Origin of the sequence: Streptomyces pyxinicus (genome assembly GCF_024753135.1) — a bacterium.
In the GTDB taxonomy this organism is placed as follows: domain Bacteria; phylum Actinomycetota; class Actinomycetes; order Streptomycetales; family Streptomycetaceae; genus Streptomyces; species Streptomyces pyxinicus.
This window is the reverse complement of record NZ_JANUGP010000027.1, coordinates 1-57671: the sequence shown is the minus strand read 5'-3', so window position 1 is coordinate 57671 and position 57671 is coordinate 1. Positions and strand designations below refer to the sequence as shown.

Annotated in this window: 48 protein-coding genes (1 of these 48 running past the window's edge); 16 read left to right on the top strand and 32 right to left on the bottom strand. The window is 73.2% G+C overall.

Features of this window, described 5'->3' with window-relative positions:
* Window positions 1-1887: the 5' portion of a UPF0182 family membrane protein gene (locus NX794_RS28190; protein WP_258782106.1), read on the bottom strand. Its footprint begins 1026 nt before the window's first position; only the first 1887 of its 2913 coding nucleotides appear in the window; its start codon is at window positions 1885-1887; its stop codon lies off the left edge, out of view.
* A gap of 173 nt (window positions 1888-2060) precedes the next feature.
* Here NX794_RS28190 and NX794_RS28185 point away from each other — a divergent pair, with 173 nt between their 5' ends.
* Complete coding sequence (locus tag NX794_RS28185) at window positions 2061-2603, top strand: PPA1309 family protein (protein WP_258782029.1); 543 nt, start codon at window positions 2061-2063, stop codon at window positions 2601-2603.
* A gap of 69 nt (window positions 2604-2672) precedes the next feature.
* Here the strand turns inward: NX794_RS28185 and NX794_RS28180 are convergent, their stop codons facing one another.
* The 4 genes from NX794_RS28180 to NX794_RS28165 form a co-directional block, all read right to left on the bottom strand.
* The gene (locus tag NX794_RS28180) at window positions 2673-3770 is read right to left on the bottom strand and encodes a YlbL family protein (RefSeq protein ID WP_258782028.1); all 1098 of its coding nucleotides are present in this window, start codon (window positions 3768-3770) and stop codon (window positions 2673-2675) included.
* 50 nt (window positions 3771-3820) lie between these two features.
* Window positions 3821-3994, bottom strand: coding sequence for a hypothetical protein (locus NX794_RS28175; protein ID WP_258782027.1), 174 nt, complete (start codon window positions 3992-3994; stop codon window positions 3821-3823).
* A 139-nt stretch (window positions 3995-4133) separates the two neighbouring features.
* Window positions 4134-4595 (bottom strand): molybdenum cofactor biosynthesis protein MoaE, encoded by a 462-nt coding sequence (locus tag NX794_RS28170; protein WP_258782026.1) that lies wholly within the window; start codon window positions 4593-4595, stop codon window positions 4134-4136.
* 133 nt (window positions 4596-4728) lie between these two features.
* Window positions 4729-5841 (bottom strand): SDR family oxidoreductase, encoded by a 1113-nt coding sequence (locus NX794_RS28165; protein ID WP_258782025.1) that lies wholly within the window; start codon window positions 5839-5841, stop codon window positions 4729-4731.
* 191 nt (window positions 5842-6032) lie between these two features.
* Here NX794_RS28165 and NX794_RS28160 point away from each other — a divergent pair, with 191 nt between their 5' ends.
* Window positions 6033-7502, top strand: coding sequence for a zinc-dependent metalloprotease (locus NX794_RS28160; RefSeq protein WP_258782023.1), 1470 nt, complete (start codon window positions 6033-6035; stop codon window positions 7500-7502).
* Window positions 7499-8041 carry an NUDIX hydrolase gene (locus tag NX794_RS28155; RefSeq protein ID WP_258782022.1) on the top strand — a complete coding sequence of 181 codons (543 nt, stop codon included), beginning with the start codon at window positions 7499-7501 and terminating at the stop codon, window positions 8039-8041. The genes NX794_RS28160 and NX794_RS28155 overlap by 4 nt, the downstream gene beginning before the upstream one ends.
* A gap of 97 nt (window positions 8042-8138) precedes the next feature.
* Here NX794_RS28155 and NX794_RS28150 read toward each other — a convergent pair whose 3' ends face one another.
* From NX794_RS28150 to NX794_RS28135, 4 genes are all read right to left on the bottom strand, one after another.
* Window positions 8139-8894, bottom strand: a complete 756-nt coding sequence (locus NX794_RS28150) for an AIM24 family protein (RefSeq protein ID WP_258782021.1) — start codon at window positions 8892-8894, stop codon at window positions 8139-8141.
* A 17-nt stretch (window positions 8895-8911) separates the two neighbouring features.
* The gene (locus NX794_RS28145; protein ID WP_258782019.1) at window positions 8912-9592 is read right to left on the bottom strand and encodes an AIM24 family protein; all 681 of its coding nucleotides are present in this window, start codon (window positions 9590-9592) and stop codon (window positions 8912-8914) included.
* A gap of 11 nt (window positions 9593-9603) precedes the next feature.
* Complete coding sequence (locus NX794_RS28140; protein WP_258782018.1) at window positions 9604-11268, bottom strand: TerD family protein; 1665 nt, start codon at window positions 11266-11268, stop codon at window positions 9604-9606.
* A 211-nt stretch (window positions 11269-11479) separates the two neighbouring features.
* Window positions 11480-12076, bottom strand: coding sequence for a M48 metallopeptidase family protein (locus NX794_RS28135; RefSeq protein ID WP_258782016.1), 597 nt, complete (start codon window positions 12074-12076; stop codon window positions 11480-11482).
* A 364-nt stretch (window positions 12077-12440) separates the two neighbouring features.
* Between NX794_RS28135 and NX794_RS28130 the strand changes: the two genes are divergently transcribed.
* The 5 genes from NX794_RS28130 to NX794_RS28110 all read left to right on the top strand — a co-directional run bounded on the left by NX794_RS28130 (window position 12441) and on the right by NX794_RS28110 (window position 17617).
* Window positions 12441-13655 carry a TOMM precursor leader peptide-binding protein gene (locus tag NX794_RS28130; protein WP_258782015.1) on the top strand — a complete coding sequence of 405 codons (1215 nt, stop codon included), beginning with the start codon at window positions 12441-12443 and terminating at the stop codon, window positions 13653-13655.
* Window positions 13648-15078 (top strand): ABC1 kinase family protein, encoded by a 1431-nt coding sequence (locus NX794_RS28125; RefSeq protein ID WP_258782011.1) that lies wholly within the window; start codon window positions 13648-13650, stop codon window positions 15076-15078. Before NX794_RS28130 ends, NX794_RS28125 begins: the two co-directional genes overlap by 8 nt.
* Window positions 15079-15180: 102 nt before the next feature.
* Window positions 15181-15990 carry an alpha/beta fold hydrolase gene (locus NX794_RS28120; protein ID WP_258782009.1) on the top strand — a complete coding sequence of 270 codons (810 nt, stop codon included), beginning with the start codon at window positions 15181-15183 and terminating at the stop codon, window positions 15988-15990.
* A complete protein-coding gene (locus NX794_RS28115; protein WP_258782105.1) occupies window positions 15990-17261 on the top strand; it encodes a PP2C family protein-serine/threonine phosphatase in 1272 nt (423 codons plus the stop codon). The genes NX794_RS28120 and NX794_RS28115 overlap by 1 nt, the downstream gene beginning before the upstream one ends.
* On the top strand, window positions 17258-17617 hold the full coding sequence (locus tag NX794_RS28110) for an STAS domain-containing protein (RefSeq protein WP_258782007.1): 360 nt from the start codon (window positions 17258-17260) through the stop codon (window positions 17615-17617). Before NX794_RS28115 ends, NX794_RS28110 begins: the two co-directional genes overlap by 4 nt.
* Window positions 17618-17792: 175 nt before the next feature.
* Here the strand turns inward: NX794_RS28110 and NX794_RS28105 are convergent, their stop codons facing one another.
* The 4 genes from NX794_RS28105 to NX794_RS28090 form a co-directional block, all read right to left on the bottom strand.
* Complete coding sequence (locus tag NX794_RS28105; protein ID WP_258782006.1) at window positions 17793-18116, bottom strand: hypothetical protein; 324 nt, start codon at window positions 18114-18116, stop codon at window positions 17793-17795.
* Window positions 18113-18481 carry a WhiB family transcriptional regulator gene (locus tag NX794_RS28100; RefSeq protein ID WP_258782005.1) on the bottom strand — a complete coding sequence of 123 codons (369 nt, stop codon included), beginning with the start codon at window positions 18479-18481 and terminating at the stop codon, window positions 18113-18115. The genes NX794_RS28105 and NX794_RS28100 overlap by 4 nt, the downstream gene beginning before the upstream one ends.
* Before the next feature lie 171 nt (window positions 18482-18652).
* Window positions 18653-18979 (bottom strand): hypothetical protein, encoded by a 327-nt coding sequence (locus NX794_RS28095; protein ID WP_258782004.1) that lies wholly within the window; start codon window positions 18977-18979, stop codon window positions 18653-18655.
* Window positions 18980-19143: 164 nt separating this feature from the next.
* Entirely contained in the window at window positions 19144-21426 is a 2283-nt protein-coding gene (locus tag NX794_RS28090) for an ATP-dependent DNA helicase UvrD2 (protein WP_428985975.1), read from the bottom strand.
* Between the two features lie 107 nt (window positions 21427-21533).
* On the opposite strand from NX794_RS28090, the gene NX794_RS28085 reads away from it, so the two are divergent.
* Window positions 21534-21776 carry a mycoredoxin gene (locus NX794_RS28085; protein WP_258781999.1) on the top strand — a complete coding sequence of 81 codons (243 nt, stop codon included), beginning with the start codon at window positions 21534-21536 and terminating at the stop codon, window positions 21774-21776.
* A 46-nt stretch (window positions 21777-21822) separates the two neighbouring features.
* Here the strand turns inward: NX794_RS28085 and NX794_RS28080 are convergent, their stop codons facing one another.
* The 6 genes from NX794_RS28080 to NX794_RS28055 all read right to left on the bottom strand — a co-directional run bounded on the left by NX794_RS28080 (window position 21823) and on the right by NX794_RS28055 (window position 32852).
* Entirely contained in the window at window positions 21823-22479 is a 657-nt protein-coding gene (locus tag NX794_RS28080; protein WP_258781997.1) for a class I SAM-dependent methyltransferase, read from the bottom strand.
* 10 nt (window positions 22480-22489) lie between these two features.
* The gene (gene nudC, locus NX794_RS28075; protein WP_258781996.1) at window positions 22490-23434 is read right to left on the bottom strand and encodes an NAD(+) diphosphatase; all 945 of its coding nucleotides are present in this window, start codon (window positions 23432-23434) and stop codon (window positions 22490-22492) included.
* A 188-nt stretch (window positions 23435-23622) separates the two neighbouring features.
* Complete coding sequence (locus NX794_RS28070; protein WP_258781995.1) at window positions 23623-25026, bottom strand: dipeptidase; 1404 nt, start codon at window positions 25024-25026, stop codon at window positions 23623-23625.
* Window positions 25027-25102: 76 nt separating this feature from the next.
* Window positions 25103-28576, bottom strand: a complete 3474-nt coding sequence (locus tag NX794_RS28065) for an ATP-dependent helicase (RefSeq protein ID WP_258781994.1) — start codon at window positions 28574-28576, stop codon at window positions 25103-25105.
* A 176-nt stretch (window positions 28577-28752) separates the two neighbouring features.
* Window positions 28753-32184 (bottom strand): ATP-dependent helicase, encoded by a 3432-nt coding sequence (locus NX794_RS28060; protein WP_258781993.1) that lies wholly within the window; start codon window positions 32182-32184, stop codon window positions 28753-28755.
* 299 nt (window positions 32185-32483) lie between these two features.
* The gene (locus NX794_RS28055) at window positions 32484-32852 is read right to left on the bottom strand and encodes an MGMT family protein (RefSeq protein WP_258781992.1); all 369 of its coding nucleotides are present in this window, start codon (window positions 32850-32852) and stop codon (window positions 32484-32486) included.
* Between the two features lie 186 nt (window positions 32853-33038).
* Here NX794_RS28055 and NX794_RS28050 point away from each other — a divergent pair, with 186 nt between their 5' ends.
* The gene (locus NX794_RS28050) at window positions 33039-35888 is read left to right on the top strand and encodes a lysylphosphatidylglycerol synthase transmembrane domain-containing protein (protein WP_258781990.1); all 2850 of its coding nucleotides are present in this window, start codon (window positions 33039-33041) and stop codon (window positions 35886-35888) included.
* An 85-nt stretch (window positions 35889-35973) separates the two neighbouring features.
* Window positions 35974-37524, top strand: a complete 1551-nt coding sequence (locus NX794_RS28045) for an alpha/beta hydrolase (RefSeq protein ID WP_258781989.1) — start codon at window positions 35974-35976, stop codon at window positions 37522-37524.
* Window positions 37525-37588: 64 nt separating this feature from the next.
* On the opposite strand, the gene moeZ is transcribed toward NX794_RS28045, so the two are convergent.
* The 12 genes from moeZ to NX794_RS27990 form a co-directional block, all read right to left on the bottom strand.
* A complete protein-coding gene (gene moeZ / locus NX794_RS28040) occupies window positions 37589-38767 on the bottom strand; it encodes an adenylyltransferase/sulfurtransferase MoeZ (protein ID WP_258781988.1) in 1179 nt (392 codons plus the stop codon).
* A 63-nt stretch (window positions 38768-38830) separates the two neighbouring features.
* Window positions 38831-39583 carry a spherulation-specific family 4 protein gene (locus NX794_RS28035; RefSeq protein WP_258781987.1) on the bottom strand — a complete coding sequence of 251 codons (753 nt, stop codon included), beginning with the start codon at window positions 39581-39583 and terminating at the stop codon, window positions 38831-38833.
* Window positions 39571-40539, bottom strand: coding sequence for an NAD-dependent epimerase/dehydratase family protein (locus NX794_RS28030; RefSeq protein WP_258781982.1), 969 nt, complete (start codon window positions 40537-40539; stop codon window positions 39571-39573). The genes NX794_RS28035 and NX794_RS28030 overlap by 13 nt, the downstream gene beginning before the upstream one ends.
* 261 nt (window positions 40540-40800) lie before the next feature.
* Entirely contained in the window at window positions 40801-42222 is a 1422-nt protein-coding gene (locus tag NX794_RS28025) for a hypothetical protein (protein ID WP_258781980.1), read from the bottom strand.
* 26 nt (window positions 42223-42248) lie between these two features.
* Complete coding sequence (locus tag NX794_RS28020) at window positions 42249-43955, bottom strand: DUF3492 domain-containing protein (protein WP_258781979.1); 1707 nt, start codon at window positions 43953-43955, stop codon at window positions 42249-42251.
* Between the two features lie 201 nt (window positions 43956-44156).
* Window positions 44157-45749 (bottom strand): dipeptide ABC transporter ATP-binding protein, encoded by a 1593-nt coding sequence (locus tag NX794_RS28015; protein WP_258781978.1) that lies wholly within the window; start codon window positions 45747-45749, stop codon window positions 44157-44159.
* On the bottom strand, window positions 45746-46744 hold the full coding sequence (locus NX794_RS28010) for an ABC transporter permease (RefSeq protein WP_258781976.1): 999 nt from the start codon (window positions 46742-46744) through the stop codon (window positions 45746-45748). The genes NX794_RS28015 and NX794_RS28010 overlap by 4 nt, the downstream gene beginning before the upstream one ends.
* The gene (locus NX794_RS28005) at window positions 46741-47814 is read right to left on the bottom strand and encodes an ABC transporter permease (RefSeq protein WP_258781975.1); all 1074 of its coding nucleotides are present in this window, start codon (window positions 47812-47814) and stop codon (window positions 46741-46743) included. Before NX794_RS28005 ends, NX794_RS28010 begins: the two co-directional genes overlap by 4 nt.
* A gap of 4 nt (window positions 47815-47818) precedes the next feature.
* Window positions 47819-49537, bottom strand: a complete 1719-nt coding sequence (locus tag NX794_RS28000; RefSeq protein WP_258781973.1) for an ABC transporter substrate-binding protein — start codon at window positions 49535-49537, stop codon at window positions 47819-47821.
* A 179-nt stretch (window positions 49538-49716) separates the two neighbouring features.
* Window positions 49717-49812 carry an Ms4533A family Cys-rich leader peptide gene (locus tag NX794_RS35965; protein ID WP_309506041.1) on the bottom strand — a complete coding sequence of 32 codons (96 nt, stop codon included), beginning with the start codon at window positions 49810-49812 and terminating at the stop codon, window positions 49717-49719.
* A 56-nt stretch (window positions 49813-49868) separates the two neighbouring features.
* Window positions 49869-51239 (bottom strand): DUF3152 domain-containing protein, encoded by a 1371-nt coding sequence (locus tag NX794_RS27995; protein ID WP_258781972.1) that lies wholly within the window; start codon window positions 51237-51239, stop codon window positions 49869-49871.
* Window positions 51240-51247: 8 nt separating this feature from the next.
* On the bottom strand, window positions 51248-52243 hold the full coding sequence (locus tag NX794_RS27990; RefSeq protein WP_258781970.1) for an alpha/beta fold hydrolase: 996 nt from the start codon (window positions 52241-52243) through the stop codon (window positions 51248-51250).
* Window positions 52244-52440: 197 nt separating this feature from the next.
* Between NX794_RS27990 and NX794_RS27985 the strand changes: the two genes are divergently transcribed.
* The 4 genes from NX794_RS27985 to NX794_RS27970 all read left to right on the top strand — a co-directional run bounded on the left by NX794_RS27985 (window position 52441) and on the right by NX794_RS27970 (window position 54298).
* Window positions 52441-52680, top strand: a complete 240-nt coding sequence (locus NX794_RS27985) for a hypothetical protein (protein WP_258781968.1) — start codon at window positions 52441-52443, stop codon at window positions 52678-52680.
* A gap of 164 nt (window positions 52681-52844) precedes the next feature.
* Entirely contained in the window at window positions 52845-53486 is a 642-nt protein-coding gene (locus NX794_RS27980; protein WP_258781967.1) for a TetR/AcrR family transcriptional regulator, read from the top strand.
* A 141-nt stretch (window positions 53487-53627) separates the two neighbouring features.
* Window positions 53628-53855, top strand: a complete 228-nt coding sequence (locus NX794_RS27975; protein ID WP_258781966.1) for a DUF3107 domain-containing protein — start codon at window positions 53628-53630, stop codon at window positions 53853-53855.
* Window positions 53856-54028: 173 nt separating this feature from the next.
* Complete coding sequence (locus tag NX794_RS27970) at window positions 54029-54298, top strand: hypothetical protein (RefSeq protein WP_258781964.1); 270 nt, start codon at window positions 54029-54031, stop codon at window positions 54296-54298.
* Between the two features lie 108 nt (window positions 54299-54406).
* Here the strand turns inward: NX794_RS27970 and NX794_RS27965 are convergent, their stop codons facing one another.
* Window positions 54407-55153 (bottom strand): ferritin-like fold-containing protein, encoded by a 747-nt coding sequence (locus NX794_RS27965; protein WP_428985974.1) that lies wholly within the window; start codon window positions 55151-55153, stop codon window positions 54407-54409.
* Between the two features lie 298 nt (window positions 55154-55451).
* On the opposite strand from NX794_RS27965, the gene NX794_RS27960 reads away from it, so the two are divergent.
* A partial coding sequence (locus NX794_RS27960; RefSeq protein WP_258781962.1) for a DEAD/DEAH box helicase occupies window positions 55452-57671 on the top strand: 2220 nt, incomplete at its 3' end.

The following is a 57671-nucleotide window of genomic DNA, read 5'->3' as shown; positions in this document are numbered from 1 at the left end:
CTGGTTCTGCTGGGCCACCACCGCGCGGGAGTTGTTCGTCGCGGTCAGCGAGTCGGCGGTGGTGTCGCCCAGCGTGGTGCGCGAGGCGTACGGATAGCCGTTGCTCGTCGTGTAGGCGTCGACGATCCACTGGATGCGGCCGCCCACCACGGCCGGGTAGGCGTCGCCGTCGATGGTCAGCCAGGGGGCGACCGCCTCGACGCGGTCCTTGGGCGTGCGGTTGTACAGGATCCGCGAACCCTTGCCGATCGCGCCCGAGTACAGGATCTGCGGTTCGTTGAACGCCACCGCGTACGCGGCCCGGTTGACCGGGTTGTCGAGGTTGACGCCGCTCTTGCCGGTGTAGCTGGTGGTCTTCTCGCCCTCGTCGTCGGAGTAGTCGACCTCCTTCTGGGGGCCGCCGACGATCGAGTACGTGGTCGTCTTCTCGCCGTAGTAGATCTGCTGCTTGTAGGAGCCGAGGTCGCCGGAGGACGGCAGGTTCTTCTCGGTGAAGACCGGCCGGCCCTCGGAGTCGGCCTCGGTGCCCTTGGCCGCGACCGCGCCGTAGCCGTGCGTGTAGCGGAAGTGGTCGTTGATCCAGTTGTTCTTCGGGATGCCGTCCAGGTTCAGCTCGCGCAGGCCGATGACCGTGTCCTGGTCCTTGCCGTCCTTCCGGTACCGGTCGACGTCCAGGTTGGTCGGGAAGCCGTAGTAGTTCCGGATCTGCTGGAGCTGCTGGAAGGTGGGCGAGACGATGTTCGGGTCCATGATGCGCAGGCTGGCCGTGTCACCGACCTGGTCGCGCAGCTTGGTCTTGTCCGAGGTCTGGGACGTGCCCGCGTACTCGGTGACCTTGGTGTCGTCGATGCCGTACGCCTCGCGGGTCGCCTTCAGGTTCTTCTGGACGTACGGCGCTTCCTTGGCCTGCTCGTTGGGCTGGACCTGGAACTTCTGCACGATCGCCGGGTACAGGCCGCCGATGAGGATCGCCGACAGGACCATCAGGCCGAAGCCGATGACGGGCAGCTGCCAGGTGCGCCGCCACAGCGTGGCGAAGAACAGCAGCGCGCAGATGACGGCGATGCAGAACAGGATCGTCTTGGCCGGCAGATAGGCGTTGGCGTCCACGTAACGCAGGCCGGTCCAGTTGCCGGTGGCCTTGAAGTCGCTGGACTTGACCGCCAGGCCGTACCGGTCGAGCCAGTAGGCGACCGCCTTGAGGGCGACGAAGACGCCGAGCAGCACCGACAGGTGCCCGGTCGCGGCGGCCGTGGCCCGCGCGCCGGGGCTGGTGACGCGCAGCCCGCCGTACAGGTAGTGGGTCAGCGCGGCGGCGATCAGGCCGAGGATCGCGGCGGCGAAGCCGAAGCCGAGCAGGAACCGGTACCAGGGCAGGTCGAAGGCGTAGAAGGCCACGTCGAGGTGGAACTGGGGGTCCTTCTGGTGGAAGGGCACGCCGTTGACCCACAGCAGCCAGGTCCGCCACTGGCCGGCCGCCGAGGCGCCGGCGACCAGGCCGACGAGGGCGGTCACGCCGAGCAGCAGCCACTTCTTGTACGGCGCGATCCCCATCCGGTACCGGTCGAGGCTCTGCTGCTCCAGGGACATGGCGCTCAGCGGCGGCCGCAGCCGGTGGGCCAGCCAGATGTTCACGCCGACGGCGACCGCCATGAGCAGGCCGAAGACGAGGAACAGCCCGATCTTGGTCCACAGGGTGGTGGTGAACACGGACGAGTAGTGCACCGACCGGTACCACAGCCAGTCCGTCCAGAAGCCCGCGAACATGGTGAACGCCATGCCGAGGACGGCCAGGACGCCCAGTGTCATGAGCAGGGTCCGGACGCGCCGGGACGGGCGGCCCGCTCTGATCCGCGGCCCCGTCGGGCCTCCGCCGCGGTCCGGCATCTGGAAAGCCAAGGTGCGCACCTCGAAGTTCGCTGTCGATACGGTCGATACGTCAGGCCCTCGTCCTCGACGGCCCGCCGTGGCCCCCCGTGATCGCGGGCCAACACCTATGCAACTTACTCAGCCGTGGCTCGGTTCCCGATTTCGGCCGGGAACGAGGCAGGATTGTGACCATGTCCAACACTCCCATGGCAGCGAACCCGCTCACCCGGGCCGTACTCGAGATCGACGAGTACGTCTCCGGGCTCGGCTGGGACCAGCCCGCTCGCCTCTTCGCCCTTGTCGACACCGCACGTCTGCGGGTGCGGGAACCCGCGCTCGCGGCCCAGCTGGGCCTGGAGGGCGAGTCCGAGACCGCCGGTCTCACCCCGATCGAGCAGGAGGAGATCCCCGCCGGCAAGCCGCTGGACGAGTTCCTCGGCACCATCGCCTGGCCCGACGCGGTGGCCGGCTGCGCGCTCACGGTGGAGCGGCTGATGCTGCCGCCGTCGGCGGAGGCGCAGGTCCCGAAGGACCTGAGCGGGGCGCGGCTGACCGCGTGGGTGGCCGGGCACCCCGAGCGTCAGGAGGTCCGCATGACCGTGGCGGTGCTGCGCGGCGGCGGCCGGGACGCGGCGGTGCGGCTGCGCGAGAAGGACTCCCCGACGGAGGTGCTGACCGGCCCCGCCCTGGTGCCGGGCCTGGCGGACGCGCTGGCCGCGACGTTCGAGGACTGAGTCCGCCGGGGCCTGAGTCTGCCGTGGGGGGGGCCGGACCCGGTCCCCGGTACGGCTGCCGGGGGCCGATCAGCCCTTGGCCGTGCACGTGGGCAGGGCGGCCGTGTCCCCTTCGCGGATGTCCTTGAGCGCGCCGAGCGCGTCCCGGATCGTCTTGACCTTGACCAGGGTGAGCCCGCCCGGGGTGTCCTTGGCCGCCGCCGCGCAGTTGTCGGCGGGCGTCAGGAAGTACTGGGCGCCCTTCTCGCGGGCGCCGACGGTCTTCATCTCGATGCCGCCGATCGGCCCGACGGTGCCGTTGTCGTCGATGGTGCCGGTGCCGGCGACGAACTTGCCGCCGGTGAGGTCGCCCGGGGTGAGCTTGTCGTAGATGCCGAGGGCGAACATCAGTCCGGCGCTGGGTCCGCCGACGTCGGCGAGCTTGACGTCGATGGTGAACGGGAAGGTGTGGTCGGTCCCGGCCGAGATCCCGACGATGGCCCGCTTGGCGCCGGTGTCGTGGGACGCCGCGGTCGTGATCCTCACGTCCTGGGTCTTCGTCGCCGTGCGGTGCGCCTTCTCGGCGGCGGCCTGCTCCTTGGCGGGGACCACGGTGAAGACGACGTCCTGACCCGGCTTGTGCTTGGTGACCAGCTTGGCGACGTCGGCCGGCTGCTTCACGGCGGTACCGTCGACCGACTTGATCACGTCACCCGCGTGCAGCCGGCCCTCGGCCGGAGAGTCCTTGACGACGGTGGAGACGATGACCCAGGACTTCACTGGGACGTGCAGCTCCTTCAGGGCGGCGACCTTGGCGCTCTCCTGGGACTGGCTGAACTCCTCGGCGTTCTCCTGAGTGGACTGCTCCTCCGTCTTGCCGTCCGGGTACAGGGTGTCGTGCGGCACGATCTTGCTGTCGTGCGCCAGCCAGCCGTAGACGGCCTCGACCAGGTTCATCCGGAAGTCGGCGCTGGTCACCCGGACCGTGGTCATGTTCAAGTGGCCGTCCGCCGGGTAGGTCTTGTGCCCGGAGATCTGCAGCACCGGCTCGCCGTCGTGCTCGCCCAGGGTGTTCACCGTGGGGCCCGGGGACATCTCCGAGTACGGCACGGGGATGAGCACTCCCGCGCACAGGAGCGCGATCAGCATCAGGGTGGAGGCGAGCATCGTCGCGGTGCGGCGTGGCATGCCACGACAGTACGGGACGCTTCTGTCAGCACACCGTCAGGGCACCCGCGTCACGCGCCGCGCGCGCCCGTGTCGGACTTCTCCATGGCCTTGCGAAAGCGGGCGTAGCCGTCCAGCTCGGGGCCGTCGCCGCGCACTCTGCGGGTCCGGTTCGCCCACGTGCCCCACAGCCCAGCCGCTATCGCGGCCACAAGCGGAATCAGCAACCAGGCAAGCGCCGCCATGCCGACCTCCCTCTCTCATGAGCCATCGCGACTGACTGATCAGCAGATTAACCATGCGCACTGACAACGCTCACGCGCGGGTGCCGGTTACGCAACCTGAGGGTTCGTGCGCCGAACGTGACCCCCCGCGCTCCGGGGATCAGCAGGCGCCGACCCACTCCTCGGTGCCGTCGGAGAACGTCTGGTGCTTCCAGATGGGCACCTCGTGCTTGAGGTCGTCGATCAGCCTGCGGCACGCCTCGAAGGCCTCGGCCCGGTGCGGGCAGGAGACGGCGACGATCACCGCGAGGTCGCCGACCCGCAGGTCCCCGACCCGGTGGACGGCGGCCAGCGCGCGGACCGGGTAGTCGGCGACGACCTTCTCGGCGATCCGCCGCATCTCCGCCTCGGCACTGGGGTGGCAGGAGTAGCCGAGCCCGTCGACGTCGGCGCCCCCGTCGTGGTTGCGCACGGTGCCGGCGAACAGCGCGATGCCGCCGGCCGCGTCGTCCCCGACGGCCCGGAACACCTCGTCCACGGAGAGCGCGGCCTCCCGGACACCGATCAGCTTCACGGGGTCCTCGGCGGCCAGCTCGCCCGGGTGTTCGTCGACATCTGCCATGCCCCCATCGTGCCGCACGCGCGTGACAACCCGGAATACGAGTTTCACCAGTCCCGCGCGCGGGGGGCTTTGGAGTCTCCTACAGGGGATTTCGGCCGAGCCGGCCTTGAGGGGGCCGCTCGGCGCGGTGCGCTCACACCCGGCGCCGGGCCTTCCGGGCCCGCCGTACGACCGCCGCCGCACCCAGCAGAGCGACCGTCGCTCCCGCGGCCCCCGCCGCCGTGGCGTCCTTGCGGCCCAGCCGGCGCCCGGCGACCGTGTGCCGCCCGGACACCTCCGCCAGCAGCTCCGCGAGCACGTCCTCGTTGGTCCACTTCGGCCGCCACCCGGCATCGTGCAGCCGGCTCCCGCTGACCACCCACGGGTACATCGTGTAGGCCAGGTCCCCGGCCGGGGACGGCGTGAGCCCGATCCGGTGCAGCCGGGCCGCGGCCCCGAGCGCGACCGCCGACGGCAGCTCCATGCGCCGGATGCCGCTCAGCTCCTCGACCTCCTCCTGCTCCAGCCAGCCGTCGCAGCCGACGGCCAGCTCGCCGTCGGCCTTCTCCAGCACGGCGTACTCCAGCGCACCGCACAGGTCCTCGACGTGGCAGAACTGCCAGGCGGGCCGGGAGCCGGCCACCACCAGCAGCCGGGGCGACTCGAAGTACCGGGTCAGCGCGGTGTCCGTACCGCCGACCAGCACGGCGGGCCGTACGACGGTGACGTTCAGACCGGGGTGCGCGCGGGGCGCCCGGCGGGCCAGCCGCTCGATCTCCAGCAGGTCGCCGACGCCGGTCGCCTCGGCCGTGGCGCGCAGCTCGGCGTCCTCGGACAGCGGCAGCTCGTTGTCGGGCAGCGCGCCGTAGACCATCGCCGAGGTGCACAGCACCACCCGGTGCACACCGGCCGCCGCGGCGGCCGTCAGCACGGTCTGGGTCCCCCGGACGTTGTAAGCGGTGCGGGCCGCCGGATCGGTCTCCAGATCGAGGTCGAGCGCGAGGTGCACGACCACGTCCGCGCCGCGCAGCTTGTCCGCGATCGCCGGGTCCCGCACGTCCAGGATGTGCCACTCGGCGTCGGCGCACTCCCCGCGCCGCTCGTCGATGGCGACGACCTGCCTGACCTCCTCCGACGCGGCCAGCCGGGCGGTGAGCAGGGCGCCGACACCGGTGGCGGCGCCGGTGACCGCGACGACGGGCCCGCGCACGGCGGGCGGGGTTGAGCGGTTTCGCGCTGCGCGAACCTGCGGATCTGGGGAACTCACCGGGCGTCTCCAGAGGTTGTCTTCTGTACGAGCGCGACTGACGCGTGCGTACCAGGTGCATCCATCCTGCCGCAGGCCCTCCGTGGGCGAAGCACCGAGGCCCGATCGGGTCCGGGTGTCTACGCTGGGTGGTGTTGTCGGGCAGCCGCGCCGCCGGAACAGACCGGTGGCCTTACCAGCCGAGGAATCCCGTGAGTGACACCCCATTCGGATTCGGCCTTCCGCCGGAGGAGCCGGAAGACGGCGACGAGGGCAAGAAGAAGGACCAGGAGAGCGGCGGTGGGCAGGGACCGGCCAACCCGTTCGGCTTCGGCGGAATGCCCGGAGCCGGAGGCTTGGGCGGCCCCGGCGCCGACAATCCGCTCGCAGCCATGTTCGGTTCCCTGAACCCCACCGACCTGGGCGCCGCGTTCCAGCAGCTCGGCCAGATGCTCTCGTACGAGGGCGGTCCGGTGAACTGGGACATGGCCAAGCAGATCGCCCGCCAGACGGTCGCCCAGGGCGCGCAGGACGGCTCGAAGGACGCCAGCGTGGGCCCTGCCGAGCGCAAATCGGTCGAGGAAGCCGTCCGCCTGGCCGACCTGTGGCTGGACGACGCGACCTCCCTGCCGTCGGGCGCGGCCTCGGCGGTGGCCTGGTCGCGTGCCGAGTGGGTCGAGGCGACCCTGCCCGCGTGGCAGGAGCTGGTCGACCCGGTGGCCGAGCGGGTCGGCGCGGCCATGGGCGATGTCCTGCCGGAGGAGATGCAGGCCATGGCCGGTCCGCTGATCGGCATGATGCGCTCGATGGGCGGTGCCATGTTCGGCACCCAGATCGGCCAGGCCGTGGGCGTCCTCGCGGGTGAGGTCGTCGGCTCCACGGACGTCGGCCTGCCGCTGGGCCCGCCCCGCAAGGCCGCGCTGCTCCCGGCGAACGTGGCGGCCTTCGGCAAGGACCTCGGCGTCCCGCAGGAGGAGGTGCGGCTCTATCTGGCGCTGCGCGAGGCCGCGCACCAGCGGCTGTTCGCCCACGTGCCGTGGCTGCGCTCCCACCTGTTCGGCGCGGTCGACGGCTACGCGCGCGGGATCAAGGTCGACACCGCCAAGCTGGAGGACGTGGTCGGCCAGTTCGACCCGCAGAACCCGGAGCAGTTGCAGGACGCCCTCCAGCAGGGCATGTTCCAACCGGAGGACACGCCCGAGCAGAAGGCCGCGCTGGCCCGGCTGGAGACCGCGCTGGCCCTCGTGGAGGGCTGGGTGGACGCGGTGGTGCACGCCGCCGCGAAGCCGCGGCTGTCGTCCGCCGACGCGCTGCGCGAGACGCTGCGCCGCCGCCGCGCGACCGGCGGCCCGGCCGAGCAGACGTTCGCCACGCTGATCGGTCTGGAGCTGCGCCCGCGCCGGCTGCGCGACGCCTCCCGCCTGTGGGCTTCGCTGACCGACGCGCGCGGGGTCGACGGCCGGGACGCCCTGTGGCACCACCCGGACATGCTGCCGACCGCGACCGACCTGGACGACCCGGACGGCTTCGTGCACCGCGAGCAGCTGGACTTCTCCGAGCTGGACAAGATGCTCGGCGAGGCCGCCGGGAAGCCGGACCCGCGCAAGAAGGACGGCGAGGACGGCACCGCTGACAAGGACGGCGAGGACGGCGACGAGCCCGGGGGCGACGGCACCGAGTGAGCCTGCACGACGACGCGGCCCTCGTGCTGAAGGCGTACGAGGGCCAGGAAGAGCTGCGCCAGGCCTATCTGGACCATCTGGCGGCCCATCCGGACGGCATGGGGAAGGCCTGCCGGGCCGGGCACATCACCGCGAGCGCCCTGGTGGTCGACCCCGGGCGGGGCCAGGTGCTGCTCACCCTGCACCGCAAACTGCGGATGTGGCTGCAGATGGGCGGCCACTGCGAGCCGTCCGACGCGACGCTGGCGGACGCGGCCCTCAGGGAGGCGACGGAGGAGTCGGGCATCGCGGGCCTGACCCTGCTGCCGGGCGGCCCGGTGCGCCTGGACCGCCACCACACGCCGTGCGCCTGGCACCTGGACGTGCAGTACGCGGTGCTCGCCCCGGCCGGCGCCGTCGAGGCGATCAGCGACGAGTCACTGGACCTGCGCTGGTTCGCCCCCGACGAGATCCCGGACGTCGCCGACGCGTCGGTCGTACGGCTGCTGGAGGCGACCCGCGCGCGGCTGCGAGCGGGGCGGGGTGACGGGATGGCGTGACGGGGCCGGAGTCACGGGTGAGGGGCGACTGCTTCGGCGGTCGCCCCTCCCGTGTCCGTGTCCCGGGTTCAGTCCCCGTCCCGGGCCCTGTGGCCGGTCAGCTCCAGACGTTGCCCTGGTTCTGGCCGTGCGCCCCGTGCTGGCCCATGCCGAACTGGGCGGCGACGCCCTGCCCGATCTGGGCGTGCTGCGGCGGCAGCAGTTCGCTGGGCTGCACCAGCGCGAACCCGGAGCCCATGAAGCTCAGCTCCCAGCCCTCCCCGGTGCTGCCGCGCCGCCGCCACACCCCGGAGGAATGCGTCTGGGCCTGCATCTGCACGCGCAGCCCGGTGGACCAGGCGACGATGGCGTCCGCGTCGCAGTTGACGTACGTGTCGGGCGTGACCCGCATCAGCAGCGGCGCGCCCGAGGTCATCAGGGCGACCCGGCCGCGCCCGGTGATGTTGAGCTGGTACTTCCCCGAGCCGGAGATGCCGTACTGGCTGTCGACGGCGATGACCTCGTGGTGCAGCGAGGAGTCCATGGCGAGGACGTAGGAGCTGTCGACGGTCAGCCCGTCCTGCTCGACCTCAAGGACGTGCACGTGCTGGGCCAGGTTGGCGAGGTAGACCGTGCCCTGCCCGTGGCAGCGCATGAGGTCCAGGCCCTCTCCGGTGTACGCACGCGCGCGTGCCTGGCCGTGGCCGCGGTACTCGGCGTCGAACTCGACCAGGCCCTGGTAGGCGACCATGGTGCCCTTGCGGGCGAGCAGGTCGTCGTGGCCCTCCAGGGTGACGCGGAGCATCTGCTTGTTCTGGAGGCTCCAGCGTTCCTGGGCCTGGGAGTCGTTGTGCGCGAAAAGCGAACTCTGCATGGTGTCCTGACTCCCCCTCAGCCCCGGAACCGGAGGCGGTCGGTGCTGTCCTCGCTGGGCTGGACGACGACGATGCCCTGGCCGGAGAAGGCCATCTGGTAGGCCTCGCCGCTGCCCCGGCCGATCAGCGACTGCGCCTTGAAGCTGCGCTTGCCCTTCACCTTCAGGTTCGGGGACCAGGCGACCAGCGCGTCCGGGTCGACATACGTCTCGTCCTCGCCGCCGCCGCAGTCCACGACGACCGGCTTGCCCCGGGAGGTCAGCGCGACCCAGCCCTGCCCGGAGATCCTCGTGTTCCACAGGCCCTGTCCGGCGAACTTGGCGAGCCCCTTGACGCGCTCCACGCCCCAGGTGAGGTGGGCGTCGAAGGCGAGCAGGTTGGTGGCGTTGACGGAGATGCCGTCGCCGTTCAGGTTGATGACGACGACGTCGGCGCCGTAGTCGGCGAGGTAGAGCAGTCCGTCGCCGGAGCACTTCATCAGCGGGGCGCCCTCGCCGGTGATCCAGTCGCGGGCGACCTGGCGGACGGCCGGCGGGTTGGGCTCGTACTGGATGAAACCCTCGTAGGCGACCATCGACCCCACGCGCGCGAAGAGGTCGTTCCCGGTCTGGAGGGCGACCTTCAGCATGTGGTTGCCGTGGTTCTCCATGCGGGCGGTGACGGGTGCGGGAGCGAAGCCCGCGAGCGGCTGGTTCATGACGGGCTCCCTCAGACCTCGTACGGCTGGACGACGATGAAGTTGCCGGGGGCGCCCCGGAACTGGAGGTTGACGCTCTCGCCGGTGTCGCCCGGGTAGGCGTTGCGGCGCATCCGCACCTGGCTGGAGACGATCACCTGGGAGGCGGCCGACCAGGCGACGACGGCGTTGCAGTCGGCGAAGGTGGTCGGTGTGACCGGCAGGACGACGGGGGTGCCGTGCGTCTTGACGACGATCGTGCCGGTGCCCTGGAACTGCATCGTGAACAGCGCGCCGCCGGGGATGCCGTGGCCCTCGATGCGGCGGACCTCGTACTGGAGGCTCTCGTCGAAGGCGAGGACGTTCTCGGCGGAGACACAGATCGCGTCGCCCTGGAGTTCGACCGGGTGCAGGTGGGCGGAGTTCTCGGCGAGGAACACCTGGCCCTGGCCGGTGCAGCGCATCAGCTGCATCTCCTGGCCGGTGGCGTTGCCGACGATCCGCCCGGCGAACCCGGCGCCCTTGTAGCCGAAGTCGACCTTGCCCTGGTAGAGGACCATGCTGCCCTGCCGGGCGAGCACCGGTTGTCCGCCGACGCCGAGGTCGACGCGGACGAGTTTCTTGTTCTGCTGCGTCCAGCGCTGTCCGGTGGGCGTCTCCTTGAACGCCGACAGCGCGGCCGTCACACCGGCGCCGCCCTGGGGGGCGCCCTGCGGCACCCCGTAGGGGGCGGCGCCCTGCCGGCCGTAGCCCGGGGGCACGGGTGCGGTGGGCCGGCCGCCGTAGGAGGGCGGCTGCTGGCCGTAGCCGGGAGGCATGGGCGCGCTCGGCTGCCCGCCGGGCGGCTGCCCGTAGGGCGCGGGTGCCGGGGGCGGGGGCGGGACGGTGCCGCCGACGGGCGGGGTGAGCGGTGCGATGATCGTCGGCGCGGCGTGCACGCCCGGCGCGGGCGCGGGCGGCGGGGTGTGTCCGGGGGGCGGCGCGTAGCCCTGCGGGGCGGGCGCGGGGGCCGGCGGTGCGGGCTGCGGTGCCGGGGCGGGCGCGGGCGGAGCGGCCGGGGCGGGTGTCGGCGCGGGTACGGAGGCGGCCGGGGCGGCGAACGCGGGCGGGGCGAATCCGGGGGCGGCGCCGGCCTGAGGCTGCTGCTGGGGGGCGGCGGGCGCCTCCTCCTCCAGCACCTCGCCGCCGAAATTCTTCAGCAGCGCTTCCAGACCACCGTCGAAGCCCTGCCCGACCGCGGCGAACCGCCAGCCGTCCTTGACGTAGAAGTCACCGAGCATCACGGCCCGCTCGGTGGAGAACTCAGCGCCGCTGAAGGAGTAGCGGGCGACCTCCTCGCCGCCCGCGACGATGCGCAGATAGCCGGGGGCGACCTGGGACATCTGGCCGGCGCCGTCGATGGTGGCGGTGAAGGACAGCTTGCGGATCTGCGACGGGACCCGGTCGAGCGTGACCCGGAACGACTCCGTGTCACCCGCCTGGGCACCCAGCAGCTGGACGGACCCCTCAGGCGACTTCGGCTGGTTGAAGAAGACGAAGTACCGGTCGTCCGACAACCGCTCGTCCGCGTCCAGGCCGAAGCAGCTGATGTCGAAGTTCAGTCCGGGGGCGGAGATCTGCACGCCTACGTACAGATCCGTGCCCGCCGTGAGGTCACTGATCCTGGCCTTGTGGCCGCGTTGGAATTCCCTGGCCATGTGTGACGACCGTCCCCCATCCCGAATGCGAGTGCGTCGCGCCAGGCTAACGGCTGTGGCCGACATCGGCCCCGGCCGGGCCCGGTCGGTACAGAGCCGGTACACAACGGCGCCCGGCTGCTGACAGCACGCGCCGGTCGCTCACTCTTCCGTGCGCCGGTCGCTCACTCCTCCATGCGCCGGGCAGTCACTCCTCCTGTACGGCGGGCGCTCACTCCTCCTGCACGGCGGGCTGGGGCGGCAGCCGTTCGGCGGCGACCACGCCTTCCAGGTAGCCGCGGGCCCGCTCGGTGCGCGGGTAGGCCTCCAGCAGCCGCCAGAAATCGGGGCCGTGGCCGGGGACGAGCAGATGCGCCAGCTCGTGGCAGAGCACGTAGTCGACGACGTACTCGGGCATGCCCTGCAGACGGTGCGAGAGGCGGATGCTGCCCTCGGCCGGGGTGCACGAGCCCCAGCGGGTGTTCTGGTTGGTGACCCAGCGCACCGAGGAGGGCCGGGCCCGGCCGTCGAAGTACTGGGCCGACAGCCGCTCGGCGCGTTCGACCAGCTCGGCGTCGCCCAGGCGCCGCCTGCCCTCCTGGGCGGCGAGCTTGTCGAGCATGACGGACACCCAGCGCTGCTCCTCCGCCTTGGACATCCGGGCGGGGATCAGTACGACGGTGCGATCGCCCTCGCGGTACGCGGAGACCGTCCGGCGGCGCCGGGAACTCCTGCGAACCTCGATCGCGCTCGCCCCCGAGCCGCCGGGCGGCTGGCTCGTCGTGCTGCGCTGTGGCTTTCCGGCGCGGTGCAGTGGGTCGGCGGGCACGCCCCGACGTTACCCGCTGGGCGGTCCGGAAGTCCCGGCTGGGGACGGGGCGGCGCCGATCCCCACCATGCGTCTGATTCCTGCGACCAGTCAGCACATCCGCTTTGCACCCTTTCATCCCGGCCGACTTACATCCCGGCCGACTTACATCCCGGCCGACTTGCGTCCCGGCTGGCTTACGTCTCGGCCGACTTGCATCCTGGCCGGCTTGAACCGGCTTGTATGACGAACATCCCCTGCCTGTGGATAACTCCCGGCACCGGCGACGCGGGCCGGGCATGCTGGCTGGCGTCGGCGGAACACGACCGGTTCCGCGGCTTCCATGACGGCTGTTTCCACTGATCTTGATCTCGGGGGACGGGCAATGCATCCGATGATGAAACCGGCGCTGCGGCGCGGCTGGCGCGATCTGGAGACCGTGCAGTTCGGGATGACCCCGGCGCACGCGCTGACACTGGGCCCGATGGACTCGGCGACGGGCAGCTTCCTGGACCTGCTCAACGGCGCCCGGGGGCTGCCCCTGCTGCGCCAGGAGGGCCGCCGGCTGAATCTCCCGGAGGGCAGGGTCGACGCACTGGTGGAGCGGCTGTCGCGCGCGGGCCTCGTCGACGACGCGCGCGGCGGGGGCCCGGCGGCCGACGCCCTGCGGCAGAAGGAGAGCGTGCTGCGGCGGCTGCGCCCCGACCTCGCCTCGCTGACCCTGACGACGCCCGAGCCGGGCGGCGGGCTCGCCCGGCTCGCCGCCCGCCGGGCCCTGCGGGTGCGGGTCCGCGGTGCCGGACGGGTGGGCGCCGTGCTCGCCTCGGTGCTGTCGGGCGCCGGTGTCGGCGAGGTCGAGGTCCAGGACTCCGGCCGGGTGGAGCCCTGGGATGTCGCTCCGGGCGGGCTGCCCGCCGAGTCCGTCGGCGACCGCCGGGACACCGCGGCCCGGGCGGTGGTCCGGCGCGCCGCCCCGGAGCGCGCACCGCGTCGCCCTCACTCCCCCGGCTCCGGCGCCGAGGACCCCGGCCTCTCCCTGGTGATCCTCACCCCCAGGGACGAGGTGGCCGTGCACGCGCCCGACCCACGCGAGGCCGAGCCCCTCCTGGCCTCCGGCACTCCCCATCTGTACGCGGGGGTCGTGGAGGGCACCGGCGTGGTCGGCCCGCTGGTCCTGCCCGGCGAGTCGGGCTGCGCGGGCTGTCTGCACCAGGACCGCACGGACCGGGACCCGGCCTGGCCCCGGCTGGTCGCCCAGTGGCGCACCGGCCGCTCCCGCCGGACCGGGGCGTGTGATCTGACACTCGCCGTGACGGTCGCGGGGCTGGCCGCGGCACACGCCCTGACCTTCCTCGACGGTGGGTCGCCGTCCGCGGCCGGGGTCCGCTGGGAAGCGTCCCTACCCGGCCTGACCTGGCATTCCCGGCCGATCCGGCCGCATCCGGCCTGCGGCTGCGCGGCGGCGCGCAAAGCCAAGGGGGAGCACTCCTCAACCGACGGGCACCGGCGCGCGACAATGGCGGTGCAACGGCCGACGACCGAGCGGCGACGCGAGGCAGGCGCGGCGCGGCCGACTGGGACCTGGAGGGCGCATGTCTGATCTTCCCCGGAAGGCGGTCACCCGTACCGCCAAGCTCGCGGCGCTCCCGCTCGGCTTCGCCGGGCGGGCGACCTGGGGGCTGGGCAAGCGCATCGTGGGCGAGTCCGCGGAGATCGTCGGCCGCGAGCTGCAGCAGCGCACCGCGGACCAGCTCTTCAAGGTGCTCGGCGAGCTGAAGGGCGGCGCGATGAAGTTCGGGCAGGCCTTGTCCGTCTTCGAGTCCGCGCTGCCCGAGGAGGTCGCCGGCCCCTACCGCGCGGCCCTGACCAAGCTCCAGGAGGCGGCGCCGCCCATGCCGACCCGCACGGTGCACGCTGTGCTGGCGGAGCGGCTGGGCGCGGACTGGCGCGAGCTGTTCGAAGAGTTCGAGGACAAGCCGGCGGCAGCGGCCTCCATCGGCCAGGTGCACCGGGCGGTGTGGCACGACGGCCGCGAGGTGGCCGTCAAGGTGCAGTACCCGGGCGCCGGTGACGCCCTGCTGTCCGACCTGAGCCAACTGAGCCGGTTCGCACGGCTGTTGGGCCCGCTGATCCCCGGCATGGACATCAAGCCGCTGATCGCGGAGCTGAAGGACCGGGTCGCCGAGGAACTGGACTACTCACTGGAGGCGGAGTCGCAGGCCGCGCACGCCGAGGAGTTCGCGGCCGACCCGGACGTGGTGGTCCCGGCGGTGGTGCACCAGGGCGAGCAGGTCCTGGTGACCGAGTGGATCGACGGCATCCCGCTGTCGGAGGTCATCGCCGACGGCACCCCCGAGCAGCGCGACCGGGCCGGCCAGTTGCTCGCCCGCTTCCTGTTCTCGGGCCCGGCCCGCACCGGGCTGCTGCACGCCGACCCCCACCCGGGCAACTTCCGGCTGCTGCCCGGCGGCCCGGGCGGTGAGCAGGACTGGCGGCTGGGCGTCCTGGACTTCGGCACGGTCGACCGGCTCCCCGGCGGGCTGCCCCTGCCGATCGGCGTCTCCCTGCGCCTGACACTGGACGGCGACGCCGAGAAGGTCTACGAGCTGCTGTGTGAGGAGGGGTTCGTCAAGGACTCCATAGAGCTGGACCCGGAAGCGGTGATGGACTATCTGCTGCCCATCATCGAACCGGCCCGCGTCGAGGCGTTCACCTTCACCCGCGGCTGGATGCGCAGCCAGGCCGCCCGCGTCGCCGACCCCCGCTCCCCCGCCTACCAGCTCGGCAAACGCCTCAACCTCCCCCCGGCCTACCTGCTGATCCACCGGGTGACCCTCAGCACCATCGGCGTCCTGTGCCAACTGGGCGCGACGGTACGCCTGCGGGAGGAACTGGAGGAGTGGCTGCCGGGATTCGGGGACGGGGCCGGGCCGGCCGAGGAGGCAGGGGACGCGGAGGTACGGAACACGGAGACGCGAGGCGAGGAGGCCGAGAGCGAAGAGGCATCCGCTGCGGAGGCCTGACCGGAGGCGGACAGCGCGTTCCACCGGTTCGGGAGGCACCCGGACCGCCGTGAGAATGATCGCGTCGCGCCCGCCCCGGAGGGGTCTGCGAGGATGGCCGGCATGGATGTGCGGATCAGGAACCATGTGACGGTGACCGGGCGGGCCGGCGCGCCGGTGGTAATGCTGGCGCACGGTTTCGGGTGCGACCAGAACATGTGGCGTCTGGTGGTGCCGGCGCTGGAGCGGGACTTCACTGTTGTCCTCTTCGATCACGTGGGCTCGGGGAACTCGCAGCTGTCGGCCTGGAGCCGGGACCGGTACGGGTCGCTGGACGGATACGTCGAGGACGTGCTGGAGATGTGCCGGGAGCTGGCGCTGGGCCCGGTCACGTTCGTGGGGCACTCGGTGAGCGCGATGATGGGCGTGCTGGCAGCCGCTCGCGAGCCGGATGCGTTCGCCGGACTGGTGCTGCTCGCCCCCTCCCCCTGCTTCATCGACGACCCGGCCACGGGCTACCGGGGCGGGTTCAGCGGCGCCGACATCGATGAGCTGCTGGAGTCGCTGGACGCGAACTATCTGGGCTGGTCGGGCGCGATGGCCCCGGTGATCATGGGCAACCCGGAGCGGCCCGAGCTGGGTGAGGAGCTGACGAACAGCTTCTGCCGTACGGACCCGGAGATCGCCGGAGTCTTCGCCCGGGTGACGTTCCTGTCCGACAACCGCGCCGACCTCGCGGCGGTACGGGTGCCCACGCTGGTCGCCCAGTGCTCCAACGACGCGATCGCACCGCCGGAGGTGGGCGCGTTCGTCCACGCGCGGATTCCGGAAAGCCGGCTGGTCACGCTGAACGCGACGGGGCACTGCCCCCAGCTCGCCGCTCCGGAGGAGACGGCTGCGGCGATCGCCGCGTTCGCGGGAGCCCTCGGATGATGTGCGCGACCGGTGATCCGGCGGACAGCAAGGGTCCGGCCGGGGACCAGGGGCCGGCGGACGAGGACGCCCGGTTCTCCGAGCTGCTGGAGGACAGCGCCGAGGACCTCTACGAACGCGCCCCCTGCGGCTATCTCTCCACCCTCCTGGACGGCCGGATCGCCAAGGTCAACGCCACGCTGCTGGACTGGCTGGGCTACGAGCGCGGCGACCTGGTGGGCCGCAGGCACTTCTCCGATCTCCTGACCGTCGGCGGCCGGCTCTACCACGAGACGCACTTCGCCCCGCTGCTGCGCATGCAGGGCGAGATCAGCGGTATCGCCCTGGAACTGAAGGCGGCCGACGGCTCTCGTCTGCCCGTCATGGTCACCTCGACGGTCAAGACCGGCAGTGACGGACAGCCCCTGCTGATCCGCACCACCCTCTTCGACGCCCGCGACCGCCGCGCCTACGAGAGGGAACTCCTGCGCGCCCGCAAGGAAGCCGACCTCGAACGCGACCGCCTCAAGCTCCTGAACACCACCCTGCAGAAGACCCTGCTGCCGCCCGTGCCGGCGAACGTGCCCGGCCTGGACGTCGCCGCGCACTACCACATCGCCTCTGTCGACGAGGTCGGCGGCGACTTCTACGACCTGTTCCCCCTGGCCGCCGGCACCTGGGGCCTGTTCCTGGGCGACGTGTGCGGCAAGGGCGCCGCCGCGGCTGCCGTCACCTCCCTGGCCCGCTACACGCTGCGCGCAGCCGCCGTCTACAACCCGGACCCGGCCGCCGTCCTCAACAATCTCAACACGGTCCTCAACCACGAGTACAACGGCAACGACCCCCGCTTCTGCACCGTCGTCTTCGGCCTGCTCACCCCGGACCCTCAGCGAGGCGGCTTCCGGATCACCCTGGCCAGCGGCGGACACCCCCCGGCTCTGCTGATGCGCGCCGACGGCACCGCCGACTACCTGCCCACCCCCGGCGGACAGCTCATCGGCGTCCTGCCCGACGCCCATATCGCCACCACCACCGTCCATCTCGCCCCCGGCGACACTCTGCTCCTGCACACCGACGGCCTCACCGAAGCCCACACCACCTCCGCCGGCGGCGAAGACCGGTACGGCGACGACGCTCTCCTCGACTTCGGCCGCGGCCTCGCCCCCACCACCGCGTCGGGCACCATCGGCGCGGTCCGCGATCTGCTCGACAGCTTCGGCACCGGCGTGGACGACGACACCGCCGTCCTCGCCATCCACGTGCCCCGAACCACCTGTGAGGAGCGGCAGTGACCAAGCACCTGACCCTCCGCACCCGCACCACCGCAGCCGGCGCGGTCATGGAACTCGCCGGGGACCTGGACCATCACACCGCACCCGAAGTCCGCGACGCCCTCCCCGGACTCAGCCTGCGCCCGGGCGGGCAATTGGTCCTCGATCTCGCGGGCATCACGTTCTGCGACTCCAGCGGCATCACCGTCCTGATCGCCGCCCGCAACCACGCCATGGCCGCCGACGCGGCCATGGCGCTGGCCGCCGTACCCGAGCGCGTCGCCCGGATCTTCCGCATCGTCGGCCTGGACCAGGTCTTCCCCACCTACCCCACCGCGCAGGACGCCGAAGGCGCCTGGCACATCGCCTCAGGCTGACCTGCCCACGGTCACCGTCTCCGGAACGACGCGTCACCCGGCGGCGATCATCACGCGCCCGGCCGATCGCCCGGCGCAACGCACTGCGCGGGCCGGTCCGTTCGGCCGGACCGGCCCCCGCGGGGAAGACTTCGCCTCCCTGGGCAGGGAGGCCACCGCTTCCGGTGTGGGTGGATTACTGCATGACGGCCATGGCCAGCGCGCGGCGGGCGCGCAGCGAGGCGCGCTCGGCGCGGCGCTGCATCCGCTGGGCGACCGCCAGGCGCATGGCCTGACGCTCGCTCACGGCCTCACGGAGTCGGTCGTGCATATGCGCACGAGCCAGGGCTTCTTGCATGAGTTGCATTTCTCGGTTCCTGTTCTGACGCGACTCGGTCGCGCGGGTGGTGGTGACGTCTGTGGTCGCGGAGCCGGCGGGCTCGCTGGTGGACGGCTTCATCGGATCCTGCTTCTTGGGGTCGTGCGTGAGGGGGCGGTCGATCGTTCCTGCGGTGTTCATGCTGTGACCGGGTTCTTGCGCGGGCGGCCACGCGGCCGCTTCCGGGCGACGACGACGCCCTGGACGAACAGCTCGCCACCCCAGACGCCCCACGGCTCACGCCGCTCCTTGGCGCCGGCGAGGCAGGCCTCCATCAGCGGGCAGGTGCGGCAGAGGGACTTGGCGTACTCGACGTCCGCGGGCGACTCGGCGAAGAAGACCTCGGGGTCGTAGGAGCGGCAGGGGACGGGTACGCCGAGGTTCTCGATGGCGTCGTCGAGCGCGGTGAGCGCGGTGAGGGGGGTCAAGGTGGAGTCCTCCGTGAGGCCGGGCGGGGGGAGCGTTCGTGAAGGCGGTACGGACGGGGCGTGCGCTTCGAGATGCACGGGTGGTCTTCCTCGTCTGGTCGTTCCGGCCGGTTGGCCGGGTGGCGGTGGTACCGGGTTCTTTTCTTGTCCCGAGGCCCCTTCGCTCCGTCGTCCCCGTTCGGGGAAAACAGAAGGGCCGCGGATCCCGGGTGGGGTTCCGCGGCCCTGAAGGCGCCGGCCTGATCGCTGTCAGGCTGGATCGCTCCAGGGTTCTGGCCCACGGAAGGCCCACATCAGGTGGTGCTGGTGCTGCTTCGTCTGCTTCCGGAATCCGGCACCGGCCGCCGCCAGGGCATAGGCGTTCGCCTGTGCCGCTACCGCTTCCAGTGCCTTGGTCGGTCGCTCATTGCGCTCACGGACGGGAAGATCCGCGAGAGACAGGGAGGACGCCGGACGGACGGCACGAATGCCGGACAGACCGGTGCCCTGGAAAGAGGCGCCGAGCATGCACGTGGAGACGGTCGGGCGATCGGTCAGTTTGGCCGTGCTGGTGGTGCTGGTGTTGATGCTGATCACTGGACTCGCCTCCTCTCGGCGTCTTGGGGACTGGGACGAACCAGTCCGTGCGGGTGTGCAAGTACATCACGGAGCCGGGCCTTCGGAGAAGGCCGCCGCTTCCGTGCCTAGAACCTATGGGGATTGCCGGGGCATGCGCAAACTATTTTTTCGACGAGTTGCCGTCAGTCTCCATCGACGCCCCCATCAGGCTCCTGACCTGCACAGATGGCCAGAACATCGGGTCCGTAGCCGCGGAGCTTGCGGCTGAGGACGCCAGGGATGCGGGAGAGGTCGGCGGCGCTTTCGGGTCGCGCCTCCGCGATGGCCATCAGCGTGCGGTCGGTGAAGACGCAGAAGTCCGGCTGGCCGCTGCGGGCGGCCTGGGCGGCACGCCATTCGCGCAGCCTTTCGTAGAGCCCTTCGTCCATGTCCGAGGGACAGTCCTCGCAGCGCATCAGCTTCATGTCGCCCGCGTCGGTGAGGGTGCGGCCGCAGACCCGGCAGCGGGCCGGGGTGCGCTGGACGCGCCGGGGGGCGGCAGCGGTGCTCGCGCCGGTCCCCCGCTCGACGCCGCCGGCGGCTCCGGAGCCGGTGGCGCCGACGGTGGCGGTGGTGCCGGGGCGCAGGCCCGCGAGGAACCGGCTGGGCCTGCGGCTGGGCCGGCCGCCGGGTGAGCGGGAGAGGGCCCAGGAGACGTGCAGCCGCTCCCTCGCGCGGGTGACGCCGACGTACAGGAGGCGGCGTTCCTCCTCGATCTGCTCGTCGGTCCTGGCGTAGGTGATGGGGAGCATGCCCTCGGCGACGCCGGCCAGGAAGACGACGTCCCACTCCAGGCCCTTGGCGGCGTGCAGGGAGGCGAGGGTGACGCCCTGGACGGTGGGGGCGTGCTGGGCGCCGGCCCGCTCGTCGAGTTCGGTGACGAAGTCGCCGAGGCCGGCTCCGGGCCGGGCGGCGGTGAGGTCCTGGGCGAGGTTGACGAGGGCGGTCAGGGACTCCCAGCGCTCTCGGACGGCGCCGGATCCGGCCGGGGGCGCGGCGGTCCAGCCCTCGCCGGACAGTACGGCGCGGACCTGAGAGGGCAGGTCGTCGGCGTCGTCGAGCAGGGAGTCGTTGGCGCCGAAGCGGGCCGCGGCGCGGAGGGCGGCGCCCGCTCTGCGGATCTCGGGCCGGTCGAAGAAGCGTTCGGCGCCGCGCAGCTGGTAGGGGACGCCGGCGTCGGCGAGGGCCTGTTCGTAGGTCTCGGACTGGGCGTTGGTGCGGAACAGCACGGCGATCTCGGCGGCGGGGACGCCCGCGTCGATCAGTTCCCTGATGCGGCGGGCCGCGCCTTCGGCCTCGGCGGGTTCGTCGGTGTACTCGGTGTAGAGGGGGTCGGGGCCGGGGGCGCGCTGGGAGACGAGTTCCAGCCGGTGGTCGGCGGCTCGGCCGCGGGCCTGGGCGAGCAGGCCGTTGGCGAGGCGGACCACCTGGGGGGTGGAGCGGTAGTCGCGGACGAGTTTGACGACGGTGGCGCCGGGGTGCCGGGCGCGGAAGTCGAGGAGGTGGTCGGGCGTTGCTCCTGTGAACGAGTAGATGGTCTGGCTGGCGTCACCGACGACACACAGGCTCTCGCGGTCGCCGAGCCACAGGTCGAGCAGGCGCTGCTGGAGTGGGCTGACGTCCTGGTACTCGTCGACGACGAAGTGCTGGTACTGGGCGCGGACCTGTGCCGCGATGTCGGCGCGGTCCTGGAGGATGGCGACGGTGAGCAGCAGGACGTCCTCGAAGTCGATCACCGCGCGGTCGCGTTTGAGGTCTTCGTAGGCCGCGTAGAGGTGGGAGATCTCCCCCGGGTCGCGGGGGGCTTCCCGGCCGGCCTTCGCTGCCGCGTACGGGTAGTCGGCGGGGACGGTCTGGGTGACCTTGCACCATTCGATCTCGGCGGTGACGTCGCGCAGCTCGCCCCGGTCGAGTCTGGTGCCGCAGGTCGCGGCGGCTTCGGCGACGAGCTGCGCCTTGCGGTCGACGATCCGGGGCAGGCCGCCGCCGATGGCTTTCGGCCAGAAGTACTGGAGCTGGCGCAGGGCGGCGGAGTGGAAGGTGCGGGCCTGGACGCCCTGCGCGCCGAGCTGGCGGAGCCGGCCGCGCATCTCGCCGGCGGCGCGGTTGGTGAAGGTGACGGCGAGGACGGTGGAGGGCTGGAGGATGCCCGCGCGCACGCCGTAGGCGATGCGGTGGGTGATCGCCCTGGTCTTGCCGGTGCCCGCTCCGGCCAGCACGCACACCGGCCCGTGCAGGGCGGTGGCCACCTCGCGCTGCTCGGGGTCGAGCCCTTCGAGCACCGCGTCGGCCGAGTCCGGTACCCGCGGGAAGAGGGAGGAGTGCGTTGCTGCTGTCACCCCGCCATGCTGCCAGGTCGCCGGAGACGGCTGTGCCGGTTGTCCACAGGCGGGCTCTGATAGTCGTACCGGTGCGGCGAGTGTCACAGCCGCGGGCGGACCGACTCCCGCATACCCCCGACGGGAATGGCGGGCGGGTGGCCCGCGTTCTGGCACCGTAGGACTTTTCCGAGCTGCCTGAGGAGCGCGAAGACATGCAGGGCACCGTGACGATGTACAGCACGACCTGGTGCGGTTACTGCCGGCGGCTGAAGAGCCAGATGGACCGGGAGGGCATCGCCTACACCGAGGTCAACATCGAGCAGGACCCGGAGTCCGCCGCGCTCGTGGAGAAGGCGAACGGCGGGAACCAGACGGTGCCGACGCTGCTGTTCGGTGACGGCTCGACCCTGACGAACCCCTCTCTGGCTCAGGTGAAGCAGAAGCTCGCCGCGTGACCGGTGCGTCCGGTTCCGCGGAGGCGGCCTCTGGGACCTCGGTGTCTCAGGGGCCGCTTTCTCGTGGCTCGTCCCACCCGACGACTGGCTTGTCCCACACGACGCCTGGCTTGTCCCACACGACGACGTAGCGCCACAGCAGCCGTCGCCGGTAGTGGCAGCCGGGCAGCAGCCGGCGGGCCGCGGCGCGGACCTCGCCCCAGTGCAGGGGCGGGTGCGCCAGGGGCATGCCGTCAGGGTCGCGTTTGCCGCCCCGCAGACGCGCGAGCAGTCTGCTGGCGGGCAGTCCGCAGGCGCTGATGAGCCAGTCCAGCCGGGTGTGGTTGCGGGCCAGGCCGACGATGACGAGTCGGCCGCCGGGGGTGACGAGGCGGGTCAGTGCGGCGAGCGCGTCCTCGAAGGGGGCGTGGTGCACGACGGCGACCGCGCTGACGAAGTCGTAGCCGTCTTCGGTGAGCGCGGTGCCGTCGAGGTAGTCGCCGGTGACGTAGGTGACGTTCGCCGGCTGTCGGGCGCGGGCGCGGCGGATCATCTCCGGTGAGCGGTCGATGCCCGTGACCGCTTCCGCGCGGGTGGCGAGTTTGCGGGCGAGCAGGCCGTCGCCGCAGCCGGCGTCCAGGGCCGTGCGGCAGCCGTGGGGGACGGCTGCCAGCACGGCTCGGTGGTAGTGGACGTTGTGGTTCCAGTACGGGTCCCTGCCCACCCGGAGCGCCTCAGACGAAGCTGCGGGTGGGCAGGGGCTTGCCGTACCAGGTCTCGATGAGGCGGGCCGCGATGGAGATGCCGTAGGGGGGCAGGACCTCACCGGACTCGAAGGCGTCGTGGAGGTCCTCGCGGGAGAACCAGCGGGCCTCGTGGATCTCGTCGCCGTCGACCTCGATGTCGGTGGAGGTGGCGCGGGCGGTGAAGCCGAGCATGAGGCTGGACGGGAAGGGCCAGGGCTGGCTGGCGACGTACTCGACGGGGCCGACGGTGACACCGACCTCCTCGCAGACTTCGCGGCGCACCGCCTGCTCGATGGACTCGCCGGGCTCGACGAATCCTGCGAGCGTGGAGAAGCGGCCCTCGGGCCAGTGGACCTGGCGGCCGAGCAGGATGCGGTCGTCGGCGTCGGTCACGGCCATGATGACGGCCGGGTCGGTGCGCGGGTAGTGCTCGGCGCCGCAGGCCTGGCAGCGGCGGATGTGGCCGGCCGCGGCGATGACGGTGCGCTCGCCGCAGCGGGAGCAGAAGCGGTGGGTGCGCTGCCAGTTCTCCAGGCCGACGGCGTGCACCATGAGGCCGGCGTCGCGCGGGGAGAGCAGCAGGCCGGCCTCGCGCAGGCCCGCCGGGCGGGCGGACTGGTCGATGCGGCCGGGCAGGGAGTCCTTCTGGAGCGCGAAGTAGCTGACGCCGTCCTCGTCGATGCCCAGGAAGTAGCGGTGTGCCTCGGTGAGCGGGGCTTCGAAGGACGGGGTCATGACGAGTTCGGTACGGCCGTCGGGCGTCTCGTCGACGAGGACCTGACCGCCGGAGACGACGAAGCAGCGGGTGGTGGGGTGGCTCCACGCCGCCGCGAGCCAGGCCTCGTCCTGCCGGTGGTGGGCGGCGCGGTCGATGCCGCTCGGGGCGGTCAGCGAGATGGGTCGGTCTGCTGTGTCGTCGGTCCAGGTGGTCACGGGTGCTTCCAACTCCCCCAGTGCGGCGGTTCTCGTGTCGGCGGGCGGTTCGGCAGGGCGTGGCGGGTTCGGCGCGGCGCGGTCCTCAGGGCGTCCGGCGTCGGGCGGCGGCGTGGCGGGCCGGGCGGTTCGGGGCGGTTCTTCCAGTGTGCCCCGCGCGCGGTGTCCGTCCGTGCGGCGCCGGCCGGTCAGGGTGCGGGGCGCCAGGTGTCGGCCAGGTCTCCCCACAGGTAGGCGCTGGTCTCGACGCCTTTGAGGAGGAGGTCCAGTTCGACCTTCTCGTCGGGGGCGTGCCAGCCGTCGGAGGGGACGGAGATGCCCAGGAAGAGCACCGGGGCGCCGAGGACTTCCTGGAGGTCGGCGGCGGGCCCGGAACCGCCCTCACGGGTGAAGCGGACCGGTCCCTCGAAGGCACGGCCCATGGCGCGGACCACGGACCGCAGCGCGGGGTGGTCGAGCGGGGTGAGGCACGGGCGGGTGGCGGAGCCGAAGTCGATCTCGGCCCGGATCCCGGCGGGCACCTGCTCGGCGGCCCACGCGCGGACGGCCTTCTCGATGTGCGCGGGGTCCTGGCCGGCGACCAGCCGGAAGGACAGCTTGACCGTCGCGGAGGACGGGATGATCGTCTTGCTTCCGGGGCCCTGGTAGCCGCCGCCGATGCCGTTGACCTCGGCGGTCGGGCGGGCCCAGATCCGCTCCAGGGTGGTGTGCCCGGCCTCGCCGTGGGCGGCGCGGGACTTGGCGGTGCGCAGCCAGCGCTCCTCGTCGAAGGGGAGTTCGGCGAAGAGTTCGCGTTCCCGGTCGGTCAGTTCCACGATGCCGTCGTAGAAGCCGGGGACGGCCACGCGCGCGTGCTCGTCGTGCAGCGCGGCGACCAGGCGGGCGGCGGCGGTGGCCGGGTTGGGCACGGCGCCGCCGAAGGACCCGGAGTGGATGTCCTGGTCGGGGCCGTACAGCCGGATCTCGCACTCGGCGAGGCCGCGCATGCCGGTGCACACGGTCGGGGTGTCCTCGGACCACATGCCGGTGTCCGAGACGATGACGGCGTCCGCGGCGAGCCGCTCGGCGTGCTCCTCGACCAGGGCGCGGAAGTGCGGGGAGCCGGACTCCTCCTCGCCCTCGATCAGCAGCTTGAGGGTGACGGCGGGGGTGGTGCGGCCGGTGGCGGCGAGGTGGGCGCGGACGCCGAGTGTGTGGAAGAACACCTGGCCCTTGTCGTCGGCCGCCCCGCGCGCGTAGAGGCGGTTGCCGCGGACGACCGGCTCGAAGGGCTCGCTGTCCCAGCCGTCCTCGCGGGCGGCGGGCTGCACGTCGTGGTGGCCGTAGACGAGCACGGTGGGGGCGTCGGGGTCGGCCGAGGGCCACTCGGCGAAGACGGCCGGGGCGCCCTCGGTCGGCCACACCTCCACCGTCGGGAAGCCGGTCTCGCGGAGCTTGGCGGCGAGCCAGTCGGCGCTGCGCCGTACATCGGAGGCGTGCTCGGGCTGCGCCGACACGGAGGGGATGCGCAGCCAGGCGGCGAGGTCGTCGAGGAAGGCGGCGCGGTGCCGGTCGATGTACGTGCGGACGGCGCTGTCCGGGGTGGGGCTCATGCTCACGAGCCTATCGGCCCGCACGGACATCCCCGGCGGGCGGTTCGTCACACCGGGGCTGTCTGGTACGCCACGGTCAGCGTGCTTCCCGCGCGGTCTCCGGTTCGCCGGTGAGCAGCCGCTCCAGCGCCTCGCGGCCGGGCAGGCCCTCCGGGCGTACGACGTCGCCGGTGCGCACGTACAGGAAGGTGGCCGTGACGGACTCGGGCGGTACGCCCTGCTGCTCGGCCCAGGCCAGCCGGTACACCGCGAGCTGGAGGGGGTCGGCGGCGCGGGTGCGGCCGGTCTTCCAGTCGACGATCTCGTACGTCGCCTCGTCGCCCTCACCGGTGCGGTAGACGGCGTCGATGCGGCCCCGTACGACGCGGCCGGCGAGGGTGAACTGGAAGGGTGCCTCGACCCGGTAGGGGGTGCGGCGGGCGTACGGGGTGCGTTCGAATGCCTCCTTGAGGGCTTCCAGGTCGCGTTCGTCGGCGATCTCGGCATCGGTGCCGGGCAGCTCGTCCGGTTCGAGCAGGGGCAGGGTCAGTTCCTCGAAGCGGGCCTCGACCCAGGCGTGGAAGCGGGTGCCCCGGCGCGCGGCGGGTTGTGGGGGGCGCGGCATGGGGCGCGCGAGTTCCTGCGCGAGCCCGTCGGGGTCCTCCGCGAGCCGCAGCAGCTGCGTCGCGGTCAGCGTGGCGGGCAGCGGGACGTCCGTCACCGCCTGCCGGGCGCGCAGCAGCTCACCGGCGAGGGCGTCGAGGTCGCGGTCCCAGGAGGCGATGGTGCGCGCCTCTTCGGGGGTGAGGGCGGTGTCGGTGGGGGGCGCGGGGGCCTGGTGGGGGACGGTGGGATGGCGGGTGGGGGCGTTCTCCGCGGGGGCGCCTTCGTACGGCGACTCATATGACCGCTCGTACGGCGGCTCGTACGGCGGCTCGTCGGCAAAGGGGTCCTCCCCCTCGTAGGGGACGTCCTCGTCGCAGGGGACGTCCTCTTCGTACGGCTCGTCGTCCGGCGGAGTCGGCCAGTCCGGGTCGTCGGTGAGCGGTGGGGTGTCGTCGCCGGGGACCGTGAGGGCGTCCAGGTGGGCGAGGACGGTCTCGGCGGCCCTGCGGCGGCGGGCCAGGGCGTCGGCGTCCAGCGGGAGCGGCCACACCTGGTCGGCGCCGGCCGCACGCAGGGCCGGGTTCTGCTCCTCCTCGGCGGGCGGGTCGGCCCAGGCCTCGATCTCGCCGTACCCGGCGGCGCAGTGGCCGTACAGGGCCTGGAGGAAGTCGGAGGGGCCGCGCGGTTTCTTCTGGGTGGGGCCCCACCAGTGGCCGGAGCCGAGCAGCAGGGAGCGGGGGCGGGTGAAGGTGACGTAGCCGAGGCGGAGTTCCTCTGTGTGCTGGTGGTCCTTCATGGCCTCGTGGAAGGCCTTCATGCCGCGCGCGTCCCACGAGCCGATGTCGGGCAGGGTGTCGGCGTCGCCGCGCAGGGCGTGCGGCAGCACCTTGGCCTGCGCGGTCCACTTCTCGCGGCCCTGGGCGCTCGGGAAGGTGCCGGTGACGAGTCCGGGGACCGCCACGACGTCCCACTCCAGGCCCTTGGACTTGTGCGCGGTGAGCACCTTGACGGTGTTCTCGCCGCCCGGCAGGGCGTTGTCGAGGCCCTTCTCGTACTGGGCGGCGGTGCGCAGGAAGGCGAGGAAGGCGAGCAGGGTGGCCTCGCCGTCGCTCGCGGCGAAGGAGGCGGCGACGTCGAGGAAGTTGGACAGGGTCTCGCGGCGGCGGGCGGCCAGCGCGTGCGGGGACGCCGACAGCTCCACCTCAAGGCCGGTGACCGCGAGGACGCGGTGCAGGACGTCCATGAGCGGGTCGGACAGGGATCGGCGCAGATCGCGCAGTTCGGCGGCGAGCCGGGCGAAGCGCACGCGCGCGTCGGACGAGAACGGCAGCCCGTCGTCGTGCGTGCCGTCCTCCGCGGGCGACTCCAGGAACGTGTCCAGGGCGTCCGCGAGCGATATCACCTCGGACGGGTCGACCCCCTCGACGGCCGCGGCGAGCCGACGGTCCGGGTCGTCGGTGTCGTCCCCGCGCGCGTGGGCGACCAGCAGCCGGGCGCGGCGGCCGAGGAGGGCGAGGTCGCGGGGGCCGATGCGCCAGCGCGGCCCGGTCAGCAGCCGTACCAGGGAGGCGTTGGCGCCGGGGTCCTGGAGGACCTCGCAGACGGCGACGAGGTCGGCGATCTCGGGCAGGTGCAGCAGCCCGGACAGGCCGACGACCTCGACCGGGACGTCACGGGCGACGAGGGCGCCCTGGATCTCGGCGAAGTCGGTCGCGGTGCGGCACAGCACGGCGATCTCGCCGGGGGGCGTGCCGGTGCGCACCAGGTGGGCCAGGGAGTCGGCGATCCAGTCGATCTCCTCGGCGTGGGTGGGCAGCAGGGCGCAGCGGACCGTGCCGTCGTACTCGGCGCCGGGGGCCGGGCGCAGCGCCTCCACGCCCGCGTGCAGGGCGCGCAGCGGCTCGGCGAGGCCGTTGGCGAGGTCGAGGAGGCGGCCGCCGCTGCGCCGGTTCTCGCTGAGCGCCTGCCGGGTGGCGGGGCGGCCGTCGGCGCGGGCGAAATGCTCGGGGAAGTCGTCCAGGTTGGCCACGGAGGCGCCGCGCCAGCCGTAGATGGCCTGGCAGGGGTCGCCCACGGCGGTCACCGGGTGGCCGGTGCCGGCGCCGAAGAGGCCCGCGAGCAGGACCCGCTGGGCCACGGAGGTGTCCTGGTACTCGTCCAGGAGGACCACGCGGAACTCCTCCCGCAGCAGCCGGCCCACCTCGGGGAGGCCGGCCAGGCGGGCGGACAGGGCGATCTGGTCACCGAAGTCGAGCAGGTCCCGCTCGCGTTTGGCGGCCCGGTAACGCCCGACGAGTTCGGCGAGTTCCCGGCGGGCCGCGGCCGTCTCGGGGACCCGGCGCAGGTCGGCGTTGCTGAGCTTGGTGCCCTCCAGGGTGTCCAGCAGTCCGGCGTCCCAGGCGCGCAGCTCCTCCGGTGCGACCAGGTGCTCGGCGAGTTCGGAGTCGAGGGTGAGCAGGTCGCTGACCAGGTCGGCGAAGGAGCGGGTCAGCGCCGGGTAGGGGCCGGGTGCCTCGCGCAGCACCCGCGCGGCGAGCTGGTAGCGGGAGGCGTCGGCGAGGAGGCGGGCGCTGGGCTCCAGGCCGAGGCGCAGGCCGTGGTCGGTGAGGAGACGGCCGGCGAAGGAGTGGTACGTCGAGATGACCGGCTCGCCCGGCGGGTTCTCGGGGTCGATGGCGTCGGGATCGGTGACGCCGGCCCTGACCAGGGCCTTGCGGACGCGCTCGGCCAGCTCGCCGGCGGCCTTGTTGGTGAAGGTCAGGCCGAGGACCTGCTCGGGGGCGACCTGCCCGGTGCCGACCAGCCAGACCACGCGGGCGGCCATCACGGTGGTCTTGCCCGACCCGGCGCCGGCCACGATCACCTGCGGGGCGGGCGGCGCGGTGATGCAGGCCGTCTGCTCCGGGGTGAACGGGATCCCCAGCAGCTCCTTGAGCTGCTCGGGGTCGGTGATACGGGCGGACATGAGGAAAGAGGCTAGCGGCGGCCACTGACAGTCGCGGCCACGCCGGCCGCCCGGGGAGGCGGAAGCGCAGGTCGGAGCGGGCCGTGCGTGCGGTACGTCACCCGGGCCGGCCGCGTCCCCCTCGCCGCCGACCGGGCCGGCCGCGCCTCACCGCGCGTGCTTCGGCCCGCCGTGTCTCACTCGACCACGTGCCGGCCCTCCGGCCGGGCGCTGCACGAGGCGCGGAACGCGCAGTGCGCGCAGTGCTGGCCGGCGCTCGGTGTGAACCGCTCGTCGAGGACCTTGCCGGCGGCGTTGGCCAGCAGTTCGCCGACCCACTCCCCCGCCGGCGGCTCCTGGGTCTGCACCTTGGGCAGGCTCTCGCCGCCGTCGCGCCGGGCGGCGCCCTGCCGGAGGTGGACGAGTTCGGCGCCGCCCGGTTCGGGCCGCTCGCCGTCGAAGGCGTCGTCGACGGCGCCCTCGCCGACGGCGAGCTGGTAGACGGCGAGCTGGGGGTGGCGGGCGACCTCGGCGGCGGTCGGCGCCTGTTTGCCGGTCTTGAAGTCGACCACGTAGGCGCGGCCGTCACCGTCGCTCTCCACGCGGTCCATCTGGCCGCGAATCCGGATCTCGTAGTCGCCCGCCGCGAGCGTGACGTCGAAGTCCCGCTCGCTGGCCACGGTGGTGCGGCCGGTGCGGTCCAGCACATGCCAGTTCAGGAAGCGTTCGAGCGCCACGCGCGCGTTGTCCTTCTCCTGCCGGGACTTCCAGGGGGCGTCGAAGGCGAGCGCGTTCCACACCGAGTCCAGGCGCTCCATCAGGGCGTCGAGGTCGGCCGGGGTACGGCCGGAGGCGACCTCGTCGGCGAGGACGTGGACGACGTTGCCGAAGCCCTGCGCGGTGGTGGCGGGCGCGTCGGCCTTCACCTCGCGGCCGAGGAACCACTGGAGGGCGCAGGTGTTGGCGAGCTGGTCCAGGGCGCTGCCGGAGAGCACCACCGGCTGGTCGCGGTGGCGCAGCGGCACCTTGCTCTCGGTCGGCTCGAACATGCCCCACCAGCGGTAGGGGTGCGCGGCCGGCACCAGCGGGCGGCCGTCGTCGTCGGTGAGCGCGGCGAGCCGGGCCAGCCGGCGGGCGGCGGCCTCGCGCAGCGCGGCGGACCCGCGCGGGTCGACGGTGGTGGCGCGCAGCTCGGCGACGAGCGCGGCGACCGACAGCGGGCGGCGGGGGCGCCCGGTGACGTCCTTGGGTTCGACGCCCAGTTCGGTCAGGAAGCGGGAGGGCTGGTCGCCGTCGTCGGCCGGTGCCTGTACGGCGGTGACGACCAGGCGCTCGCGCGCGCGGGTGGCGGCCACGTAGAACAGGCGCCGCTCCTCGGCGAGCAGCGCGCCCGGGGTGAGCGGTTCGGCGAGACCGTCGCGGCCGATGCGGTCGGCCTCCAGCAGGGAGCCGCGGCGGCGCAGGTCGGGCCACAGCCCCTCCTGGACGCCGGCGACGACCACCAGCCGCCACTCCAGGCCCTTGGAGCGGTGCGCGGTCATCAGGCGTACGGCGTCGGGGCGTACCGCGCGGCGGGCGAGGGTGTCCGCGGCGATGTCCTCGGCCTCGGTCTCCGCCAGGAAGTTCAGGGCGCCGCGTCCGCCGGTGCGTTCCTCCGCGCGGGCGGCGGTGGCGAACAGGGCGCACACGGCGTCCAGGTCCCGGTCGGCGTTGCGGCCGGCCGCGCCGCCGCGCCGGGCGGCCCGCTCCAGGCGGCTCGGCCAGGGGGTGCCCGCCCACAGCTCCCACAGCGCCTCCTCGGCGGTGCCGCCGGCCGCGAGGCGCTCCCGGGCCTTGCGGAGCAGGGCGCCCAGGCGCTGTGCGCCCCGCGCGTACGCCGGGTCGTGCACGGCCAGCCGCTCGGGTTCGGCGAGCGCCCGCGCCAGCAGGGTGTCGGAGGGCGGCGGCAGCGGATTGCCGGCCGCCCGCTCCTCCTCGCGCAGCGCGCGGCCGAGACGGCGCAGGTCGGCGGTGTCCATGCCGGCCAGGGGGGAGGCGAGCAGGGTGAGGGCGGTCTCGGTGTCGAGCCAAGGGGTGCCGGGGGCGGTGCCGGTCTCGGTGTCGAGCCTGGGGGTGCCGGGGGCGGTCACGGCGGGCGCGTGGGCGGTGTCCCCGGTCTCGGAGCTTCGCGTGACCTCCGCGCCTTCGGCGTCCACGGCACCGGCCCCCTCCGCCGTCCCCGCGTCACGGCTCCGGGCCTCCGCCGTGGCGATCGCGCGCAGGGCCGTCAGCAGGGGGGCCACCGCCGGCTCGTGGCGCAGGGGCAGGTCGTCGCCGTCGATGTCCAGGGGGACGCCGGCCGAGGTGAGGGCGCGGCGCAGGGTGGGCAGGGCGTGCGCGCCGGCGCGCACGAGGACGGCCATGTCGCTCCAGGGGATCTTGTCCTCCAGGTGCGCGCGGCGCAGGATGTCCGCGATGTTGTCCACTTCCGTGCCGGGCGTCGGGTAGGTGTAGACCTCGACGCGGCCGCCGTCCCGCACCGCGTCGGGCTCGCGGTGGGCGCGGACCTTGTCGGCGGGCAGCCTGGTCAGGGGCATGCGCCGGGTGACGAGACGGGTCGCGGCCAGCAGGTCGGCGCCGGAGCGGCGGGCGGTGCGCAGCACCTCGACGGGCGCGGGCCGGCCGTCCGCGCGCGGGAAGGCCTCGGGGAAGCGCAGGATGCCGTTGACGTCGGCGCCCCGGAAGGCGTAGATCGACTGGTCGGGGTCGCCGAGGGCCACCAGGGTCCGGCCGCCGCCGGCCAGCGCCCGCAGCAGCCGTACCTGCGCGGGATCGGTGTCCTGGTACTCGTCGACGTACACGGCGTCGTACCGCGCGGACAGGCGCGCGGCGACCTCGGGGCGGTGGGCGAGCAGGACCGCGCGGTGCACCAGCTCGGCGTAGTCGATCACGCCCTGGAGGTCGAGCACGTCGAGGTACTCGGCGAGGAAGGCGGCGGCGGCCCGCCAGTCGGGGCGGCCCGTGCGGCGTGCGAAGGCGTCCAGGGCATCCGGGCCGAGGCCCAGTTCGCGGCTGCGGGCGAGGACCGCGCGGACCTCGTCGGCGAAGCCGCGGGTGGTGAGGCAGGCGCGCAGTTCGTCGGGCCAGCGCACGTGGTGCAGGCCGAGCCGCTCCAGGTCGGGCTGGCCGGCGAGCAGCTCGCGGACGGTGACGTCCTGCTCGGGCCCGGAGAGCAGCCGCAGCGGCTCGGCGAACAGGCCGCTGTCCTGGTGGGCGCGGACCAGGGCGTAGGAGTACGAGTGGAAGGTGGTCGCCCGGGGGGCGCGGGCGGCGCCCATGCGCCGGGCCATGCGGTCGCGCAGGTCGACGGCGGCCTTGCGGCTGAAGGTCAGGACCAGGACGCGTTCGGGGTCGCCGCCGCGGGCGATCCGCGCGGCGACGGACTCGACCAGGGTGGTGGTCTTGCCGGTGCCGGGGCCGGCGAGGACGAGCAGCGGACCGGAGCGGTGGTCAACCACGGCGCGCTGCGCGGCGTCCAGACGGGTGGGAGCCACGGTGGCCGGCGGGGTGCGGACCAGCCGGTAGGCGCCACGGCTCCCCTGCCGCGCCTGGGAATGCGGCAGTCGCCTGGTGGTGGAGGAGGAGCTCACGTGGTCGGCCGGTCCTGGTGGTCGTACGGATGGGCGGGCGGTCGCGGGTGCGGGACGCCGGCCGCGGGGCGCGGGAGACGCGCGCGGTCGACGCTACGCCGCCACGCCGACCGGAAGGACAGCTTCCGTTTCCTCCCTCGCGGCTCTCGCGGCTCCCTGGGTCCTCGCGTCACACGAGTCCCCCACCTCACGAACGTACGTCATGCCGCGGATGTCCCCCCTGTCACCCGAACGGACTATGGGCCCGCCCGGCCGGCAGGCGATGACGGAAGCTGGCAGGTGTGACCCTCCGTCCCCTGTCAGCTGTCGCCGTCCCACCGGGCGCGCCGCATGTCGAGCCGCGGCAGATGCCCCTCGGCGCTGCTGCCCGCCTCCCGCAGCGGGGTGCCCTCGGCGCGGTAGTGGCCGAGGGCGCGCAGCTCGTGCCCGGGCAGCAGCGCGCCGTCGGCACGCACCACGCGCCACCACGGGACGGCGCCGCCGTAGAGGGCCATCACCCGGCCCACCTGGCGCGGGCCGCCCTCGGCGAGCCACTCGGCGACGTCGCCGTACGTCATGACACGCCCCGGCGGAATCCGCTCGGCGACCTCCAGGACCCGCTCGGCGTACTCCGGAAGCGCGTCGGGGTGGTCCCCACCGGGGATCCCGGCCGGCTTCTGCTCACTCATTCGCCCCATCCTGCCGCACCCCGCCGACATCGCGCGCGGGTCGGGACACCGGGTTCCCCTCGCCCCGGACCGGGGCTTCCGGCAGACTGTGCGCCCGCGCATGCGCACCCTGATGGCCGCGTGTGCCGATGGGGCATGCCACCATCGTGCGAGCGGTGACCGGTGATACGAGACCAAGAAGAGGCCATGAAACAGCAGGGCGCGCACCCCGAGGACGCGGCGGGCACCCCTGACGCCGCCGCGCGCCCCGACACCGCCCGCGCGGCCTCGGCCGGAGCGGACGACGGCACGCGCGCGGGGGGCGAGGGCGCTGCGGCACCCGGGGAAGACGCCCCCCGCGCGCGGGCGTACGACGACGGCCATGACGAGACGGACACGGACAAGGGGGCGCACATGCTGAAGAACACGCCCCCCGACCACGGTCCGGGCGCCGGCGACGATCCGCACGCGGAGGCCGTCGAGGGCGACGAACCGCTGCTCCCCGCGCGCGTGCACCGTCCCTCGGACCTCATGCGGCTCCTGGTGGGTGTCCTCGCCATCGCGGTACTGCTCGCGATCGCCGCGTTCGCGCACGGCACCACCTCGGGCCTCGAACAGGACATCAACAAGGGCACCGGACAGGCCCCGGACCTGCTCATCAAGATCGCGGGACTGGCGTCCAGCATCGCGATCCTGCTGGTCCCGGTCGCCTTCGCGATCGAACGGCTGATCAAACGGGACGGGCTGCGCATCGCCGACGGCGTCCTCGCGGCCGTCCTGGCCCACGGCGTGACCCTCGCCACCGACCTGTGGGTCGCGCGGGCCGCCCCCGGCTCGATCCAGGACGCGCTCACCCAGCCCTCACCGGGCGACGTGCACGCGCTGACCGACCCCGTGCACGGCTACCTGGCACCGGTGATCGCCTATATGACGGCCGTCGGCATGTCCCGCCGGCCCCGCTGGCGCGCGGTGCTGTGGATCGTGCTGCTGCTCGACGCGTTCTCGATGCTCGTCACCGGCTACACCACCCCCTTCTCGATCATCCTGACGGTGCTGATCGGCTGGACCATCGCCTACGGCACCCTGTACGCGGTCGGCTCCCCGAACGTGCGCCCGACCGGGCAGACCCTGATGGCGGGCCTCAGGCACGTCGGCTTCCACCCCGTCGGCGCGGCCCGCGAGGACACCGTCGAGACGGAGAACGGCGACCGCGGCCGGCGCTACTTCGTCACCCTGGAGGACGGCCCGCCGCTGGACGTCACGGTCGTCGACCGGGAACAGCAGGCGCAGGGCTTCTTCTACCGGGCCTGGCGCAACCTCACCCTGCGCGGCTTCGCCACCCGCTCCAGCCTCCAGTCGCTGCGCCAGGCCCTGGAGCAGGAGGCCCTCCTCGCGTACGCCGCGATCGCCGCCGGCGCCAACGCCCCCAAGCTGATCGCCACCTCCGAACTCGGCCCCGACGCGGTCATACTCGTCTACGAGCACACCGGCGGACGCACGCTGGACTCGCTGGCCGACGAGGAGATCACCGACGACCTGCTGCGCAACACCTGGCACCAGGTGCGGGCGTTGCAGTCCCGCCGTATCGCGCACCGCAGGCTGGCCGGTGACGCCATCCTGGTGGATCGTTCCGGCAGGGTGATCCTCGCCGAACTGCGCGGCGGCGAGATCGCGGCCGGGGATCTGCTGCTGCGCATGGACATCGCCCAGCTGGTCACCACGCTCGGCCTGCGGGTGGGCGCGGAGCGGGCCGTCGCCTCGGCGGTGGACGTGCTCGGCCCGGACGCGGTCGCCGACTGCCTGCCGATGCTCCAGCCGATCGCCCTGACCCGCTCCACCCGCGCGACCCTGCGCCGGCTGGCCCGCGAGCGCGCCCAGCGCGAGCGCGAGGCCGTGCTGGAGGCGTCCCGGCAGGCCAAGCAGGCCCGCCTGGAGGAGGCGGCCGAGGCCGCCGGACCGGTGCCGGAGAAGCCCGACAAGAAGACGGCGCGGGCCGAGCAGCGCGCGGAGCGGCGGGCCATCGACGAGGCCGTGGACGAGGCCCGCGAGGAGGACCTGCTCACCCAGATCCGCCACCAGGTGCTGCTGATCAGGCCGCAGGCCCCGGTCGAGCCGGCCCGTCTGGAGCGGATCCGGCCGCGCACGCTGATAAGTTTCATCGCCGGCGCCATCGGCGCGTACTACCTGCTGACGCAGCTCACCCACATCGAGTTCGGCACGCTGTTCGCGCAGGCGCAGTGGGGCTGGGTGGCCGCGGCGGTGCTGTTCTCGGCGCTCAGCTACGTGGCCGCCGCGATGGCGCTGCTGGGCTTCGTGCCGGAGCGGGTGCCGTTCGTCAGGACGGTGGCGGCGCAGGTCGCCGGGTCCTTCGTGAAGATCGTGGCACCGGCCGCCGTCGGCGGTGTGGCACTGAACACGCGCTTCCTGCAGCGCACCGGCGTCCGTCCGGGTCTCGCGGTGGCGAGCGTCGGCGCCTCGCAGCTGTTCGGGCTCGGCTGCCACATCCTCATGCTGCTGTCCTTCGGCTATCTGACCGGCACCGAGAAGACGCCGTCGCTGTCGCCGTCCCGTACGGTCATCGCCGGTCTGCTGACCGTGGCGGTGCTGGTGCTCGTGGTGACCTCCGTGCCGTTCCTGCGGAAGTTCGTCGTCACGCGCGTGCGGTCGCTGTTCGCCGGAGTCGTGCCGCGCATGCTCGACGTGCTCCAGCGGCCCCAGAAGCTCGTCACCGGCATCGGCGGCATGCTGCTGCTGACCGCCTGCTTCGTGATGTGCCTGGACGCCTCGGTCCGCGCGTTCGGCGACGACTCCGCCTCCCTGAGCATCGCCAGCGTCGCGGTCGTCTTCCTCGCCGGCAACGCGCTCGGCTCCGCCGCGCCCACCCCGGGCGGCGTCGGCGCGGTGGAGGCGAGCCTCACGCTCGGCCTGATCGCCTTCGGCCTGCCCAAGGAGGTCGCCGCCCCGGCGGTCCTGCTGTTCCGTCTGCTGACCCTGTGGCTGCCGGTGCTGCCGGGGTGGCTGGCCTTCAACCAACTGACCCGCAAGGGCGCGTTGTAGCGAGACGGGGGGAGCGAACCTCCCCGCGTACCTCATACGGCCCGCGCCCCGCGCGCCCCCGCGTCCGCGCCCGCACGATGGAGGCATGGCGAACCCCTCCCGGCTGCGTGCCCCTGCCCTGGCCACCACCGCCGTCCTGCTCGGCGCCCTGCTGGCCGGATGCTCGGACAGCGGTGAGCAGAGCCGCGGGGACGTCAGGACGCAGAAGCTGGACTGGGAGGACTGCCCCGCCCCCTCCGAGGCCGAGGGCGGCGGCAGCGCGCCGTCCCCGCTGCCGAACGGCACGGCGTGGCAGTGCGCCACCCTGCGGGCACCCCTGGACTGGGCGCACCCCAAGGGCGACACCATCGGCATCGCCCTGATCCGGGCCGAGGCCAGCGGCCCGGCGAACAAGCGGATCGGCTCGCTGGTGTTCAACTTCGGCGGACCGGGCGGCAGCGGCGTCACCACGCTGCCGGCGTTCGGCGAGGACTACGCCGGCCTGCGCACCCGGTACGACCTGGTCAGCTTCGACCCGCGCGGGGTGGGCCGCAGCGCGCCCGTGCGGTGCGAGAGCGACGCCCAACTGGACGTCTACTTCCAGCAGGACGCGACGCCCGACGACCGTGCCGAACGCGCCGACCTGATCAAGCGCACCCGGCAGTTCAACGGGGCGTGCGAGAAGAACTCCAAGGAGGTCCTGCCGCACGTGCGCACCACGGACGCGGCCCGCGACATGGACCTGATGCGCCAGGTGCTCGGCGACGACAAGCTGTACTACTTCGGCATCTCCTACGGCACCGAACTCGGCGGCGTCTACGCCCACTTGTTCCCGCAGCGGGTGGGGCGGGCGGTGTTCGACGGCGTGGTCGACCCCACCCAGGACCCCGAGCAGAGCGCGCTCGGCCAGGCCAAGGGGTTCCAGCTGGCGCTGAACAACTTCGCCGACGACTGCACCTCGAAGGTCGAGGACTGCCCGCTCGGCGACACCGCGCAGGACGTGAAGAACCGCATCGCGAAACTGCTGCACGACCTGGAGAAGAAACCGATCCCCGGCATCCCGCCGCGCCGGCTCACCGAGACCGCCGCGACCAACGGCATCGCGCAGTCCCTGTACTCGAAAGACTTCTGGGAGTACCTCACCGAGGGCCTGGAGCAGGCGTACGACGGTGACGGCCGGGTCCTGATGCTGCTGTCCGACTCGATGAACGGACGCAGCGAGAACGGCGAGTACAGCAACATCACCGCGGCGAACGTCGCGATCAACTGCGCCGATGAGAAGCCGCGTTACACCAAGGACTTCGTCCAGAGCAGGGTGCCCGAGTTCCGTGCCGCGTCCCCGCTGTTCGGGGACTTCCTGGCCTGGGGCATGATCAGCTGCACCGACTGGGCCGTGCCGGGGGCCGCCGACCATCCCGACGTCAGCGCGCCCGGCTCCGCGCCCATCCTGGTCGTCGGCAACACCGGGGACCCGGCCACCCCGTACGAGGGCGCGCGGAAGATGGTGGACGCCCTCGGCAAGGGCGTCGCGGTGGAGCTGACGTACAAGGGGCAGGGGCACGGGGCGTACGACAGCAAGAACACGTGCGTGCAGCGCGCGGTGAACGGCTATCTGCTGGACGGCAAGGTGCCGAAGGCCGGCACCGTCTGCACCTGACCCGGAGACGGACAGAGGCCCCCGGCGCCGTACGCACCGGGGGCCTCTTCGCCGTGACCGTAGGTCAGTAGACCGGCTTCTCCGGCTCGATCTGGTTGACCCAGCCGATGACGCCGCCGCCCACGTGGACCGCGTCGGAGAAGCCCGCGGACTTCAGGACCGCGAGGACTTCCGCACTGCGGACACCGGTCTTGCAGTGCAGGACGATCTTGCGGTCCTGGGGCAGAGCCTCCAGGGCGGTGCCCATGAGGAACTCGTTCTTCGGGATCAACTTGGCGCCCGGAATGGAGACGATCTCGTACTCGTTCGGCTCGCGGACGTCGATGATCTCGATGTTCTCGCCGTCGTCGATCCACTCCTTGAGCTGCTTCGGCGTGATCGTCGAACCGGCGGCGGCCTCCTGGGCCTCCTCCGAGACGACGCCGCAGAAGGCCTCGTAGTCGATCAGCTCGGTGACGGTCGGGTTCTCGCCGCAGACCGCGCAGTCGGGGTCCTTGCGGACCTTGACCTGGCGGTACTGCATCTCCAGGGCGTCGTAGATCATCAGACGGCCGACCAGCGGCTCACCGGTACCGGTGAGGACCTTGATGGCCTCGGTGACCTGGATGGAGCCGATGGACGCGCACAGCACGCCCAGCACACCGCCCTCGGCGCAGGAGGGGACCATGCCGGGGGGCGGGGGCTCCGGGTAGAGGCAGCGGTAGCAGGGGCCGTGCTCGGACCAGAAGACGGAGGCCTGGCCGTCGAAGCGGTAGATCGAGCCCCACACATACGGCTTGTTCAGCAGCACGCACGCGTCGTTGACCAGGTAGCGGGTCGCGAAGTTGTCGGTGCCGTCGACGATCAGGTCGTACTGGCCGAAGATGTCCAGCACGTTGTCGGCTTCGAGCCGCTCCTCGTGCAGGATCACGTCCACGTACGGGTTGATGCCCTTGACGGAATCCCGCGCGGACTCGGCCTTGGAGCGGCCGATGTCGGCCTGGCTGTGGATGATCTGGCGCTGCAGGTTCGACTCGTCCACCTCGTCGAACTCCACGATGCCGAGCGTGCCCACGCCCGCCGCGGCGAGGTACATGAGCGCCGGTGAGCCCAGGCCGCCGGCGCCCACGCAGAGCACCTTGGCGTTCTTCAGCCGCTTCTGCCCGTCCATCCCGACGTCCGGGATGATCAGGTGGCGGGAGTACCGTCGGACCTCGTCTACGGTCAGCTCATCGGCTGGCTCGACCAGGGGTGGCAGCGACACGGGGACTCCGTTGGTCGGTCGATCACTACGGGTGTTCTCCCGTCAACACTGCCACGGCCCTCTTCATTCCGAGACACCCGTACCAACTCGCGAGACGATCTCGTCCCAGTAGCCGGGCATGGCCTCCCAGGGGTCCACCCGGCCGCCGCCGTCGGTGCGGTCCGTGAAGTAGATCGTCGCCGCTCCCTGCCAGCGGGCGATGCGCAGCGCCTCGTCCAGGTGGCCGCGCGGCACGCTGTGCACGAAGTGGCAGAACCGGTCCGGCGGGTAGTCGGCGGTCCACTCGGCCACCTGCGACCAGCGGTAGTCGGACCAGGGGCCGGAGAAGGTCACCAACTGGTCGGCGTTCTCCGCGTAGCCGGGGTACGGGTGGCCGCCGGTGCCGAGGACGACATGGGTACGGGGGTCGCCGATCACCCGGAGTGAGGTGATCACGCGGCGGACCTCGGGCAGCGCGGCGCGGTCGGTGGGACAGCGGTCCAGCAGGAAGCCGTCGACGCGGTACCAGTCGAGGTAGCGGTGGGCGTCGGAGAGCAGGTCGCCGAAGGGGCGGGTGCCGTGGGCGAGGTCCAGCCGGCCCAGCACCCGGACGCCCGCCTCCCGCAGCCGGCCGCCGGCCTCCAGGCAGTGCGGATCGGGACGGGTGCCGGGGCCGCCGGCCACGTCCAGGACCACCCAGTCCAGCGGGATGCCGGGGCGGGCCAGGTCGGCCCACTGCGCGGGGGCGACGAGCGGATGGGCGTAGCCGGGGATGCCCAGGGCGGTGCGGACGCCGGTGCCGGCGACACCGGGGGTGGTGCTGGTCAGATGCGGCATGCCGCCTCCATCCAGATGTCCGCCAGGGACTCTTCGAGGTTGATCCGGGGCCGCCAGCCGAGCCGGTCGCGCGCGGTGCGCACATCGGCCTGCTGCCAGCCGCCGCAGCCGTCTGGGTACGGGTACGCCATCGGGGCCGCGTGCGCCGCGTGCTCCGGGTCGGAGCGCGGGTGGCCGATGGCGCCGCGCAACGCTCCGGGCGGGGCGTCGAGTTCGTGCAGGGCGCCGCCGTACCCGGCCACCCGCGCGAGGACTCCGGCGGCGTCGCGCAGGCGCACCGCGCGGCCGGAGCCGATGTTGATGACGCCCTGCGCGGCGGAGAGCGAGGCGGCGTGCACGGCGCGCGCGACGTCGCGTACGTCGACGAAGTCGCGCTGGACGCCGAGGCCGCCGAGCTTGAGTTCACCGTCGCCGGACTGCATGGCGCGGCGCATGGCCTCGGCGAGGCGGCCGAGCGGGGAACCGGCCGGGGTGCCGGGGCCGGCCGGTGAGAAGACCCGCAGGACGACGGCGTCCAGGCCGGAGCCCAGGACCAGTTCGGTGGCGGCGAGCTTGCTGACGCCGTAGGGGCCGCCCGGGCGCGGTACGGCGTCCTCGGCGGTGGAGGAGCCGGGCTGGCTCGGGCCGTACTCCGCGCCGCAGCCGATCTGCACCAGCCGGGCGCCGCAGCCGCTGCGGCGCAGGGCCTCGCAGACGGTGGCGACGGCGACGGTGTTGTGCCGGGTCAGCTCGCGGGCGCCGCCCCGGGTGGCGCCCGCGCAGTTGACGACGACTCCGGGGTGGACCGCGTCGAGGAAGCGGGTGAGCGCGCCGGGGCTGCCGGTGGCGAGGTCGAAGCGGACGTCGGCGTCGTCGCCGCGGCCGAGCGCGGTGAGCTGGACGGCCGGGTCGGCGAGCAGGCGGTCGGCGACGAAGCGGCCGATGTACCCGCCTGCTCCGATCAGCAGGACCCTCATCGCGCGCCTCCCGGGGTGTGCGCGCCGGCGGAACCGGCCGCTGCGCAGGCGCCTGCGGCCGCTCCGGGAGTCCCGGTGGCTCCGGACGCTCCGGGTCGGGGGGTGGTCATCTGGTGTTCTCCTTCGAGGGGGTGATGCGGGTGCCTCCGGCAACGGCCCGGGTACCGGCGCTGTCGGGTGTGGGGCGCGATACGGGTGGCCCGGCCGGGCAGCGGTCGCCGACGCGGGGCGGGAGCGGTACGAGGGCCGGGCACGGAAGGCTCACTCGGGTGCTCCCGTCGGTGCGTGGGCCGAGGCCCGGGTGAGGGTGCGGGTGGCGTGGAGCAGGAGGGCCAGGGCCGCCGTGCCGCAGGCGAGGGCCGGGACGGCGGAGGGGCCCCAGGTGTCCACGAGGGTCCGTACCGGGGTCGTGAGGAAGGCGCAGCCGGGCAGCCGGCCCGCGAGGGGCAGGGCGACGGCCGCCGCCTCCGTCGCCGCCGCGGCGCCGAGCGCGAGGGCGGGCCCGTGCCGGTACTGGTGCACCGTGAGCAGGCGGGCCGACAGGAGGAGGGCGCCGAGGGCGAGGGGCGCCGGGGCCTCGCGCGGGGCGGTGCCGGTCAACGGGAGAAGGGCCGCGAGCGCGCCGAGGAACAGCGTGAACGTGCCCAGCAGCAGCGGTTTCGCGGCCGAGGTGAAGTCCTCCAGGCCCCGGCTGCCGGCCAGTCTGCGGCGGGCGCCCGCGGTGAGCAGGTGGGCGCACCAGGCCGCCGGGGCGCAGGCCAGCGCGAGGGCCAGGGCGGGGGCGGTGGCGGTGGGCCAGGGGCCGTAGGGGACGCCGGTGGGCAGGGTGTCGGGGCCGCCCGACAGGACGGCGTCGAGCAGGCCGTCACCGAAGAGGGCGTAGGCCAGCAACCAGAGCGTGCACGCGCGCGTGCCGCCGGCGGCGTGCTTCGCGCGCGGGCCGGACAGGGGGCCGTGCCGCAGCGCCGCGCGGGTGGCGAGGGCGACGGCCAGGACGCCGGTGAGGACGAGGAGTTGGCGGGTGTGTCCGTGGGCGAGCCGCAGCGCCGCGACGGTGGCTCCGGTAAGGGCGCCGGGCAGCAGGATGAGCAGCGCCCAGCCGGCGCGGACGCGGGGCACCGGCGGCGGATCGGGCTCCGGGCGCGCGTCGCCGTCGCGCGGCACGCGCGCGTACAGCTCCTCGGCGAGCGAGAAGACGTCCCGGTGCCGGAAGCGGGCGGCGGTGCGGTCGGTGACGCCGTGCGCCTCCAAGCCGGCCGCGATCTCCAGTGGATCGACGGCCCGCTCGCACAGGTCGCGGTGCCGGTGCAGCAGCGTCTTCACGGGGTCGCCGGGCAGCCGCCGGGGTGACGGCGCGCGCTTCCTTCCCTGGCGGGGGTCCGTCAACGGGGCGGTCCCGGGATCGGCGGCCGGCGCCGGCAGGGCACCGCGTGACACGGCCGACGGGCCGGCGTCGTCCGTGAGGTCGGACAGCGCCGACAGCAGCACCTCCGCGGCCGACGGCACCGCCTCGCTCCCCGGGCCGGCCGGTGCCGACGGTGGCACGCCGAGGTCCGCCGGGTCATCGCCCAGCCACTCCCCCGACCGCGCGTCCCACGCCCCCGCCGCGCTGGGCGTGCCCGGCCGGTCCACACCGCCGGACGCGCGCTCCTCGGTACCCCGGCGTGCCAGATCCCCCGCCACGCCTCTCCACCCGTCACCGCCCGCGCTCACCGCGCCCCCTCCCCAAGCACCGCGGGCACCGTCGCCCGGACCGGGGTGCCCGTGACCCAGGAGGGGACGGCGCGGGGCAGCGGCCGGGCGGCGGGGTCGGGCCAGTGGCCGGGGAGCCGGGACTCGGCCGGGGCCGCGAAGGGGAGCGGTTCGCCGGTCGCGTCCAGGACGACCCGGCGGACCGGGCAGTGCGAGACGATCTCCAGGTAGATGCCGTGGAACGCGGCGATGTTCTGCTCGACGGTGAACAGTTCGAGCGCCCGGGCGCGCGCGGCGGCACCGAGACGCGCACGGCGCTCGGGGTCGCGCAGCAGCGCCACGCACGCCTCGGCGAGCGCCCGGGGGTTGCGCGGCGGTACGACGAGCCCGGTGCCGCCGATGACCTCCACGACCGCGCCGGCGTCGGTGGACACGGTGGCCCGGCCGCAGAACATGGCCTCGACCAGGGCGACCGGGAAGCCCTCGACCACGCTGGACCGCACGACGACCGCGCCGCCGGCGTACGCCTCGGGCAGTGTCGGGGCCTCCGGGCCGCCGATCTCCGTGAAGGAGACGGGGTTGTCGCCCTCGGTGTGCGGGCCGTCGGCCTCGTCGGGGAAGAGCTGGGCGGCGAGCGCCCGGCAGTGGCCGAGGTAGGCCGTGCCCTCGTGCCCGCCGGGCGAGCCGACGATCCGCAGGCGGGCGGCGGGCTCCGCCCTGCGGACCTCGGCGAAGGCGTGCAGCAGGGAGACCAGGTCCTTGGCGGGTTCGACGCGTCCGACCCAGACCAGGGTGCCCGGTTCGGAGCGGTCCGGGGACTCGCCGACCTCGCTGAAGCGGGCGGCGTCCATGCCGGGGTGGACGGTGCGGATCCGGCCGCGCTCGGCGCCGCACCGTTCCTGCCAGCGGCGGGCGTGGGCGTTGCCGGGGGTGAGGATCTCGGCACGGCGGTAGACCTCGGCGGCGAGCCGGCTGTGGAAGGAGGCGACCAGCGCGCGCACGGCCGGGGCGGCGGTGTCGGGGCCGAGGGCGAGGTAGTGCGAGCGGAGCCGGACGCCGTACTCGGTGACCAGCAGCGGCACATCGGCGAAGTGCCGGGCGAGCAGGCCGGGCAGGGCGGCCGGGCCGCCGGCGGTGGCGTGACAGAGGTCGGCCGCGCCGAGGGTGTCGTCGTCGTACCAGTCGAGCGAGAGGGGGCGCAGGGCGCGTTCGAGGTGGGCGGCGACGGCGAGCAGGTCGGGTACGCGCGCCTCGCGCGCCGTGCGCGGCGCGCCGGGGGCGCGGCAGGCGCGTTCCAGGGCGCGCACGGCGGTGTCCGAGCGCAGGGCGCCGCCCAGTCCGCCCTCCGCGCGGGCGAGTGCGGCGAGTCCGTACAGCGCGTTGCCGAAACGGTCCGCCAGCTCGGCGGAACACGCCCCCGGCACCGGGTCCGCTCCGGCGCACAACACCGTCGCCAGCTCGCCGTAGCACTCGGCGAAGCGCCGGCGCGGTCGCCGTCCGTACACCACTCCGTCGTCCGGCGCCGTCCACAGCGGGGCCGTACGGACCCGGGTGACCTGCGGCGGGAGCGGGACGAGGCCGTCGGTCTCCTGCTCCCGGCCGCGGCTGAGCGCGTACAGGTCGAACTCGTGCTGCTCCAGCCCGCGCACCAGGCGGTCGCACCAGAGTCCGGCGTCACCGCCCACATACGGGTAGCCACCCTCTGTCAGCAGTCCGATGCGCACGTGTGCACCCCCGATCTCCCGTTTGGGGAGCCGCCGTTGTCCCGGTGGCTCGCAGCGGGACGAACGTAAGGGGACAAGGCGGTGGTGCGACGGACGGTTGTCCGTCGCACCACCAAAAGGGGTGAACGGTCGTAACTTTCGCGTGCGCGTGGCGTTCCGACCCGCTAAGAGACCAGCAGGTGATCAGCCGGTCGCGGAACGTTACGCCACGGCGGGTTCGCGCCGGGCCGCGCGCCGCCGGGCGGCCAGCTCCGGGTCGAGCGCCGGTACGGCGGCCAGGAGTTGCCGGGTGTAGGGCTCGCGCGGGCTGTCGTACACCTCGTCGGCGGGGCCGTACTCCACCAGCTCGCCCTTGCGCATCACCGCGACCCGGTCGCTGACCTGGCGGACCACGGCGAGGTCGTGCGCGATGAAGACGAGCGCGAGGCCGAGTTCGCGTTGCAGTTCGCCGAGCAGGGCGACCACCTGGGCCTGGGTGGTGACGTCGAGCGCGGAGACGGGCTCGTCGCAGACGATGACGCGCGGGTCGGCGGCGAGTGCGCGGGCGATGCCGACGCGCTGGCGCTGGCCGCCGCTGAACTCGTGCGGGTAGCGGTCGTAGTGGGCCGCTTCGAGTCCCACGCGCTCCAGCAGTTCCGCCACCCGCGCCCGAATGCCGTCCTCGTCCTTCTCTCCCCGCGCGCGCAGCGGGTCGGCGATGGACTCGCCGACGCCGCGCCGGGGGTTGAGGGAGGAGACGGGGTCCTGGAAGACCATCTGCACGGCCGGGTTCACGCCGGTGTGGGCGCGGCCCGCGTAGCGGATCTCCCCCGCGGTCGGCTCCAGCAGTCCGACGAGCATGCGGCCGAGCGTGGTCTTGCCGCTGCCGCTCTCGCCGACCACGCCGAGGGTCTCGCCGCGCCGGACGGTGAGCGAGACGCCGTCCACGGCGGCGAACGCCCGCTTGCCGCGCCCGAACTCGCGCCGCACCCCGGTCGCCTCCAGGACGACCTCCCCGGCGACCGGGGAGGCGGCGCGGCGGGCGTCCACGCGCGGGACGGCGTCGAGCAGTTCACGGGTGTACGCCTCGGCGGGCGCGGCGAGGACCGCGCCGACCGGGCCGCGCTCGACGGCCCGGCCGTGCCGCATGACGAGGACGTCGTCCACGCTCTCGGCGGCCACGCCCACGTCGTGCGTGACGAGCAGCAGGCCCATGCCGGTCTCCGCGCGCAGCGTGTGCAGCAGGTCGAGGATCTGGGCCTGGACGGTGACGTCGAGGGCGGTGGTCGGCTCGTCGGCGATCAGCAGCTGCGGCTCGCACGCGAGGGCCATGGCGATCAGGGCGCGCTGGCGCATGCCGCCGCTGAACTCGTGCGGCCGGGACCGGGCGCGCCGGGCCGCGTCCGGGATGCCGACCCGCTCCAGTACGCGCACGGCACGCGCGCGTGCGGCGCGGCGCGACACGCGCGCGTGCGCGCGGTGCACCTCGGCGATCTGGTCGCCGATCGCGTAGTACGGGTCGAGGGAGGACAGCGGGTCCTGGAAGACCATGGCGGCCTTGGCGCCGCGCAGCCGCCGCAGCTCCTCGTCGGAGGCGGCCTCGACGTCGGTGCCGGCGACGCGGACCGTGCCGGTGACCTGTGCGCCGGTGCCCCGGTGCAGGCCCAGCAGGGCGCCCGCGACCGTGGACTTCCCGGAGCCGGACTCGCCGACCAGGGCGAGCGCGGCCCCCTCGGCCAGGCTGAAGGACAGCCCGTCGACGGCCCGCAGGGAGCCGAACTCGACGGTCAGGTCCGTCACTTCCAGCAGACTCATGCGAGCACCACCCGTCGGTCGGCCACCGCGTACAGCACGTCCGCGAGGGCGTTGGCGAGGACCACGAAGAAACCGGTGACGAGCACCATGCCGACGACCACCGGCAGGTCGACGACCTTGACCGCGTGCACCAGTTCCTGGCCGATCCCGGGCAGGCCGAACAGGGTCTCGGTGAGGACGGCGCCGCCGACGGCCGAGCCGACGGTGACGGCGTTGAGCGCGATGACGGAGGCCGTGGCGCCGCGCAGCGCGTGCCGGACGATGATCGCCCGCTCGCCGACGCCGTACGCGCGGAAGGTGCGGATGTGGTCCTCGGCGAGGGTCTCCAGCATCGACGCCCGGGTCAGCCGGGCGAAGCCCGCGGCCTCGATGAGGGCGAGGGACAGCCAGGGCAGCAGCAGGTTCCACGCCCACTGCTCGGGGTCGTCGGTGAGGTTCACGTACTGCGGGAAGGGCAGCAATCGCAGTTCGCCGCAGACGACGATCATCAGGACCAGGCCGATGACGAACACCGGGGTGGCCGTGCCCGCCAGGGTGACCGCGGTCAGGGCGCGCTCGGTGAACCGGCCGCGCCGCCAGGCGGACAGCACGCCGGTGCCGATGCCGAGCACCAGCCAGATCACCATGGCGCCGAGCACGAGCGAGACGCTGACCGGCAGCTTGGTCCAGATGACGTCGGTGACCTGCCGGCCGGTCTGGTACGACTGCCCGAGGCAGGGCGCCGCGCAGTGCTCCACGGAGGTGCCGGTGGAGTAGTCCTGGCCGGCGAAGATGCCTTGCAGGAAGTGCCCGTAGCGCACGTACAGCGGGTCGTCGAGGTGGAGCTGCTGCGCCACCTGGTGGACCTGGGCCGGGGAGCAGCGCGGGCCGCAGGTGATCTGGGCGACGTTACCGGGGGTGACGTAGAAGACGACGTAGATGATCACCGAGAGGGCGAACAGGGTGACGACGGCGCCGATGACACGGCGCAGCACGAATCCGGTGAAGCCGTTCACGCCGGGCCCTCCTTCTCCGGTAGGGACTTCACCGGTAGGGCCTTCTCCGGTAGGGCGTTCTCCGGTACGGCGGCCCGCGCGCGGTTCTCGCGGCGGCGGCCGGTGCCGACGCGCAGCCGGGAGGCGGCGCGCGGGTCGAGGGCGACGCGGACGCCGTCGCCGAGGACGGTCAGCGCGAACACGGTGACGAACAGGGCGGCGGCGGGCAGCAGCAGGTACTGCGGGGCCGCCTGGTACCAGACGTCGGCGCTGGTGAGCATCTGTCCCCAGGAGGGGGTGGGCGGCTTCACCCCGACGCCGAGGAAGGACAGGGCGGCCTCGGCGCTGATGTTGGACGGGATCAGCAGCGCGGCGTAGGTGATGCCCGGCGCGGCGAGGCCCGGGAGCAGCTCGCGCACGGCGATCCGCCAGGTCTTCCAGCCGCTGAGCCGGGCCGCGGCCACGTAGTCGAGGTTCTTCAGGGTGAGCGTCTGGGCGCGCACCATCTTCGCCATCGTGCTCCAGCCGGCGACCAGGGCGATGATGAGGGCGACGAGCACGGGCCGCGGGAAGGTGTTCGGGACGATGGCGAGCAGCGCGAGCGCCATGATCATCAGCGGCATCGAGACGAAGATGTCGGTGATCCGGCTGAGGACCAGGTCGACCCAGCGGTTGCCGAGTCCGGCGGCGACGCCCATGGCGATGCCGACGGCCACCTGGACCACGGTGGCGCCGAGCGAGACGCCGAGTGAGACACGGGCGCCGTAGACGAGCCGGGCGAACATGTCGCGGCCGGTCTGGGGTTCGACGCCGAGCCAGTGCTCGGCGCTGACGCCGCCGAAGGAGCCGAGGGGCACGCCGCCGCGCGCGGAGTCGATCAGGGCGGGGTGGTAGGTGGTGGGGTCCTGGCCCTCCAGCGCGGTGAGCAGCGGCGCGGCGAGCGCGACCAGGACCAGCAGCGCGACGACGGCCGCGGCGACCAGGGCGGCGCGCTGCGCCCGCAGCCGCCGCCAGAACTGACGGGCCCCCGAGACCGCCGGGACGGTGGTGTCCGTCCCGGCGGTCTCGACGACGGCAAGTGCCTCGCTCACTGCGCTACTTCACCGCGACCTGGGAGATGTCCAGCACGCCGGTCCAGTCGCTGATGACGACGTTCTTGACGTCCTCGCCGTACAGCCGCTTGTAGACCGGGTGGAACAGCGGCACGACGAGGGCCTTCTCGCCGATCTTCCGGTCCAGCGCGCCCCACCGCTCGGCGGCGGCGTCGAGATCGGTCAGCTTGTTGATGGCGTCGATCTCGGTGTTGACCGACTTGTCGTCCAGCAGGCCGGAGTTGAAGTTGGAGCCGTCCTTGACGATCTGCCGGCCGTCGAAGATCGGGGCGAGGAAGGGACCGCCGGAGGGCCAGTCGGCACCCCAGTGGGCGAGGAAGAACCCGGGCTCGGTCTTCACGCTGTGGATCTTGTCGCGGTAGCCGTTGTCCTCCAGGCCCTGGAGCTTGACCGTGATGCCGGCCTTCTTCAGCGCGTCCTGGACGGCGGTCGCGATCTCGGGGCTGGTCTCGAAGTCCTTGCTGTTGGAATGGGTCAGCGTGATGCTGAGCCCGTTCTTGTGGCCGGCCTGCGCGAGGAGTTCCTTCGCCTTGGCCGCGTTGCCGGACGTGCCCGCCGGGAACGGGTCGTAGGGCGTGTAGCCGAAGGACTTCTGGTCGGGCAGGAAGGTGGTGGCCGCCTCGGCGAGCGCGCTGCCGCCGGCCGCGTTGACCACCGAGGACCGGTCGATGGCGTAGGAGATGGCCTGACGGACCTTGGGGTCGTCGAAGGGCTTCACGGTCGGGTTGAACGCGAGGTAGTTCGTGTAGCCGAAGTGACCGGTGCCGACCCGCGCGGCCAGGGCCTTGTCCCCGCTGACCTTGGCCAGTTCGGCCGGGCCGAGGTTGGTGTCCGTGGTGACCGCGGCGGCGTCCGCTCCCTGGGACGCGGACAGCCGCTGGTTGATCACGGAGGAGTCGAGACCGGAACGGACGTCGATCTTGTCCGGGTAGGCCTTGCGCTCCTCGTCGGTCGCCGCGGACCAGTGGGTGTTGCGCGCGAGGACGAGATGCTCGCCGTCGTTGTCGTTGCTGACGACCTTGTAGGGGCCGGAGGAGACCGGGTGCGACTCGTACTTGGTGCCGGTGTCCTTGGCCTTCGGCACCGGCGTGAACTGCGTCTGGGTGGCGAGGTAGGGGAACTCGCCCTCGGGCTTGTTCAGATGGAAGACGATCGTCCGCTCGTCCGGCGTCCCGATCGCGGACAGCCCCTTCTTGTCCTTGTACGGGCCCTGGTAGTCGGCGGCACCGGTCAGCCAGTCCCGCAGGTAGGGGGCGCCGCCGGACAGTTCGGGGGCGAAGGAGCGCTCGATGCCGTACTTGATGTCGGCCGAGGTGATCGGGGTGCCGTCCTCGTACTTCAGCCCCTTTTTCAAGGTGTACGTCCACACGGTCGCGTCCTTGTTGGGGCGCCCGGTGTCGGTGGCGAGGTCGGGGACGACCTTGGCGCCGGCCGCGCCGTTCTCGCGGTTGCGGGTGGTGAGCGTGCGGAAGACCAGCGAGGGGACGTTTCCGCCGCCGGAGGTGTAGAGGCGGGCCGGGTCGAAGTCGGTCTGCGGCTCGGAGTTCAGCACCGTGAGGGTGCCGCCCTTCTGCGGCGCGGAGTCGCCACCCGAAGCCTTGGCATCGTTGTCCTCCGGACCGCAGGCGGCGGCGCCCGCTGCCACGACCAGGCTGACGGATGCCGCTGCCACGCGGCGCGCTATGACGGACGGTTGACGCATCGGAATGACGACCTCTCGGTGACTGATCGAGGGTTTCTCGAACAGTGAGACAGCTGGACGAGGAGTGAGACGACTGCGGACAGACGTCGGCCCCGGCGTCGGGTCGTCGAAAAATCCGTGACCCGGTCACGGACGGAGAAAGAGAAAAGGGTCGCGACACAAACGCCGGTGGGGCGGCGTCAGCGACAGTGGATGTCGGCCACGCAGAGCGCGGTCACGCCGATCAGCGCCAGCTCGATGGCTGCGCTGAAGGAGACGGCATGACGGGACCACATGCGCAGAAATATGAACGACCTTTCGGCTCATGTCAATGTGACATAAGCGGTTCCGGTCAACTCCCGGGATAAGGCCACGGGTTGGGCAGACAGTGGATCCCGTCGTGGTCGAGGAACTTGGTCTGCTGCTGCATGACGGGCGCGAGGGACCCGTCCTTCTGGCACGTCACATGGCCGTGGCCGAGCCGGTGACCGACCTCGTGGTTGATCAGCATCTGCCGGTACGGATGGATCTTGTCGCCGTACGTCTTGCTGCCCTGCGCCCACCGGTAGGCGTTGATCATCACGCGCTCGGTGGCGGCCGAGTCACAGGAGACGTTGTCCTCGGTGGTGTCCAGGCCGGACTTGGCGCACCAGGTGGCGGTGGTGCCCGGACTCGCCAGGGTGATCACGAAGTCGGGCTTGCCGGAGGAGATCCGCTCGAAGGTCCGGGCGCCGCCGTGGGCCCAACTGCGCTTGTCGTTCAGCGTCTTCTGCACGGCCTCGGCGAACAGCGCGCCGTCCAGGCCGAGTCCCTGCTCGACGTCCACGCGGTACCGGTACTTCTGCCCGGTGCCGGGCGCCTTGTCGAAGCCGGGCACGGCGTCGAACTTCCCGGGGCCCTTCAGGGTGGCCCCGAGTGGATACTTCACGTCCATCTTCCGCTCGTACGTCAGCGGCGCGGCGGAGGGCGCCGCCGGGGCGCCGCCGGGCTCGCGCGCGTCCCGTGCCTGACCGGTGGCGGACGGCGCCGCCCCGGCCCGGTCCCCGTGCCCCTCGGTCACCTGCCCGGCGACGATCACCGCGAGCACGGTGGTGACGGCCGCCGCCGCGATGCCGGTGAAGGTACGCCCCTTGCCACCGCGCTGTGCGGGAATCCGGGCGTCGGCGGGGCCCTCCTCGGTGTCCGCGGCGTCCGGCCGCCGCGGGGCGGGGCGCTCGGGGGCCGGACGGGACGCGAAGACGTCGGCGTCCTCTGCGTCCTCTGCGTCCTCTGCGTCCTCTGCGTCCTCTGCGTCCTCTGCGTTCTGAGCGTCGCCGAGGTCGTCGAAGGCCTCCACGTACTCCTGCCGGGGGCCGCCCGCGCCGGCCCGCCGGGGTCCGGGCGTACCGTCCGGACCGGACTGCCGCTGCCGGGGCAGTACGACACCCGGCCCGGCACCGGTCCCCTGCCCGCCGACCCGGCCCCAGCCGCCGCCGGCCTCCCGCTGCTCGGGATGACCGCCACGGACACCGCCGGCGTCACCGGGAAGCCGGGGCACACCGCGCGCGGGAGTGCCGTCACGCGGGGCCACTACGCGCGGCACGCCGCCGGCCCCCCGCGTCTCCAGGGTGTCGCGGCGGTCGGCGGCACCCGTGCCGCCCGGCTCGTCCGCCGGTCGTGCTGTCGTCGTCGTCTCCGCGGAGTCGGCTTTCGGTGCCGGACCCCGGCGGCTGTGGCGTCCCACGGCGGCCCTCAGCTCCCCGCACCCGCGCCGGCGGCGCCGCCACCGACCGGGTCGCCCGTCTCCCGCAGCAGCTCCCGGACCGCTGTGGCCACCACCTCCGGGTACTCCATCATCGCCACGTGTCCGGCGTCCGGCAGGGTGAGCAGCCGGGAGTCGCGGAAGGCGCGGGCGGCCCGGCGGGCCATCCGGAAGCCGACGAGCTGGTCCCGGCCGCCGTAGACGAGCAGGGTCGGCGCGAGGACCCGCTCGGCCTGCCGCCACAGCCCGTGCTGGCCGCCGAGCGTGTAGGCGTCCACGATCCCGCGCGCGGAGCGTGCCATCGCGTCCCAGAAGTACGGGAGCTGAAGCCGCCGCTCCAGTTCCTCGACCGCCAGTTGGAACGCCTCGGGCGACACCCGCCCGGGGTCGCCGTAGCAGAGCGCCGTGACCCCGCGGACCCGCTGCTCGGCCGTCCACTCCCGGGTGAACCGGGTGAACAGGGCGGCGATCCCGGGCACCGCGAGCAGCCCCGTGGGCACCGCCGTGCGCTGGACGCGCAGTTCCGGCAGGGCCGGCGAGACCAGGGTGAGCGTACGGGCCAGGTCGGGGCGGACGGCGGCCACGCGGGTGGCGACCGCGCCGCCCAGCGAGTTGCCGAACAGGTGGACCGGGCCGCGGCCCGCCGCGTCCAGATGGCGGATCACCGCGCGCGCGTGCCCGGTGACCGAGTAGTCGCCGTCGTCCGGGGGCGGGGAGTCGCCGAAGCCCGGCAGGTCGACGGCCTCGCCGTCCACGACGCCGTCCAGCCCGGCCATCAGCGCGGACCAGTTCTGCGAGGAGCCGCCGAGCCCGTGCACGTACAGCGCCGGCGGCAGGCCCTCGCGCGCGGGCGGACGGGAACGGACCGTCAGGGTGACACCGGGCAGGCTCACGGACCGCAGCCGCTCGCCCTCACCGACCCGGACGGGCGCCACCCTGGGAAGGACACTGGCGGCCGAAACGGACGGCGACTCGGTCGAAGACATGCGGCAATGTTACGAGGTGATCACGTCGGGGATGATGTGTTCGCCGTCACAGCGTGAGGCGCGGCCGACCGGTGAACCGGCCGGGGACGGACGCGATGGCATGGCGTCCGTATCAGCCGTCTCCTAGGCTCGTACAGAGGGCACCCGCGTGTGGCCACTGGCCGCCCTGGGGGACGTTCACAGGAAGGGAGCCCAGCATGGCGTACGACCCCACCGAACCCGATGCCGTCGACCCGGACGCGATCGGGGAACCGGACACCGAGGCGGCCCCGGAGATCGGCGTGGAGGCCCCCGAGGGGGACGCGGCGGAGCAGCAGACGGACATCGCGCCGGACCGCGACGACCCCCTGACGGACGTGGACCCGGACCGCGCGAACGTGGCGGATCTGGTCGAACAGGCGCGGGTCGTCTCCCTGGACGAGGACGACTACCGCTGACCTCGCGGGACCGCGGCCGGCCGGCGGCGGCGCACGGAGTGCCCGGCGGCTTTCGCGGCCGTCCGGTACGTGAAATTCTGCGTTCGCACCGCGCACACCACGGTTACCGAAAAGTACGATGGCCGCGCGGTCGACACCGCATGTGGACGACATTGGGAGGCGGCGTGACAGCCATCGAGCAGACAGAGGCGGCACGCCCGCGCGGCACCCGGCTGCCGCGCCGCGCCCGGCGGAACCAGCTGCTGGGCGCCGCCCAGGAGGTCTTCGTCGCGCAGGGCTACCACGCGGCGGCGATGGACGACATCGCCGAGCGCGCGGGCGTGAGCAAGCCGGTGCTGTACCAGCACTTCCCGGGCAAGCTGGACCTGTACCTCGCCCTGCTGGACCAGCACTGCGAGTCACTGATCCAGTCGGTGCGCGGGGCGCTCGCGTCGACGACCGACAACAAGCAGCGCGTGCGCGCCACGATGGACGCCTACTTCGCGTACGTCGAGGACGACGGCGGCGCCTTCCGGCTGGTGTTCGAGTCGGACCTGACGAACGAGCCGGCGGTCCGCGAGCGCGTCGACAAGGTCACCAACGAGTGCGCCGAGGCGATCTGCGAGGTCATCGCGGAGGACACCGGCCTGTCCCGCGCGGAGTCCATGCTGCTGGCCTCCGGCCTCGGCGGCCTGGCGCAGGTCGTGGCCCGCTCCTGGCTGCACAGCGACCGCAGCGTGCCGCGCGACCAGGCGGTGCGGCTGCTGGCCTCGCTGGCCTGGCGCGGGATCGCCGGCTTCCCGCTGCACGGCAATGAACACCACTGACGGCCGGCCGGGGCGCCTTCCGCGCCCGTTGTTCGCTGACGGCGTTCCGGCCCACGGCGTGCGCGTCCCCTCACCGGGCTAATGTGTGCTGCGTACGGCGCGGAAGATCGCGCAATCACTGACCGTCGGAGGGACATAGCCGTGGAGGTCAAGATCGGCGTGCAGCACGCGCCCCGCGAGATCGTTCTGGAGAGCGCCCTGAGCGCCGAGGAGGTCGAGCGCCTCGTGTCCGACGCGCTGTCGGGCAAGACGCAGCTGCTGAGCCTCCAGGACGAGAAGGGCCGCAAGATCCTGGTGCCGACGGAGCGTCTGTCGTACGTGGAGATCGGCGAGCCGACCGTCCGCAAGGTGGGCTTCGGCACGCTGTAGGCGACGTCACGGGAAGGGCCCGGCGGCACCGAGTGCCGCCGGGCCCTTCGGCGTGCGGGCGTCCGCACGGACGGCGCACAACTTCCCCCGGCGAAGGATTGCCTTCCGCAGGTCACGGGTATGACGGGCTACGACCGACAAAGGGCGCAGACCGCCATGGGAGGGACCTCGCGATGATCCTGGAAGTACTCGGTTCGGCCGTGCTCGGTCTCGTGCTCGCGTGGGCGGTCGGCCGCCGCCTCTCGCACCGCCTGCCGACCCGCCCGCTGGTGTACTTCACCGGCCTCGCCGGCGCCCTCTTCGGCGACTTCGTCACCCACAGCGCGCTCGGCCCGGGCAGCGCCCTGCCGAGCCTGCTGGGCGCCGCCATCGTCGCGACGGCGTCCCTCTCCCTCCTCCTGCGCCCCAGCCGCCACCTGCGCAGGCGATCAGCCCCGGCGTAATTCGCAGGACCTTCCAGCCGAGCCAGGCGGAAAAGGGCGCGGGGAACTGCGCGACAAGCCACGACGCACCGCAAGCCGCGCATCCCCCGGCACCCCCCCCACGAGGCGTTACGCGGCCAAGCCCAGCGCAGCCATCCGCTTGGTGTGCGCCTCCGTGATCCGCGAGAACATCCGCCCCACCTCCGCGAGGTCGAACCCGTCGGCCACCCCGCCGACGAGCATCGTGGACAGCGCGTCCCGGTCCGCGACCACGCGCTGCGACTGCGACAGCGCCTCGCCCATCAGCCGCCGCGCCCACAGCGCGAGCCGTCCGCCCACGCGCGGGTCGGCGTCGATGGCCGCCCGCACCTTCTCCACCGCGAATTCGGCGTGCCCGGTGTCGTCGAGGACGGCGAGCACCAGTTCCCGGGTGTCCGAGTCGAGCCGGGCCGCGACCTCCCGGTAGAAGTCGCTCGCGATCGAGTCGCCGACGTACGCCTTGACCAGGCCCTCCAGCCAGTCCGAGGGCGCCGTCTGCCGGTGGAAGCCGTCGAGCGCGGCGACGAACGGGTCCATCGCGGCCGTCGGCTCCTCGCCGATCTCGGTCAGCCGGTCGCGCAGCCGCTCGAAGTGGTGGAACTCCGCCGAGGCCATCTTCGCCAGCTCCGCCTTGTCCGCGAGGCCCGGCGCCAGCTTGGCGTCCTCCGCGAGACGCTCGAACGCGGCCAGCTCTCCGTACGCGAGGGCGCCGAGCAGGTCCACGACCGCCGCGCGGTACTGCGGGTCGGCGGCGGCCCGCGCCCAGTCCTGGGCGGCGACACCGGTGGGGCGGGCGGAGGCGGCGGACGCGTTCTCAGGCTTGTCAGAGCTAGTCATGAGGCGCACAATAGCCCGCTCACCGCCCCCTCGAAGCCCCTGGTCAAGCACTGTGACCACGACTACGTGACCGATTCGGCCATCACATGTGCGCGATTCCGGGGTATGGTGGTAATGCGCCTGCTGAGTGCGTCGACACTGTTCGACGTGTTCCGCCAGGGCGCACGCATGAGGATGCCCGGTCGGTGGCCCGATCGGCTCCGACCCGACAGCCCTCCGTGGCCGTACGGCTCAGTACGTACGACGACCGGAGGGACACCCTCAGCGGTACGAGCGCTAGAGCGTCGGCAGAGGTCCCGTGTCATACGGCTTGCCCGAGTGGTTCGCCCGTACGGCGGCCGACGTCCCCGGCACGGTCACCCATGACCCCCCGCGCTCGCCTCGCACCGCGCCACACAGAAGAGGCAGCACCCTGACTACCACGTTCCGCGAACTCGGCATCCTTCCCGAGACCGCCGAGGCCCTCGAAGCCGTCGGCATCGTCAACCCCTTCCCCATCCAGGAGATGACGCTCCCCGTCGCCCTCGCCGGCACGGACGTCATCGGCCAGGCCAAGACCGGCACCGGCAAGACGCTGGGCTTCGGTCTCCCGCTCCTGGAGCGCGTCACCGTCCCCGCCGACGTCGAGGCCGGCCGCGCCACCCCCGAGGACCTCACCGACGCCCCGCAGGCGCTCGTCGTCGTGCCCACGCGCGAGCTGTGCACCCAGGTCACCAACGACCTCCAGACCGCCGGCAAGGTCCGCAACGTCCGCGTTCTCGCGATCTACGGCGGCCGGGCCTACGAGCCCCAGGTCGAGGCGCTGAAGAAGGGCGTCGACGTCGTCGTCGGCACCCCGGGCCGGCTGCTCGACCTGGCGGGCCAGAAGAAGCTCGACCTGCGGCACGTCAAGTGCCTGGTCCTCGACGAGGCCGACGAGATGCTCGACCTGGGCTTCCTGCCCGACGTCGAGAAGATCGTCAACATGCTGCCGGTCCGGCGCCAGACCATGCTGTTCTCGGCCACCATGCCGGGCGCGGTCATCGGTCTCGCCCGCCGCTACATGTCCCGGCCCACGCACATCCGCGCCACCGCGCCGGACGACGAGGGCGCCACGGTCGCGAACATCAAGCAGTTCGTCTACCGCGCGCACTCCATGGACAAGCCGGAGATGATCGCCCGGATCCTCCAGGCCGACGGCCGGGGTCTGGCGATGATCTTCTGCCGGACCAAGCGCACCGCCGCCGACATCGCCGAGCAGCTCCAGCGCCGCGGGTTCGCCTCCGGCGCGGTCCACGGCGACCTCGGCCAGGGCGCCCGCGAGCAGGCGCTGCGCGCGTTCCGCAACGGCAAGGTCGACGTGCTGGTGTGCACCGACGTCGCCGCACGCGGCATCGACGTCGAGGGCGTCACCCACGTCATCAACTACCAGTCCCCCGAGGACGAGAAGACCTACCTGCACCGTGTCGGCCGCACCGGCCGCGCGGGCGCCAAGGGTACGGCGATCACGTTCGTGGACTGGGACGACATCCCGCGCTGGCAGCTGATCAACAAGGCGCTGGTGCTGGACTTCAACGACCCGGCGGAGACCTACTCCAGCTCCCCGCACCTGTTCTCCGACCTCGGCATCCCCGCCGGCACCAAGGGCGTCCTGCCGCGCTCGGAGCGCACCCGCGCGGGTCTGGACGCCGAAGAGGTCGAGGACCTGGGCGAGACCGGCGGGCGTGGCGGTCGCGGCGGCCGTGACCGGGACCGGGGCGGTCGCGGTGACCGTGGCGGTCGCGGCACCACCACCGAGTCGGCCACGGCCGAGCGGGAGCGTCCGGCGCGCACGCCGCGCCGTCGCCGCCGTACCCGCGGTGGTTCCCCGCTGGACGCCTCCGCGGCCCCGGCGGCAGCGGCGCCCGTCACCGAACCCGGCACCGAAGAGGCCCAGGCGACCCGCACACCGCGCCGCCGTCGCCGTACGCGCGGCGGGGCCCAGGCGGAGGCCGTGCCGGCGACCGCCGCTCCCGTCACCGAGGCGGCGGTGGAGACGCCGGCCCCCGCCGAGGACACGACGGCCGCTCCGGAGCAGCCGCGCCGCCGCCGTACTCGCAAGACGGCCGAGCCGGTCGTCGAGCAGGCGGTGGAGACGGCCGCCGAGCCCGTGGCCGCGGTGACCCCGGTCGCCGAGCCAGTGGCGGAGCCGGTCGCGGAGGCCGTGGAGGCCGCGCCGCGCCGCCGCACCCGGAAGAAGGCCGAGCCGGTGGTCGAGCAGGCGGTGGAGACGGCCGCCGAGCCCGTGGCCGCGGTGACCCCGGTCGCCGAGCCCGTGGCGGAGCCGGTCGCGGAGGCCGTGGAGGCCGCGCCGCGCCGCCGTACCAGGAAGAAGGCCGAGCCGGTGGAGACGGTTCCGGCCGCCGCCGAGGCGCCCGAGGCCGAGGCAGAGGCCAAGCCGCGCCGCCGCACCCGCAAGGCGGTGGCACCGGAGGCGGCGACCACGAAGGCACCGGCAGTGGAAGAGGCCGCCCCGGCGGCCAAGCCGCGCCGCACCCGC

Coding starts and splice junctions, on each gene's coding strand:
- NX794_RS27990 (WP_258781970.1), bottom strand. CDS start 52,243: ATGTCTTCGACCGAGTCGCCGTCCGTTTCGGCCGCCAGTGTCCTTCCC.
- NX794_RS28150 (WP_258782021.1), bottom strand. CDS start 8,894: ATGCAGAGTTCGCTTTTCGCGCACAACGACTCCCAGGCCCAGGAACGC.
- NX794_RS28000 (WP_258781973.1), bottom strand. CDS start 49,537: ATGCGTCAACCGTCCGTCATAGCGCGCCGCGTGGCAGCGGCATCCGTC.
- NX794_RS28085 (WP_258781999.1), top strand. CDS start 21,534: ATGCAGGGCACCGTGACGATGTACAGCACGACCTGGTGCGGTTACTGC.
- NX794_RS35965 (WP_309506041.1), bottom strand. CDS start 49,812: ATGTGGTCCCGTCATGCCGTCTCCTTCAGCGCAGCCATCGAGCTGGCG.
- NX794_RS28180 (WP_258782028.1), bottom strand. CDS start 3,770: ATGCCACGCCGCACCGCGACGATGCTCGCCTCCACCCTGATGCTGATC.
- NX794_RS27970 (WP_258781964.1), top strand. CDS start 54,029: ATGATCCTGGAAGTACTCGGTTCGGCCGTGCTCGGTCTCGTGCTCGCG.
- NX794_RS28140 (WP_258782018.1), bottom strand. CDS start 11,268: ATGGCCAGGGAATTCCAACGCGGCCACAAGGCCAGGATCAGTGACCTC.
- NX794_RS27965 (WP_428985974.1), bottom strand. CDS start 55,153: ATGACTAGCTCTGACAAGCCTGAGAACGCGTCCGCCGCCTCCGCCCGC.
- NX794_RS28055 (WP_258781992.1), bottom strand. CDS start 32,852: ATGAGTGAGCAGAAGCCGGCCGGGATCCCCGGTGGGGACCACCCCGAC.
- NX794_RS28115 (WP_258782105.1), top strand. CDS start 15,990: ATGTGCGCGACCGGTGATCCGGCGGACAGCAAGGGTCCGGCCGGGGAC.
- NX794_RS28035 (WP_258781987.1), bottom strand. CDS start 39,583: ATGCCGCATCTGACCAGCACCACCCCCGGTGTCGCCGGCACCGGCGTC.
- NX794_RS28070 (WP_258781995.1), bottom strand. CDS start 25,026: ATGAGCCCCACCCCGGACAGCGCCGTCCGCACGTACATCGACCGGCAC.
- NX794_RS28125 (WP_258782011.1), top strand. CDS start 13,648: ATGTCTGATCTTCCCCGGAAGGCGGTCACCCGTACCGCCAAGCTCGCG.
- NX794_RS28145 (WP_258782019.1), bottom strand. CDS start 9,592: ATGAACCAGCCGCTCGCGGGCTTCGCTCCCGCACCCGTCACCGCCCGC.
- NX794_RS28015 (WP_258781978.1), bottom strand. CDS start 45,749: ATGAGTCTGCTGGAAGTGACGGACCTGACCGTCGAGTTCGGCTCCCTG.
- NX794_RS28170 (WP_258782026.1), bottom strand. CDS start 4,595: ATGGCAGATGTCGACGAACACCCGGGCGAGCTGGCCGCCGAGGACCCC.
- NX794_RS28105 (WP_258782006.1), bottom strand. CDS start 18,116: ATGAACACCGCAGGAACGATCGACCGCCCCCTCACGCACGACCCCAAG.
- NX794_RS28050 (WP_258781990.1), top strand. CDS start 33,039: ATGAAACAGCAGGGCGCGCACCCCGAGGACGCGGCGGGCACCCCTGAC.
- NX794_RS28030 (WP_258781982.1), bottom strand. CDS start 40,539: ATGAGGGTCCTGCTGATCGGAGCAGGCGGGTACATCGGCCGCTTCGTC.
- NX794_RS28045 (WP_258781989.1), top strand. CDS start 35,974: ATGGCGAACCCCTCCCGGCTGCGTGCCCCTGCCCTGGCCACCACCGCC.
- NX794_RS28175 (WP_258782027.1), bottom strand. CDS start 3,994: ATGGCGGCGCTTGCCTGGTTGCTGATTCCGCTTGTGGCCGCGATAGCG.
- NX794_RS28065 (WP_258781994.1), bottom strand. CDS start 28,576: ATGTCCGCCCGTATCACCGACCCCGAGCAGCTCAAGGAGCTGCTGGGG.
- NX794_RS28130 (WP_258782015.1), top strand. CDS start 12,441: ATGCATCCGATGATGAAACCGGCGCTGCGGCGCGGCTGGCGCGATCTG.
- NX794_RS28120 (WP_258782009.1), top strand. CDS start 15,181: ATGGATGTGCGGATCAGGAACCATGTGACGGTGACCGGGCGGGCCGGC.
- NX794_RS27985 (WP_258781968.1), top strand. CDS start 52,441: ATGGCGTACGACCCCACCGAACCCGATGCCGTCGACCCGGACGCGATC.
- NX794_RS28185 (WP_258782029.1), top strand. CDS start 2,061: ATGTCCAACACTCCCATGGCAGCGAACCCGCTCACCCGGGCCGTACTC.